The sequence below is a fragment of the Glycomyces terrestris genome, from assembly GCF_003933745.1.
Taxonomy (GTDB): domain Bacteria; phylum Actinomycetota; class Actinomycetes; order Mycobacteriales; family Micromonosporaceae; genus Glycomyces; species Glycomyces terrestris.
Genome location: NZ_RSEB01000002.1, coordinates 851826 through 908904, shown reverse-complemented (window position 1 = coordinate 908904; position 57079 = coordinate 851826). Strand labels below are relative to the sequence as shown.

Annotated in this window: 47 protein-coding genes (2 of these 47 only partly in view); 10 read left to right on the top strand and 37 right to left on the bottom strand. The window is 72.6% G+C overall.

From position 1 onward, the window contains the following. From aroQ to EIW28_RS09600, 4 genes are all read right to left on the bottom strand, one after another. A protein-coding gene (gene aroQ / locus EIW28_RS09615; protein WP_125247460.1) for a type II 3-dehydroquinate dehydratase crosses the window boundary here: on the bottom strand, window positions 1-72 show its 5' portion. It extends 360 nt beyond the left edge of the window; the window shows 72 of its 432 coding nt (coding positions 1-72); it begins with the start codon at window positions 70-72; the stop codon falls past the left edge of the window. After that, the gene (gene aroB / locus EIW28_RS09610; protein WP_125247459.1) at window positions 69-1625 is read right to left on the bottom strand and encodes a 3-dehydroquinate synthase; all 1557 of its coding nucleotides are present in this window, start codon (window positions 1623-1625) and stop codon (window positions 69-71) included. The genes aroQ and aroB overlap by 4 nt, the downstream gene beginning before the upstream one ends. A gap of 55 nt (window positions 1626-1680) precedes the next feature. Continuing rightward, window positions 1681-2859 (bottom strand): chorismate synthase, encoded by a 1179-nt coding sequence (gene aroC, locus EIW28_RS09605; RefSeq protein ID WP_125247458.1) that lies wholly within the window; start codon window positions 2857-2859, stop codon window positions 1681-1683. A 106-nt stretch (window positions 2860-2965) separates the two neighbouring features. Then, a complete protein-coding gene (locus EIW28_RS09600) occupies window positions 2966-3319 on the bottom strand; it encodes a cupin domain-containing protein (RefSeq protein WP_125247457.1) in 354 nt (117 codons plus the stop codon). Window positions 3320-3542: 223 nt separating this feature from the next. Between EIW28_RS09600 and EIW28_RS09595 the strand changes: the two genes are divergently transcribed. Beyond that, on the top strand, window positions 3543-4820 hold the full coding sequence (locus EIW28_RS09595; protein ID WP_125247456.1) for an ABC transporter substrate-binding protein: 1278 nt from the start codon (window positions 3543-3545) through the stop codon (window positions 4818-4820). Between the two features lie 54 nt (window positions 4821-4874). Here EIW28_RS09595 and EIW28_RS09590 read toward each other — a convergent pair whose 3' ends face one another. From EIW28_RS09590 to iolC, 7 genes are read right to left on the bottom strand one after another with little or no spacing between them, the layout of a single operon-like run. Further along, window positions 4875-5885 carry a Gfo/Idh/MocA family protein gene (locus EIW28_RS09590; protein WP_125247455.1) on the bottom strand — a complete coding sequence of 337 codons (1011 nt, stop codon included), beginning with the start codon at window positions 5883-5885 and terminating at the stop codon, window positions 4875-4877. A 26-nt stretch (window positions 5886-5911) separates the two neighbouring features. Further along, window positions 5912-6865, bottom strand: coding sequence for a TIM barrel protein (locus tag EIW28_RS09585; RefSeq protein WP_125247454.1), 954 nt, complete (start codon window positions 6863-6865; stop codon window positions 5912-5914). Between the two features lie 27 nt (window positions 6866-6892). Further along, on the bottom strand, window positions 6893-8389 hold the full coding sequence (locus EIW28_RS09580; RefSeq protein ID WP_125247453.1) for a CoA-acylating methylmalonate-semialdehyde dehydrogenase: 1497 nt from the start codon (window positions 8387-8389) through the stop codon (window positions 6893-6895). A gap of 12 nt (window positions 8390-8401) precedes the next feature. Then, window positions 8402-10273, bottom strand: a complete 1872-nt coding sequence (iolD, locus tag EIW28_RS09575; RefSeq protein WP_125247452.1) for a 3D-(3,5/4)-trihydroxycyclohexane-1,2-dione acylhydrolase (decyclizing) — start codon at window positions 10271-10273, stop codon at window positions 8402-8404. Next, window positions 10270-11091, bottom strand: coding sequence for a 5-deoxy-glucuronate isomerase (gene iolB / locus EIW28_RS09570; RefSeq protein WP_125247451.1), 822 nt, complete (start codon window positions 11089-11091; stop codon window positions 10270-10272). The genes iolD and iolB overlap by 4 nt, the downstream gene beginning before the upstream one ends. Next, window positions 11088-11960: a Cgl0159 family (beta/alpha)8-fold protein gene (locus tag EIW28_RS09565; protein ID WP_125247450.1), complete on the bottom strand. Its 873-nt coding sequence runs from the start codon at window positions 11958-11960 to the stop codon at window positions 11088-11090. The genes iolB and EIW28_RS09565 overlap by 4 nt, the downstream gene beginning before the upstream one ends. Then, window positions 11950-12933: a 5-dehydro-2-deoxygluconokinase gene (iolC, locus tag EIW28_RS09560; RefSeq protein ID WP_125247449.1), complete on the bottom strand. Its 984-nt coding sequence runs from the start codon at window positions 12931-12933 to the stop codon at window positions 11950-11952. Before iolC ends, EIW28_RS09565 begins: the two co-directional genes overlap by 11 nt. A gap of 256 nt (window positions 12934-13189) precedes the next feature. Here iolC and EIW28_RS09555 point away from each other — a divergent pair, with 256 nt between their 5' ends. Together EIW28_RS09555 and EIW28_RS09550 are read left to right on the top strand one after the other, a co-directional pair. Beyond that, complete coding sequence (locus EIW28_RS09555; protein WP_125247448.1) at window positions 13190-14176, top strand: LacI family DNA-binding transcriptional regulator; 987 nt, start codon at window positions 13190-13192, stop codon at window positions 14174-14176. 83 nt (window positions 14177-14259) lie between these two features. Then, on the top strand, window positions 14260-16854 hold the full coding sequence (locus EIW28_RS09550; protein ID WP_125247447.1) for a glycoside hydrolase family 9 protein: 2595 nt from the start codon (window positions 14260-14262) through the stop codon (window positions 16852-16854). 110 nt (window positions 16855-16964) lie between these two features. Here the strand turns inward: EIW28_RS09550 and EIW28_RS09545 are convergent, their stop codons facing one another. From EIW28_RS09545 to gsmA, 4 genes are all read right to left on the bottom strand, one after another. Then, entirely contained in the window at window positions 16965-17348 is a 384-nt protein-coding gene (locus EIW28_RS09545) for a hypothetical protein (RefSeq protein WP_125247446.1), read from the bottom strand. A 152-nt stretch (window positions 17349-17500) separates the two neighbouring features. Beyond that, window positions 17501-17995, bottom strand: a complete 495-nt coding sequence (locus EIW28_RS09540; protein WP_197717166.1) for a prepilin peptidase — start codon at window positions 17993-17995, stop codon at window positions 17501-17503. A gap of 575 nt (window positions 17996-18570) precedes the next feature. Then, window positions 18571-21471: an excinuclease ABC subunit UvrA gene (gene uvrA / locus EIW28_RS09535; protein ID WP_125247590.1), complete on the bottom strand. Its 2901-nt coding sequence runs from the start codon at window positions 21469-21471 to the stop codon at window positions 18571-18573. A 308-nt stretch (window positions 21472-21779) separates the two neighbouring features. Further along, window positions 21780-22841: a sporangiospore maturation cell wall hydrolase GsmA gene (gsmA, locus tag EIW28_RS09530; protein ID WP_158630348.1), complete on the bottom strand. Its 1062-nt coding sequence runs from the start codon at window positions 22839-22841 to the stop codon at window positions 21780-21782. A gap of 175 nt (window positions 22842-23016) precedes the next feature. On the opposite strand from gsmA, the gene typA reads away from it, so the two are divergent. Continuing rightward, window positions 23017-24888 (top strand): translational GTPase TypA, encoded by a 1872-nt coding sequence (gene typA, locus EIW28_RS09525; protein ID WP_125247443.1) that lies wholly within the window; start codon window positions 23017-23019, stop codon window positions 24886-24888. A gap of 351 nt (window positions 24889-25239) precedes the next feature. On the opposite strand, the gene EIW28_RS09520 is transcribed toward typA, so the two are convergent. The 5 genes from EIW28_RS09520 to mraZ form a co-directional block, all read right to left on the bottom strand. Beyond that, entirely contained in the window at window positions 25240-26154 is a 915-nt protein-coding gene (locus tag EIW28_RS09520; RefSeq protein WP_125247442.1) for a proteasome assembly chaperone family protein, read from the bottom strand. 111 nt (window positions 26155-26265) lie between these two features. Further along, window positions 26266-28482 carry a peptidoglycan D,D-transpeptidase FtsI family protein gene (locus tag EIW28_RS09515; protein WP_125247441.1) on the bottom strand — a complete coding sequence of 739 codons (2217 nt, stop codon included), beginning with the start codon at window positions 28480-28482 and terminating at the stop codon, window positions 26266-26268. A gap of 8 nt (window positions 28483-28490) precedes the next feature. Beyond that, window positions 28491-29072 (bottom strand): hypothetical protein, encoded by a 582-nt coding sequence (locus tag EIW28_RS09510; RefSeq protein WP_125247440.1) that lies wholly within the window; start codon window positions 29070-29072, stop codon window positions 28491-28493. Further along, the gene (rsmH, locus tag EIW28_RS09505; protein WP_125247439.1) at window positions 29069-30040 is read right to left on the bottom strand and encodes a 16S rRNA (cytosine(1402)-N(4))-methyltransferase RsmH; all 972 of its coding nucleotides are present in this window, start codon (window positions 30038-30040) and stop codon (window positions 29069-29071) included. The genes EIW28_RS09510 and rsmH overlap by 4 nt, the downstream gene beginning before the upstream one ends. A gap of 16 nt (window positions 30041-30056) precedes the next feature. Next, window positions 30057-30488, bottom strand: coding sequence for a division/cell wall cluster transcriptional repressor MraZ (gene mraZ, locus EIW28_RS09500; RefSeq protein ID WP_091051494.1), 432 nt, complete (start codon window positions 30486-30488; stop codon window positions 30057-30059). Between the two features lie 555 nt (window positions 30489-31043). On the opposite strand from mraZ, the gene EIW28_RS09495 reads away from it, so the two are divergent. The 4 genes from EIW28_RS09495 (at window position 31044) to EIW28_RS09480 (ending at window position 35877) form a co-directional block, all read left to right on the top strand. Then, a complete protein-coding gene (locus EIW28_RS09495) occupies window positions 31044-32288 on the top strand; it encodes a Mur ligase family protein (RefSeq protein ID WP_197717165.1) in 1245 nt (414 codons plus the stop codon). Window positions 32289-32307: 19 nt separating this feature from the next. Further along, entirely contained in the window at window positions 32308-33033 is a 726-nt protein-coding gene (locus EIW28_RS09490) for a type 1 glutamine amidotransferase (RefSeq protein WP_125247438.1), read from the top strand. A gap of 180 nt (window positions 33034-33213) precedes the next feature. Further along, window positions 33214-35124: a beta-galactosidase gene (locus EIW28_RS09485; protein WP_125247437.1), complete on the top strand. Its 1911-nt coding sequence runs from the start codon at window positions 33214-33216 to the stop codon at window positions 35122-35124. Between the two features lie 135 nt (window positions 35125-35259). Then, window positions 35260-35877, top strand: coding sequence for an NADPH-dependent F420 reductase (locus tag EIW28_RS09480; RefSeq protein ID WP_125247436.1), 618 nt, complete (start codon window positions 35260-35262; stop codon window positions 35875-35877). A gap of 52 nt (window positions 35878-35929) precedes the next feature. On the opposite strand, the gene EIW28_RS24160 is transcribed toward EIW28_RS09480, so the two are convergent. Genes EIW28_RS24160 through EIW28_RS09435 form a run of 9 tightly spaced genes read right to left on the bottom strand, consistent with a single transcriptional unit; the run spans window position 35930 to window position 44066 of the window. Continuing rightward, window positions 35930-37435, bottom strand: coding sequence for an acVLRF1 family peptidyl-tRNA hydrolase (locus EIW28_RS24160; protein WP_158630347.1), 1506 nt, complete (start codon window positions 37433-37435; stop codon window positions 35930-35932). Window positions 37436-37455: 20 nt separating this feature from the next. Next, complete coding sequence (locus EIW28_RS09470; RefSeq protein WP_125247435.1) at window positions 37456-37794, bottom strand: metal-sulfur cluster assembly factor; 339 nt, start codon at window positions 37792-37794, stop codon at window positions 37456-37458. After that, window positions 37791-38243 (bottom strand): Fe-S cluster assembly sulfur transfer protein SufU, encoded by a 453-nt coding sequence (gene sufU / locus EIW28_RS09465; protein ID WP_125247434.1) that lies wholly within the window; start codon window positions 38241-38243, stop codon window positions 37791-37793. The genes EIW28_RS09470 and sufU overlap by 4 nt, the downstream gene beginning before the upstream one ends. Continuing rightward, entirely contained in the window at window positions 38243-39511 is a 1269-nt protein-coding gene (locus EIW28_RS09460; protein ID WP_125247433.1) for a cysteine desulfurase, read from the bottom strand. The genes sufU and EIW28_RS09460 overlap by 1 nt, the downstream gene beginning before the upstream one ends. Before the next feature lie 14 nt (window positions 39512-39525). Beyond that, the gene (gene sufC / locus EIW28_RS09455) at window positions 39526-40287 is read right to left on the bottom strand and encodes a Fe-S cluster assembly ATPase SufC (RefSeq protein ID WP_125247432.1); all 762 of its coding nucleotides are present in this window, start codon (window positions 40285-40287) and stop codon (window positions 39526-39528) included. Window positions 40288-40301: 14 nt separating this feature from the next. Continuing rightward, entirely contained in the window at window positions 40302-40640 is a 339-nt protein-coding gene (locus EIW28_RS09450) for a non-heme iron oxygenase ferredoxin subunit (RefSeq protein WP_125247431.1), read from the bottom strand. After that, window positions 40640-41839, bottom strand: coding sequence for a Fe-S cluster assembly protein SufD (sufD, locus tag EIW28_RS09445; protein WP_125247430.1), 1200 nt, complete (start codon window positions 41837-41839; stop codon window positions 40640-40642). Before sufD ends, EIW28_RS09450 begins: the two co-directional genes overlap by 1 nt. 35 nt (window positions 41840-41874) lie before the next feature. Then, entirely contained in the window at window positions 41875-43308 is a 1434-nt protein-coding gene (sufB, locus tag EIW28_RS09440) for a Fe-S cluster assembly protein SufB (protein WP_125247429.1), read from the bottom strand. A gap of 8 nt (window positions 43309-43316) precedes the next feature. Then, window positions 43317-44066: a helix-turn-helix transcriptional regulator gene (locus EIW28_RS09435; protein ID WP_125247428.1), complete on the bottom strand. Its 750-nt coding sequence runs from the start codon at window positions 44064-44066 to the stop codon at window positions 43317-43319. A 164-nt stretch (window positions 44067-44230) separates the two neighbouring features. Here EIW28_RS09435 and EIW28_RS09430 point away from each other — a divergent pair, with 164 nt between their 5' ends. Next, entirely contained in the window at window positions 44231-45253 is a 1023-nt protein-coding gene (locus EIW28_RS09430) for a COX15/CtaA family protein (protein ID WP_125247427.1), read from the top strand. 19 nt (window positions 45254-45272) lie between these two features. Here EIW28_RS09430 and EIW28_RS09425 read toward each other — a convergent pair whose 3' ends face one another. Beyond that, a complete protein-coding gene (locus EIW28_RS09425; protein ID WP_125247426.1) occupies window positions 45273-45668 on the bottom strand; it encodes a type II toxin-antitoxin system VapC family toxin in 396 nt (131 codons plus the stop codon). Beyond that, window positions 45665-45892: a FitA-like ribbon-helix-helix domain-containing protein gene (locus EIW28_RS09420; protein ID WP_125247425.1), complete on the bottom strand. Its 228-nt coding sequence runs from the start codon at window positions 45890-45892 to the stop codon at window positions 45665-45667. Before EIW28_RS09420 ends, EIW28_RS09425 begins: the two co-directional genes overlap by 4 nt. A gap of 177 nt (window positions 45893-46069) precedes the next feature. Here EIW28_RS09420 and EIW28_RS09415 point away from each other — a divergent pair, with 177 nt between their 5' ends. Continuing rightward, window positions 46070-47023: an ADP-ribosylglycohydrolase family protein gene (locus EIW28_RS09415; protein ID WP_197717164.1), complete on the top strand. Its 954-nt coding sequence runs from the start codon at window positions 46070-46072 to the stop codon at window positions 47021-47023. Here the strand turns inward: EIW28_RS09415 and EIW28_RS09410 are convergent. The 6 genes from EIW28_RS09410 to EIW28_RS09385 form a co-directional block, all read right to left on the bottom strand. Further along, window positions 47020-48153, bottom strand: coding sequence for an NAD(P)-dependent malic enzyme (locus tag EIW28_RS09410; RefSeq protein ID WP_408612203.1), 1134 nt, complete (start codon window positions 48151-48153; stop codon window positions 47020-47022). The genes EIW28_RS09415 and EIW28_RS09410 overlap by 4 nt on opposite strands. Before the next feature lie 123 nt (window positions 48154-48276). Beyond that, complete coding sequence (locus EIW28_RS25365; protein WP_158630346.1) at window positions 48277-50220, bottom strand: hypothetical protein; 1944 nt, start codon at window positions 50218-50220, stop codon at window positions 48277-48279. Between the two features lie 51 nt (window positions 50221-50271). Beyond that, window positions 50272-51414: a VWA domain-containing protein gene (locus tag EIW28_RS09400; protein WP_125247422.1), complete on the bottom strand. Its 1143-nt coding sequence runs from the start codon at window positions 51412-51414 to the stop codon at window positions 50272-50274. Further along, the gene (locus EIW28_RS09395) at window positions 51411-53681 is read right to left on the bottom strand and encodes a DUF5682 family protein (RefSeq protein WP_125247421.1); all 2271 of its coding nucleotides are present in this window, start codon (window positions 53679-53681) and stop codon (window positions 51411-51413) included. The genes EIW28_RS09400 and EIW28_RS09395 overlap by 4 nt, the downstream gene beginning before the upstream one ends. Beyond that, on the bottom strand, window positions 53678-54766 hold the full coding sequence (locus EIW28_RS09390) for an ATP-binding protein (protein ID WP_125247420.1): 1089 nt from the start codon (window positions 54764-54766) through the stop codon (window positions 53678-53680). Before EIW28_RS09390 ends, EIW28_RS09395 begins: the two co-directional genes overlap by 4 nt. Before the next feature lie 10 nt (window positions 54767-54776). Next, window positions 54777-57079: the 3' portion of a DUF4132 domain-containing protein gene (locus EIW28_RS09385; RefSeq protein WP_158630345.1), read on the bottom strand. It continues 925 nt past the right edge of the window; only the last 2303 of its 3228 coding nucleotides appear in the window; its start codon lies beyond the right edge, outside the window; its stop codon occupies window positions 54777-54779.

Here is a 57079-nt window from a genome sequence, read left to right as displayed (position 1 = left end):
GGAGCCGTAGATCGCCGGCTCCCGCTTGCCGAGGCGGTTCAGGTTGGGGCCGTTCAGGACCAGCGTCTTCATGCGGTGAGCCTCTCATAGGCCGCGAGCTGCTGCTCGGGGGTCACGTCGTCCACGACGACGGGCCGCGCGAGCGCGTCGAGGAGCACGAACCGCTGGGTGGCGCCGACGTTCTTCTTGTCGATCTTCATGACCTTCAGCAGGTCGTCCCAGCGCCCGGCCTCGTACGTCGTCGGCAGGCCGAGCGAGGCGAGCACGGCCTTGGTGCGCTCGACGAGGTCGACGCGGCCGGTGATCGCGTTCAGGTGCGCCGCGTAGACCATGCCGACGGCGACGGCGTCGCCGTGGCGCCAGCGGTAGTGCTCGAGCTTCTCGACCGCGTGCGCGAAGGTGTGCCCGTAGTTGAGGATCGCCCGCAGGCCGCCCTCCTTCAGGTCGGAGCCGACGACCTCGGCCTTGACGGCGATGGCGCGCTCGACGAGTTCGGCGAGCACGGGCCCGGAGGCGTCGAGCGCGGCCTCCGGGTCGGCTTCGACCAGGTCGAGGATGGCCGGGTCGGCGATGAAGCCGGCCTTGACGACCTCGGCGAGGCCCGCGGCCAGGTCGCGGCGGGGCAGCGTGGCGAAGGTGTCGAGGTCGACCAGGACCGCGCGCGGCGGGTGGAAGGCCCCGACGAGGTTCTTCCCGGCCGCGGTGTTCACGCCGGTCTTGCCGCCCACGGCCGCGTCGACCGCGCCGAGCAGCGAGGTCGGGACGTGGACGACGGCGACGCCGCGGAGCCAGCAGGCGGCGACGAACCCGGCGAGGTCGGTGACCGCGCCGCCGCCGACGCCGACGACGAGGTCGGTGCGGGTGAAGCCCTCCGCCCCGAGCGCGTCCCAGCACTGCTCGGCGACGGCGACGGTCTTGCCGTCCTCGGCGTCGGGCAGCTCCATGAGCGTGGGCTCGACGCCCTCGGGCAGGAGCGAGCCGACCCGCTCGGCGAGCGCGGCGGTGCTGGCGGTGTGGAGGACGGCGACGCGCGCGGCCTTCCCGAGGAACTCGGGGAGCCGGTCGACGGTGCCGCGGCCGATGAGGACCGGATAGGGCGCCTCGGCGTCGTTCACGACGACGGTGCGCACGGCGAGCTTCGCCTGGATCTCGGCGGTCAGGTCGGCCACGTCCCTTCCGGTGGTGTCGATCTCGATGGTCGCGACCTCGCGGTAGAGCGGCAGCCGCTCCTCCAGGAGGCGGCGCAGCGTGGCGCGCGGGTTCACCGCCAGGAGCGGGCGTCCCTTGTCGATCTCGTTGCGGCGCACGGCTTCGGCGAGGTCCACGCGCAGGTGGACGACGGTGGTGTCGGCCAGGAGCTTGCGGGTGGACTCGGCCAGGACGGCGCCGCCGCCGAGGGCGAGGACGCCGTCGTGCTCGGCCACGGCGCGGCGGACCGCCTCGCGTTCGAGCGCCCGGAAGTGCTCCTCGCCGTCGTCGACGAAGATGTCGGCGATCGGCTTGCCGGCGACCGCGACGATGTCGGCGTCGGCGTCGCGGAAGGGCGCGCCGAGCGCCTCGGCCAGCGCGCGGCCGACGGTGGTCTTGCCCGAGCCGGGCGGCCCGACGATGACGATCAGGCTCATCAGCGTGTTCTCCGGTCGATGTGGGGCGCCGCGGGGCGGCGCCGGCGGGCGGGGCCTACTTCACCCGGAGGTGCTCGAGGTAGTGCTCGTAGTTGCGGCGGGACTCGGCCACGGAGTCGCCGCCGAACTTCTCGAGGGCGGCCTCGGCGAGGACGTAGGCGACCATGTGCTCGGCGACGACGCCGCCGGCGGGGACGGCGCAGACGTCGGAGCGCTGATTGATGGCCTCGGCGGGCTCGCCGGTCTCGGTGTCGATGGTGCGCAGGGGGCGCGTCAGCGACGAGATGGGCTTGAGCATGGCCGAGACGCGGAGCGGCTGGCCGGTGGTGATGCCGCCTTCGAGGCCGCCGGCGCGGTCGGTGAGGCGCTGGACGCCGTCGGGGCCGGGCACGATCTCGTCGTGGGCGGCGGAGCCGCGGACGGCGGCCTGCATGAGGCCGTCGCCGATCTCGACGGCCTTGACCGACTGGATCGACATGAGGGCGGTGGCGAGGCGGGCGTCGAGCTTGCGGTCCCACTGGACGTGGGAGCCGAGCCCGGGCGGGACGTGGTAGGCGAGGACCTCGACGACGCCGCCGAGGGTGTCGGCGTCCTTCTTGGCGGCGTCGACCTCGGCGACCATGCGGGCGGAGGCCTCGGGGTCCATGCAGCGCAGGGGGTCGGCGTCAACGGCCGCGAAGTCGGCGGGGGTGGGCACGAGGCCGTCCTTGGCGCGCACGGGGCCGAGGGCCTTGACGTGGGAGACGATGTCGATGCCGAAGGCCTGCTTGAGGAAGGCCTTGGCGGCGGTGCCGCCGGCGACGCGGGCGGCGGTCTCGCGGGCGGAGGCGCGCTCGAGGATCGGGCGGGCGTCCTCGTAGTCGTACTTCTGCATGCCGGCGAGGTCGGCGTGGCCGGGGCGGGGCCGGGTGAGGGGGGCGTTGCGGGCGACGCCTTCGAGGGCGGCGGGGTCGACCGGGTCGGGAGCCATGACGGTCTCCCACTTGGGCCACTCGGAGTTGCCGACGCGGATGGCGACGGGCGAGCCGAGGGTGCGGCCGTGGCGGAGGCCGCCGATGAAGTTGACGACGTCCGCCTCGAACTTCATGCGGGCGCCGCGGCCGTAGCCGAGGCGGCGGCGCGCCAGTTCGGCGGCGACCGCCTCAGTGGTCAGTTCGATCCCGGCGGGCAGGCCGTCGATCGTGACCACGAGTTCGGGGCCGTGGGACTCTCCAGCTGTCATCCATCGCAACACGCGTCAAGTCTGCCATCCGGGCCGGTGTGATCCCGCCCCTGGTGGGAATCGCGTCCCAGGGGCTGGGCGGAGCGAGGGCCGCCCCGTTCGGGGCGGCCCGGTGCGGTCAGCGGTTGTCGAAGGCCTTGCCGAAGTCGACGAGGACGACGCGGGCGTCGCCGACGACCTCGGCGTCGTGGCCCGGCGGGATCTCGAAGGCGTCGCCGGCGTTGATGTCCTGGTCGGTGCCGTCGTCCAGGTGGACCCGCAGGTGCCCCTCGACGCAGTAGCCGAGGTGGTGGGTCTGGCAGGAGTCGGTGCCCGCGATGGGCTTGACGTCGTTCGACCAGCGCCAGCCCCGGTCGAACTCGGAGCGCTCGACGGGCGTCCCGTCGAGCATGACCATGTCGCGGTGGCCGTGGCCGCTGAGGTCGACGGACTCCTCGGGCCGGTCGAAGCTCCTGACCGTCATGTGGTTCATGTGGTTCATGGTTGTCACCCCCGCATTCGAGCCTAGGGCAATTTCGTGATGCGAATTCGCATTCCGGGGGCGGCTCGGCCGGACGGCCGAGGCGGAATTGACCGGTCGGCGGGGCTTGGAGGCTGCGAAAACACAAGTTACCGAATAGTATTTCCCGAGCACACGGGTGTGCCGCTCCCCCATCGCACGGCGGCGCCCGCGACGACGTGAAGAGGTGATCGACATGCGGACCCCCGCGAAGACGTCGAGGAGGGCGGCGGCCGCGGCGGCCGCCGCGGCCCTCGCTTTGGCCGGCTGCACGGGCCAGGCCGGCGAGGAGGAGGCGGCGCCGACCCCGGGCGTCACCGCGGACACGGTGACCATCGGGACGCACCAGCCCCTCTCGGGCCCGGCCGCGGCCGGGTACTCGGCGGTGTCGGCGGCGACCTCGGCGTACTTCGCGTACGTCAACGCCAACGGCGGGATCAACGGGCGGTCCATCGAGTACCTGGTGCGGGACGACGCCTACGAGCCGCAGCTGACGAACGAGGTGGTGACCGAGCTGGTCGAGGACGAGGAGGTCCTGGCGATCGTCAACGGCCTGGGCACGCCGACGCACTCGGTGGTCCTCGACTACCTCGCGGACGAGGGCGTCCCGGACCTGTTCATCGCCTCGGGCTCGCGCACCTGGAACCAGCCGTCCCTGTACCCGAACGCGTTCGGGTACGTCGCCGAGTACACGACCGAGGGCGCGGCGCTCGCGCAGTACGCGGTCGAGCAGGAGCCGGGCGCGAACGTGTGCGTGTTCGGGCAGGCCGACGACTACGGGGACGGCATCCTCGAAGGCGTCGAGGCGGTCATGGGCGGCAACGAGATCACCCAGATCCAGACGTACACGACCTCGATGACGGACGTGTCGGTGCAGCTGGCGGCCCTCAAGGCCGCCGACTGCGAGGTGAACATCCTCGGCACGATCAACGGGTTCACGGCCCTGACGGTGGCGACGGCGGCGCAGATGGACTGGTTCCCGAAGTGGTACGTGTCCTCCTCGGGCGCCGACTACCCGACGCTGGTGGGCCACCTCGGCGAGGAGACCGCCGCGCAGCTCCTGGAGGGCATGGTGTGCGTGAACTACCTGCCGTTCGGCCCCGACGACGAGTGGACGGCCCTGTTCCGGCAGATCAACGACGAGTACAACGAGGGCGCGCCGTTCACGGCGAACACGGTGGTCGGGATGAGCGTCGGCTACCTGTTCGCGGAGGCGCTCGCGGCCGCCGGGGACGAGCCGACGCGGGAGTCGCTCATCGCCGCGGTCGAATCGGGCGCCTTGCAGGGCAACGGGATCGTGCCGCTGTCGTACAGCGACGTCAACCACGCCGGGTACGGCACGGTCGGGATCATGACGGTCGCGGACGGCGTCCAGGCCTACAACGGGACGACGTACCGGGTGGAGGTCGGGCAGGTGACCGAGGTCGAGGCCGACCCGGTGCCGCTGGTCAACGGCGGCATCCCCGCCGGCTGACGGAACGGGCCCGGCCTCGCGGCCGGGCCCGTCCCCTTAACCCCAGAGCAAGGTCTACGGGGCGCCCTCGCGGTAGAACGCGGGGCGCTCGGGGAGGTCGATCGGGACGACGGCGCCGGTGCGGCGGGCCTCGACGGCGGCGTTGGTGACGACGGTGGCCGCGTAGCCGTCCCAGGCGCTCGGGCCGGCCGGCGCGCCGGCGCGCACCGAGTCGACCCACGCCTGGAGCTCGACGTCGAACGCGTCGGCGAAGCGGCTCGGGAAGTCCTGCACCACCGCGTACGAGGCCCGGCCCCCGCTGCGCACCAGGGGCGCGGCCGGGTCGGGCAGGCGCACCGTGCCGGTCTCGCCGACGACCTCGCACTGAATGTCGTAGCCGTACCGGCAGTTGACGAAGACCTCGACGTCGACGCGGACGCCCGAGGCGGTCTCCAGCAGCAGGATCTGCGGGTCCACGAGGTCGGGGAACCGGTTCGCGGTCGAGCGCGGCACGATGACCTGCGCGCTGGTGAACTCCTCGCCGAGGAGCCACCGGAGGGCGTCGATCTCGTGGACGGCCGTGTCGACCATCGGCTTGTCGGAGTGGTACGACTCGGGCGAGTCGGGGTTGCGGTGCACGCAGTGGGCCATGAGCGGCGCGCCGACGCCGCCGGCGTCGAGGACGGCCTTCATCTGGCGGTACCCGGGGTCGTAGCGGCGCATGAAGCCGACCTGCACGAGGCGCTTCCCGTGCGCCTGCTCGGCCTCGATGACGCGCAGCCCGTCGGCGGCCTCGGTCGTCAGCGGCTTCTCGCAGAACACGGGCTTGCCCGCGGCGATGCAGGCGAGCACCTGCTCGGCGTGGGCGGGCCCCCACGAGGTCACGACGACGGCCTCGACCTCGGGGTCGTCGACGAGCTTCTCGGCGCCGTCGACCACGCGCGCGCCGGCGATCGCGGCGACAGCGGCGGCGCGCTCGGCGTCGATGTCGGACACCGCGACCACCTCCGCGCCGCTGATCGTGCCGGTGAGGCGCTTGACGTGCTCCTCGCCGATCCAGCCGGTGCCGATCAACCCGATCTTCATGGGCCTGTGCCTTCCTCTGCGGTGTGTCAGGACTGCTGCCGGCGGCCGCCGAGCCCGCAGCCGTTCAGGTACTTGCGGGTGCGCACAGCGATGGGCAGCGGCACGTCGGGCTCGCACGGGTACAGGTCCTGCTCGACGATGACGAACAGCTCCGCGTCGAGCCCGGACAGGGCGGCGACGATGTCGGCCGGGTCCGGGACGCCCGCGGGCGGCTCGACGCACACGCCGCGCTTGACGGCCTCGCCGAAGCCGAGGTCCTCCTCGCGCACCTGGCGCAGGATCTCGGGGTCCATCTGCTTGATGTGGACGTAGCCGATGCGCGAGGCGTAGCGGCGGACGAGGTCGAGGTTGTCGCCGCCGCCGTAGGCGACGTGCCCGGTGTCCAGGCACAGCGACACGTGCTCGCCGTCGGTCCCGTCGAGGAACGTCTCGATCTGCGCCTGCGTGCAGATCTGGGTGTCGGCGTGCGGGTGGACCGCGATCGTGACGCCGTGCTCCTCGAACATCTGCCTCCCGATGCGGTTCGCGGTGGCGTGCACGGTCTTCCACTGCGCGGCGTCCCACTCCACGACGTCGTCGACCGCACCGGTCCTCTCGTCGCGGAACAGCGGCGGGATGAACACGACGTGCCTCGCGCCCTGGGAGGCGGTGAGCGCGGCGACCTTCCCGACGACGTCGAGCGTGGCGTCGAGGGCCTCGGGCCGGTGCAGGTTGCCGAAGACGGTGCCGCCGGAGACCTTGAGCCCGCGCTTGCCCACCTCGTCGCGCAGCACCTCCGGGTCGGTCGGCAGGTAGCCGTAGGGGCCCAGCTCCAGCCACTCGTAGCCGGCCTCGGCCAGCTCGTCGAGGAACCGCTCGTACGGGAGCTGGCGGTCGTCCTCGGGGAACCACACGCCCCACGAGTCGGGGGCCGAGCCGAGGCGCAGGTTCGGGGCCGGGGTCGTCGGCCTCGGCGAGGCCTGCGAGTCGTGCGTTGCCACTGGCGGTCTCCTTCGCGGTGCGGGGGTTCAGCTGGAGGTGGGGAAGGTGAGGGCGGCGTCCGGGCGCTGGCGCTCTACGGGCCAGCGCGAGGTGACGGTCTTGGCGCGGGTGTAGAACCGGACGCCTTCGGGGCCGTGGATCGGGGAGTCGCCGATGAGCGAGTCCTTCCAGCCGCCGAAGGAGTAGTAGGACATGGGGACCGGGATGGGGACGTTGACGCCGATCATGCCGACCTGGACCTCGCGCTGGAAGCGCCGTGCGGCGGCGCCCGAGGAGGTGAAGATCGCGGTGCCGTTCCCGTACGGGTTGGCGTTGATCAGCGCGATCGCCTCGTCCACGGTGGCGGCCCGGGTGACGGCGAGGACCGGGCCGAAGACCTCCTCGCGGTAGGCATCCATGTCGGGCGTGACGTGGTCGAGCACGGTGGGGCCCACGAAGAAGCCGTCCTCGTGGCCGGGGACGGTGAGCCCGCGGCCGTCCACGACGGGGACCGCGCCCTGCTCGATGCCGGAGGCCACCAGGCCGGTGATGCGCGCCTTCGACGCGGCGGTGACGACCGGGCCCATCTCGGAGGACGGGTCGTCGCCGGGGCCGACGACGACCGCTTCGGCCTTGCGCTTGAGCACGTCCACGAGGGCGTCGCCGGCCTCGCCGACCGCGACGCCGACCGAGATCGCCATGCAGCGCTGCCCGGCCGAGCCGAACGCGGCCGCCGTCAGGTGGTCCGCGGCGAACTCGAGGTCGGCGTCGGGGAGGACCACGGCGTGGTTCTTCGCGCCGCCGAGGGCCTGGACCCGCTTGCCGGTCGCGGTCGCCTTCTCGTGCACGTACTTCGCGATCGGGGTGGAGCCGACGAAGGAGACGGCGCTGATGCCGGGGTGGTCGAGGATCGCGTCGACGGCGCTCTTGTCGCCGTGGACGACGTTGAAGACGCCGTCCGGCAGTCCGGCCTCGGCGTACAGCTCGGCGACCAGGTTCGACACGGACGGGTCGCGCTCGGAGGGCTTGAGGATGAAGGTGTTGCCGGTGGCGATCGCGATGGGGTGCATCCACATCGGGACCATGATCGGGAAGTTGAACGGGGTGATGCCCGCGCAGACGCCGAGGGGCTGGCGGAAGTTGAAGACGTCGACGCCGCCGGAGACCTGGTCGGAGTAGGAGCCCTTGAGCGCGTCGGCGATGCCGCAGGCGTACTCGACGACCTCGCGGCCGCGCACGATCTCGCCGCGCGCGTCCTCGACGACCTTGCCGTGCTCGGCCGAGATGAGCCTCGCCATCTCGTCCTCGCGGCGCACCAGCAGCTCGCGGAATCTGAACATCACCTTGGTGCGCTGCGACAGGGAGGAGTCGCCCCAGGACGCGAACGCCTTCGCGGCGGTGCGCACCGCGGCGTCGACGTCGGCGGCCTCGGCGAGGAGGACCTCGCGCCGCACGGCGCCGGCGGCCGGGTCGTAGACCGGGGCGGTCCGGGTGGAGGCGCCGCGGGTGGGGGCCCCGCCGATCCAGTGCTCGATGGTCGTCATGGCTGGTCCTCCTCAGAGGTAGTGGCGCTGGGCGCGCCTGCTGTCGGTGTAGGCGTCGAAGGCCGCGCGCGTGGAGTCCAGTTCGGACACTTCGCTGACGGGCACGTCCCACCAGGCGCTCTGCGGCAGGCCGGGCGAGCGGGGGTCGGTCTCGACGTGGACGACGGTGGTGGTCGCGGCGGCCTTGGCGGTCGCCAGGGCCTCCTTGAACTCGGCGACGGTGGCCGCCTTGAGGACGGTGGCGCCGAGGCTGGCGGCGTTGGCGGCCAGGTCGACCGGGAGCACGTCGCCGTCGAGGAGGCCCGACTCGGCGTCGCGGTAGCGGTACGCGGTGCCGAAGCGCTGCGAGCCGAGCGATTCGGAGAGCGCGCCGATCGAGGCGAAGCCGTGGTTCTGGACGATGACGATGACGACCTTGAGGCCCTCGGCGACGAGCGTGGGGATCTCGGAGGCGAGCATCAGGTAGGAGCCGTCGCCGACGAGGACGTACACGCCGCGGTCGGGGTCGGCGAGCTCGCAGCCGAGCCCGGCGGCGATCTCGTAGCCCATGCACGAGTAGCCATACTCGACGTGGTACTGCTTCGGGTCCCTTGAGCGCCACATCATCTGGAGGTCGCCGGGCATCGAGCCGGCGGCGTTGACCACGATGTCGCGCTCGTCCACGGCGTCGTTGAGGGCGCCAAGGATCTCGGTCTGGGCCGGGAGCGGCCCGGGCCCGGGGTGCTTCGCGGCGTCGATCACGGCCTGCCATTCGCCCGCGAGCGCGGCGGCGCGCGCGGTCCAGGCCGCGTCGGCGCGCCAGTCGCCGAGGCCGCGGTCGAGCGCGGTGATCCCGGCGCGGGCGTCGGCGACGAGGGTCGCGGCGGCGTGCTTGGCCGCGTCGAGGGCCGCCACGTTCAGGTTCACGAAGGCCGCGTCGCCGAACACGGTGTGGCTGGCGGTGGTGAAGTCGGAGTAGCGGGTGCCGATGCCGAGCACGACGTCCGCTTCGGCCGCGAGGACGTTCGCGGCGCGCGAGCCGGTGGCGCCGAGCGCGCCGACCGCCTGCGGGTGGTCCCACTGGACCGAGCCGCGCCCGGCGTGGGTCTCGGCGACGGGGATGCCGCGGGCGGCGGCGAAGGCGCGCAGCTCCTCGGTGGCGCGGGAGTACACGGCGCCGCCGCCGGCGACGATGAGCGGGCGCTCGGCGCCGCGCAGGACCGCCAGGGCCGCTTCGAGTTCGGCGGCGTCGGGCTCGGGCCGGCGGACCGTCCACACGCGCTCGCGGAAGAACTCGGCGGGCCAGTCGTGCGCCTCGGCCTGCACGTCCTGCGGGAGGCAGAGCGTGACCGCGCCGGTCTCGACGGGGTCGGTGAGGACGCGCATGGCCGCGAGCGCGGCCGGGATGAGCTGCTCGGGGCGCCAGACGCGGTCGAAGTACTTGGAGACGGGCCGGAACGCGTCGTTGACGGAGACGTCGCCGCCGCGGGTGTCCTCGAGCTGCTGGAGGACCGGGTCGGGGGCGCGGGTGGCGAAGACGTCGGAGGGCAGGAGGATCACCGGGAGGCGGTTGATCGTGGCGAGGGCGGCGCCGGTGACCATGTTGGTGGAGCCGGGGCCGATGGACGCGGTGCAGGCGTAGGTGGAGAGCCGGTCGGCGACCTTGGCATAGGCGACGGCGGCGTGGACCATGGCCTGCTCGTTGCGGGCGAGGAGGTAGGGCAGGTCGGCCTCGCCGGTGCGGGCGGCCTGGAGGAGGGCCTGGCCGAGTCCGGCGACGTTGCCGTGGCCGAAGATCCCGAAGGCGCCGTTGACGAGGCGGCGGCGCTCGCCGTCGCGCTCGGTGTACTGGGCGGCGAGGAAGCGGACGAGCGCCTGGGCGGTGGTGAGTCGGATCGTGCTCATCGGTCGGTCTCCCAGGTGGTGCGGATCCAGGCGTGGGCGGGGTCGTCGCTGATGCGCCAGGCGCGTTCGCCGGGGCCGGCCATCACGTTGAGGTAGAACAGGTCGTAGCCGGGGGCGGCGGCGGAGGGGCCGTGCCAGCCGTGCGGGACGAGGACGACGTCGCCGGAGCGGACCTCGGCGGTGACGTCGATGGGGCGCTCGGGGGTGCCGTAGACGCGGTGGAACGCGAAGCCCTCGGGCCGGTCGGTCTCGAAGTAGTAGATCTCCTCGAGGACGGACTCGCCGTCCCGCTCCTCGTCGTGCTTGTGGGGCGGGTAGGAGGACCAGTTGCCGCCGGGGGTGACCACTTCGCACACCAGGAGCCGGTCGGCGTCGAAGGTGCCGGGCATGCAGTAGCCGCGGACCTGCCGGGCGCAGGCGCCGGCGCCGCGGTGCTCGATCGGGACGGCCTCGGCCGGGCCGTAGCGGTTGGGGAGGCCGCGGTCGCAGACGGCGGAGGCGAGGGCGAAGCGGCCGCCGCCGTCGCTGCGGACGGTGACGGCGGCGTCCGTGGTGGCGTAGGCGAAGTCGGTGGGGCCGTCGAAGACGCCGGTGCGGCCGTCGAGGTGGAAGTGCTCGCCGTCGACGACGACGTCGCAGGAGCCGGCGAGCGGGAGGACGAGGTGCTCGGCGGGGCCGGTGGCGAAGGTGTGGGCGCCGCCGGGTTCGAGTTCGAGGACCTTGAGGCCGGAGTGGGTCCAGCCGGCGGACTCGGGGGTGACGACCGTGTCGTACAGGCCGTCCTCGGTGGAGCGGGCGGGCAGGTGGTAGCGGTTCACAGCAGGTCCACCACTTTCTGGACGGCCGCGGCGACGTTCCCGTCGGCGGGGTAGAGGAGGGATCGTCCCACGGTCAGGCCCACGGCGTTGGGCGCTTCGAGGGCCTGGGCCCACCGGTCGCGCTGGGCGTCGAGGTCGGCGACCTCGCCGCCGAGGAGGACCACCGGGAGGGTGGTCGCGGCGGCGGCGCGGGCCGGGTCGGGGGCGGTCGGGAGTTTGAGCCAGGTGTAGGCGGAGGTGGCGCCGAGGCCGGAGGCGACGGCGGCGGACCTGATGACGGCCTCGGTGGAGAGGTCGTTGACGGTCCTGCCGTCGCGGCGGGTGGCGATGAAGGGCTCGACCATGGCGATGAGGCCGCGTTCGGCGAGCTCGTCGATCGCGTGCGCGGTGTGCTCGAGGACGGCGGGGGTGGCGGGGTCGTCGTAGTCGATGCGGGTGAGGGTCTTGCCGCCGTCGAAGCCGAGCCGGTCGATGCCGGCGGCGGTCATGCCGGTGAAGCGGTCGTCGATCTCCCAGGCGGCCCCGGCGAGGCCGCCGCGGTTCATGGAGCCGAACACGGTCTTGCCGTCGAGGGCGCCGAGGAGCAGGAGGTCTTCGAGGATGTCGGCGGTGCCGAGGACGCCGGTGCAGCCGGGGTTCTCGAGGGCGACGGCGAGGCGGTCGAGGAGGTCGGCGCGGTCGGCCATGGCGAGCGGGTTCCCGCCGGTGCCGAGGGCGCCGCGGGCGGGGTGGTCGGCGGCGATGACGAAGCACTTGCCGGTGGGGCCGACGGGGCTGTCGGCGCGGCGGCGCAGGGCGGCGGCCTCGGCGATCGCCCCGGGGCGGCGCACGCGGGTCTCGGTGAGGCGGGCGAGCCGGTCAGCGCGCATCCGCGGCCTCCCGGAGCTTGGCGTCGACCTCGGCCGCGGTGGGCATCGCGGCGGAGCAGGCGAGGCGGCCGGCGACGATCGCGCCGGCGGCGTTGGCGCGGGCGATCACGGTCTCCAGCGGGAGCCCGGCGAGCAGGCCGTCGACGAGGGCGCCGCCGAACGCGTCGCCGGCGCCGAGGCCGTTGACGACCTCGACGGGCGCGGGCGGGAGCTCGACCTCGCCGGAGTCGTCCACGGCGAGCACGCCTTTCGGGCCCTGCTTGACGACGGCGAGCCTGACGCCGAGGCCGCGCAGGCGCTTGGCGGCCTCGCGGGGGTCGCGGACGCCGACGGCGACCTCCACTTCGTCGAGGTTGCCGACCGCGACGTCGGCGAACGCGAGGGCGCGCCGGATCCACGGGCCGGCCTCCGCGGGGCTGTCCCAGAACATCGGGCGCCAGTCGAGGTCGAGGACGGTGTGCGGGCAGGGCCGGCTCGCTTCGAGGGCGGCGAGGGTGGCGGCGCGGCTCGGTTCGGCGCACAGGCCGGTGACGGTGGCCCAGAAGACCTGCGCGGCGGCGACGGCGCCGGCGTCGAGTTCGGCGGCGGTGACGTTCAGGTCGGGGGCCTTGGGGTGGCGGTAGAAGTAGAGGGGGAAGTCGTCGGGCGGGAAGACCTCGCAGAACGTGATCGGGGTGGGGTTGTCCGGGTCGGTGCCGACGAAGCGGTCGTCGACGCCGAACGCCGCGAGCGCGGCGCGGACGTAGGTCCCGAACGGGTCGTCGCCGACCTTGGTGACGATCGCGGCCCGCCGCCCGTACCTGGCGGCCGCGACGGCGACGTTCGCCGGGGACCCGCCCAGGTACTTGTTGAACGAGGCGACCTCGGGGAGCGGGACGCCGGTCTGGGCCGGGTACAGGTCGACGCCGATGCGGCCCATCGTGACGACCTCGAGGGGGTCGCCCGGGCCGGTTCGCCGCTGCGGAGCCAACATCGCCTCCAGGTGGGGACATGGGGCGGCGGCCGCCGGGGGCCCGGCGGTCGCCGTTTGGATGGGATATGTCTGGTTAGCGCGCGCTACTAGAGCGCGCTAGTAGAGCTAGAATGGCATGCGCCACGTCACCCAGTCAAGTGGTCGCGTATGAAAAACTTCATTACGCATCGATCGGAAGGACCACGACCCGATGACCCCCCGCAATCCGAGACAACCCTCTGACCGCTCCCCGGCACCGCGGTCGCGCAAGCCCACGATGGCGGACGTCGCCGCCGAGCTGGGCGTCTCTCGGGCGCTCGTGTCCCTGGTGTTCAGGGACCAGCCCGGCGCGAGCCCGGAGACGCGCGAGCGCGTGTTCGAGGCCGCCGCCCGCCTCGGCTACAAGCCCGACATGGCCGCGCGGCTCCTCGCGCGCGGCCGCAGCAAGGTGCTCGGCGTGCTGTTCACCGCGCGCAACCCCCACCACGTGGACCTCGTCGAGGCCATCTACCCCACCGCCGAGGAGCTCGGCTACGACCTGGTGCTCAGCGCGGCCGTCCCCAGCCGCGACGAGCACAAGGCGATCGAGGCCCTGGTCGGCCACCGCAGCGAGGCGCTGCTGCTGTGCGGCCCCACGATCAGCGAGGAGGACATCGCCGACCTGGGGGCGCGGCTGCCGGTCGTCGTCCTCGGCCGCCACCTCAAGGCCGCCCCGGTCGACATCGTGACCTCCTACGACCGGCCCGGGGCCCGCGAGGTCGTGGACCACCTGGTCGCGCTCGGGCACCGCGACATCGCGCACGTCGACGGCGGGTCGCGCCCCGGCGCGCCCGAGCGGCGCCGGGCCTACCGGGACGCGATGCGCTTCCACGGCCTGGCCGACCGCATCCGGATCATCCCCGGCAACCACACCGAGGAGGGCGGCCAGGACGCCGCGCGCGGGATGCTCGCGAGCGACGAGGCCCTGCCGACGGCGGTGTTCGCCTCGAACGACCAGTGCGCGATCGGCCTCCTCGACGTCTTCACGCGGGCCGGCGTGAAGATCCCCGAGCAGGTCTCGATCGTCGGCTACGACGACTCGCACATCGCCGGGCTCAGCCACATCGACCTCACCACGGTCCGCCAGGACGTGCCGCGCCTGGCCCGGCTCGCGGTCGAGGCGGCCGACGAGCAGCTGCGCGGCGTGCGCGAGCCGGGCGCCACCCTCAAGCTGGAGTCGAAGCTGGTGGTGCGCGGGACGAGCGGTCCGCCGACCCAGCGCTGAACCCGGATTCTTGACATTCAAAGACATCAATGACAGGATGTGCGTGGAATCGCTCCCAATCAACCCCGCGAGGAGAGCACCCCATGCCGCGACCCGCACGACCGACCCGATCTCGGCGCCGAACCCTGGCACTCGCCGCCCTGACCGCCTTCGCCCTGGGCGCGGCCGCCGCCGCCCCCGCGGCGATGGCCCAGGAGGAGCCCACCGACCTGATCACCAACGGCGACTTCGCGAACGGCACCACCGGCTGGTGGACCACCGCGAACCTCGCCGGTGCCGTCGACGCCGGCGAGTGGTGCCTCGACGTCCCGGGCGGGACCGCCAACGCCTGGGACGCGATCGTCGGCCAAGACGGGCTGCCGCTGGTGACCGGGGAGTCCTACGAGCTCCAGTTCACCGCGCGGGCCTCCTCGCCGGTGAGCGTCCGGGCCCTCGTCCAGCGCCCGGTCGACCCGTGGCCGACCGCGCTGGAGGAGTTCCCGGCGCTGACGCCCGAGGCCCAGGACTTCAGCTACACCTTCACCGCCGGGGCCGACTGGACGGACGCGCAGCTCGCGTTCCAGATCGGCCGCCACGCCGAGCCGTGGCAGTTCTGCCTTTCGGAGGTCAAGTTGCTCACCGGTGCCGAACCGCCCGTGTACGAACCGGACACGGGTCCGCGCGTGCGCGTCAACCAGGTCGCCTACCTCCAGGACGGGCCCAAGCGGGCCACGCTCGTGACCGATGCGGCCGCCGCGCTCCCGTGGCAGCTGCGCGACGCCGAGGGCGCCCTGGTCGCCGAGGGGCAGACCGCGCCGCACGGCGCTGACGCCGCCTCGGGCGAGTCGGTCCACGTCATCGACTTCTCGGAGGTGACCGCCGCGGGCGAGGGCTTCACGCTCACCGCCGACGGCGAGACGTCCTACCCGTTCGCGATCGGCGGCGACGCCTACCGCGACATGACCGTGGACGCGATCTCGTTCTACTACCCGCAGCGCTCGGGCATCGCCATCGACGACGCCGTCGCGCCCGGGTACGGCCGCGCGGCCGGGCACGTGGACGTGGCCCCGAACCAGGGCGACGGCGCGGTGCCGTGCGCCGCGAACGCCTGCGACTACACGCTGGACGTGACCGGCGGCTGGTACGACGCCGGCGACCACGGCAAGTACGTCGTCAACGGCGGCATCTCCGTCGCGCAGCTCATGTCGGTCTACGAGCGGGCGCTCCACGCCCCGACCGGCGACGCCGGCCGCCTCGGCGACGGCTCGATGCGCATCCCCGAGCACGGCGACGGCGTCCCCGACGTCCTCGACGAGGCCCGCTGGGAGGTCGAGTTCCTCATGTCGATGCAGGTGCCGGCGGGCGAGGAGCTCGCGGGCATGGCGCACCACAAGATCCACGACGAGAACTGGACCGGCCTGCCGCTCATGCCGGCCGACGACCCGCAGCCGCGCTACCTCCAGCCGCCGTCGACGGCCGCGACCCTGAACCTCGCCGCCGCGGCGGCGCAGGCCGCGCGCCTCTTCGAGCCCTACGACGCCGAGTTCGCCGCGCAGGCCCTCGAAGCCGCCGAGACCGCCTGGGCCGCCGCGCTGGCGCACCCGGACGTCTACGCGCCGGACACGAGCCCGGCCGGCGGCGGTCCCTACGGGGACTCCAAGGTCGAGGACGAGTTCTACTGGGCGGCGGCCGAGCTGTTCCTGACCACGGGCGCGAAGGAGTACGAGGAGTTCGTGCTCGACTCGAAGCTCCACGACGCCGACGTCTTCAGCGCGGGCGGCTTCTGGTGGGGCGAGGTCGCGCAGCTCGCCAAGCTCGACCTGGCCCTGGTGCCGAACGCGCTGCCGGGCCGCGACGACGTCGTGGCGCAGGTCGTCGCCGGCGCCGACCACTACCTGGCCGAGCAGGCCGGGAACCCGTGGGACCTCGGGTACGGCGCGAACGGGAGCTTCGACTGGGGCTCGAACAGCGTGGTGCTCAACCGGCTCGTGGTCGTGGCGACCGCGTTCGACCTCACGGGCGAGGCGCAGTACCGCGACGGCGTCCTCTCCGGGCTCGACTACATCCTGGGCCGCAACGGCCTCGGGAACTCGTACGTCACCGGGTACGGCTCGCACTTCTCGCAGAACCAGCACAGCCGCTGGTACGCCCACCAGCTCGACCCGAACCTGCCGAACCCGCCCGCGGGCACCCTCGCCGGCGGACCGAACTCGATCGCGTCCACGTGGGACCCGGTCGCGCAGCGCTGGCTCACCGGCTGCGCGCCGCAGCGGTGCTACATCGACGACATCGGGTCGTGGGCGACGAACGAACTGACGGTGAACTGGAACGCCTCCCTGGCGCAGGTCGCGAACTTCGCGGCCGACCAGTCCGGCGGCCTCCAGACCGCGCCGACCTGCGACGTCGAGTTCCGCATCAACGGCCAGTGGCCCAGCGGGTTCAACGCGCAGGTCCTGGTGACGAACACCGGCACCGAGCCGCTGGAGGACATCACGCTCACGTGGGCGCTGCCGACGGGCCAGTCCATCGTGCACGCCTGGAGCGTGCAGCTCGACCAGCAGGGCCAGCAGGTCGTCGCCACCAACGTGGGCGGCGGCACGGCGCTCAAGCCGGGACGGACGTTCACGTTCGGGTTCATCGGCGCCAAGGACGGCCGCCCGGCCGTCGCGCCGACCTCGATCGGCTGCACGACCGCTTAACCGGCCGCGACCGGGCAGGGTGAGCCCGGGGACGGCGAAGGGGCGGCCATCGTCAGATGGCCGCCCCTTGACAGGTGCGAGCGCGAAGCTGGCCCTTCGCGCGCCGGCGCCTACTCGGACGCCATGGCCTCGAGTTCCTCGGCCGACCAGTTGCAGAGCTTGTAGTCGTCGACGGTGGCGATCTTGCCGCCGTTGACGAGGGCGCCCTGCCAGTCCCAGTTGACCAGGCACAGGTTCGAGCCGACGTTGACGCCGTCCGGGTTCTGGTCCCAGCCGTTGCAGGTGTCGTGCTTGTTGACCGTGGCGATCTTGAGGATGTCGACCAGGTTGCCGTTCCAGTTGCCGGCGCAGATGTTCGACAGGACGTTGACGCCGCCGAAGTCGTCCGGGTCGTACTCGTAGCCGTCGCCTGCGGCGGCGGGCGAGGCGGTGGCCGCGATGATCATGCCTGCGGCACCGACCGCCGCAGCCGCGCTGAGCGCTTTACGAAGCATGAAGGCTCCTTTTGTGAGCTGACGTTGAACGGAGGTCCGGAATGTCAGGACCGGTCATGACGGTATGCCACTGACGAGCATGGTTTGCGCATTTCATGGTAATTAGCTGATCTTTATCAAGAAAAGTCCGAATAAGTAAGTGACGCACGCGTTCACTCCGCGAGCCACGGCGCGACCGCGAGCGCGCCCGCGGCCCCGGCGAGGATCGCGGGACCGTACGGAAAATCCTTGCGGCCCAAGGCGATCACCACGGCCGCCTGTCCCCCGCCGATCGCGACGGTGAGGACGAGCGCGAGCGCGGCAGTCCCCCAGTCGTTCCAGACGAGCACGAGCGCGAGGAGCCCGGCGAGCTTGACGTCGCCGAACCCCATCTGCCCGGCCGCGCAGGCGAGTCCGAAGAGGGCGAGCGCGGCGGCCGAGACGGCGGCGGCGCGCAACAGGCGGTCAGGGTCCCCGGCGGCGACGAGGAGGGCGGCCGCCGCGGGGTACAGCGGCAGGACGAGGAGGTCGGGCAGCCGCCGCTCGTACGCGTCGATCCACCCGGCCGCGATGCCGGAGGCGGCGACGAGGGCGAGCGCCGCGGCGTGCAGGAACCCGGTGGCGCGCCAGGCGATCAGCAGCCCGGCCGCGACGGCGACGACGGCCACGAGCCCCGCTCCGGGCCGCCGCGAAGTCGCGACCCCGACCACACGCCGCAGCCCGGGCACGACAGCAAGAGCGGCGGCAGCCGCCCCGACGAACAACCCCATCCCCCGATGCTCGCACCGCACCAGCACAACCCCACCACCGACGCGCCCGCCTCGCCTCCGGCGGCAATGTCAGACCCCCGAGGCACCGTTGCAACCGGGGGCGCCTGAAAGCCGACACGCCCGACCACGTGATCCGCCTGCGGCCCAACGATGTCGGACCCATCTGCAACCCTTGCAAGCGGGGGCGCTCGGAATCCGACACACCCGACCTCGTGATCCACTTGCGACCCATCGATGTCGGACCCCGCTGGCACGCTTGCAAGCGGGGGCGCTCGCGAACCGACACACCCGACCTCGTGATCCGCTTGCGGCCCAACGATGTCGGACCCAAATGCGACTCTTGCAAGCGGGGGTGCCTGCGAACCGACACGCCCGAGCGCAGGATTCGAGGCCGGCCACTCCTTCGAGTCCGACCGTTCCCGGGCACAGGGAAGCGGCGCGGCCCGAGGCCGCGCCGCTCGGGGCGTCTGCGGTTACTTCCTGGTGCGGCCGTTGCCGGACTTGGCCCGTCTGGCGGCCGCTCCGGTGCCGTTGCCCTTGCCTTCGAGGCCGAGGAGCGGGCGGAGGTACTCGCCCGTGTGGCTGGCGGCGATCGCGGCGATCTCCTCGGGGGTGCCGGTCGCGACCAGGGTGCCGCCCTTGTCGCCGCCCTCGGGGCCGAGGTCGATGACCCAGTCGGAGGACTTGATGACCTCGAGGTTGTGCTCGATGGTGATGACCGTGTTGCCCTTGTCGACCAGGCCGTCGAGCACCCCGAGGAGCTTGCGCACGTCCTCGAAGTGCAAACCGGTGGTCGGCTCGTCGAGGATGTACACCGTCTTGCCCGTGGAGCGCTTCTGGAGCTCGGAGGCGAGCTTCACGCGCTGGGCCTCGCCGCCCGACAGGGTCGGGGCCGGCTGGCCGAGGCGCACGTAGCCGAGGCCCACGTCCACGAGCGTCTTTAGGTGCCGGTGGATGGTCTGGATCGGCTCGAAGAACTCCGCGGCCTCCTCGATCGGCATGTCGAGGACGTCCGAGATCGTCTTGCCGCGGTAGTGGACCTTGAGCGTGTCGCGGTTGTACCGGGCCCCGCCGCACTCCTCGCACGGCACGTACACGTCGGGCAGGAAGTTCATCTCGATCTTCAGCGTGCCGTCGCCGCCGCACGCCTCGCAGCGGCCGCCCTTGACGTTGAAGGAGAACCGGCCCGGGCCCCAGCCGCGGACCTTCGCCTCCGGGGTGCCCGCGAAGAGCTTGCGGACCTTGTCGAACACGCCGGTGTACGTGGCCGGGTTCGAGCGCGGGGTGCGGCCGATCGGCGACTGGTCGACGCCCACGACCTTGTCGACCCCGTCGAGGCCGGTGATGGTGCGGTGCCTGCCCGCGACCAGCTTGGCGCCGTTGATCTCCGAGGCGAGCGTGTTGTAGAGGATCTCGTTGACGAGCGTGGACTTGCCCGAGCCGGACACGCCGGTCACCGAGACCATGCAGCCCATCGGGAACGCCACGTCGATGCCCTTGAGGTTGTTTTCGCGGGCGCCCTTGACGACGAGCTCGCGGCCCGGGTCGGGCTTGCGGCGCTGCTCGGGGACCGGGATGTGGCGGCGGCCCGAGACGTAGTCGCCCGTGATCGAGCCCTCGGCCTCGGTGAGCCCGGCGACCGGCCCGGAGTAGATGACGTGGCCGCCGTGCTCGCCCGCGCCCGGGCCGATGTCGACGATGTGGTCGGCGACGCGGATGGTGTCCTCGTCGTGCTCGACGACGATGAGCGTGTTCCCCAGGTCGCGCAGGCGCTCCAGGGTCGCGATGAGCCGGTTGTTGTCCCGCTGGTGGAGGCCGATCGAGGGCTCGTCGAGGACGTACAGGACGCCGACGAGGCCGGCGCCGATCTGGGTGGCGAGCCGGATGCGCTGGGCCTCGCCGCCCGAGAGGCTCCCGGCGGCGCGCGCGAGCGTCAGATAGTCGAGGCCGACGTCGAGCAGGAACTGGAGGCGGGCCGTGACCTCCTTGACGATCGGCGCGGCGATCATCGTGTCGCGGTCGGAGAGCTTGAGCCCGTTGAAGAACGCCGCGCACTCGCTGACCGAGAGCGTGCAGACCTCGTGGATCGAGAGGCGCTCGACGGTGACCGCGAGGACCTCGGGCTTGAGCCGGGTGCCCTCGCAGGTCGAGCACGGGATCTCCCGCATGAACTGCTCGTACTTCTCGCGCGTCCACTCCGAGTCCGTCTCGGTGTGGCGCCGCTCGACCCACGGCACGACGCCTTCGAAGCGCGTCTCGTAGGAGCGGCGCTGCCCGCGCTTGTTGCGGTAGGCGACCTGGAGGACCTCGTCGTAGCCGTAGAGGACCGCCTTCTGGGCGCGGCTGGGGAGGTCGGCCCACGGGGTGTCGACGTCGAAGCCGACAGCCTCGCCGAGGGCCTCGATCTGGTACAGGAAGTAGTCGCCCATGCCGACCGAGGACCACGGGGCGAGCGCGCCGGCCCGGATGGTGGCCTCCTGGTCGCGGATGACCAGCTCCGGGTCGACCTCCTTGCGCATGCCGAGGCCGTGGCAGACCGGGCAGGCGCCGAAGGGCGCGTTGAACGAGAACGTGCGCGGCTCCAGCTCGTCGAGCTGGAGCGGGTGGTCGTTCGGGCACGCGAGCTTCTCGGAGAAGCGGCGGGTGCGGGCCGGGTCGCCCTCGGGGACGTCGACGAAGTCGAGTTCCACGACGCCGTCGGCGAGGCCGAGCGCCGACTCGACCGAGTCGGTGACGCGCTGGATCGAGGAGGGCTTGACGACGAGGCGGTCGATGACGACCTCGATGTCGTGCTTCTCCTGCTTCTTGAGCTTGGGCACGTCGGTGAGGGCGTACACCTCGCCGTCGACGCGGGCGCGGGCGTAGCCCTGCTGCTGGAGGTCGCCGAACAGGTCGACGAACTCGCCCTTGCGCTTGCGCACCACGGGCGCGAGGACCTGGAAGCGGGTGCCCTCGGGCAGGGCCATGATCTGGTCGGTGATCTGCTGCGGCGACTGGCGACCGATCTCCTCGCCGCACTGCGGGCAGTGAGGGACGCCGACCCGGGCGTACAGGAGCCGCAGGTAGTCGTAGATCTCGGTGATGGTGCCCACGGTCGAGCGCGGGTTGCGCGAGGTCGACTTCTGGTCGATGGAGACGGCCGGCGAGAGGCCCTCGATGAAGTCAACGTCGGGCTTGTCCATCTGGCCGAGGAACTGCCGGGCGTAGGCCGAGAGCGATTCGACGTACCGGCGCTGGCCCTCGGCGAAGATCGTGTCGAACGCGAGGGAGGACTTCCCCGAGCCGGAGAGGCCGGTGAAGACGATCAGGGAGTCGCGCGGCAGGTCGAGGTCGACGTCCTTGAGGTTGTGCTCGCGCGCTCCGCGCACGACGATGGTGCCTGAGGCGTGTCGTTCGGCGGCTGGGCGTCCTGCAACGGCTGCGTGTCTTTCAGCGGCGGAGTCCGGGTTCGGTTCGGTCGATGAGTGCTCGTTGGCCACGGTGGCAATCTAACGTTCGGGTCCGACAGTTCTGGGAGGCCCGCTGTTCGAACGGGCGCCGGAGTCGCGCCGGCGGCGGGCCGCCCATCGAGGTTACCTCGCCGGGAGCTGCGGAAATCCCGCCGACTGTGAGCTTTCACTCAACCTTCGCGCCAACGTGAACGGGCCCGGGCGGCGGCCCGGGCCCGCGCGTGTGACGCGCCTCAGTCGTACTGGTAGAGGTCGTAGTCGTCCATGATCCCGATGAGCTTGTCGGCGTACTTCGGGTCGGTGGCGTACCCGGCCTTGTGCACCTCGCGGGCGAAGCGCTCCGGGTCGTCGGCGTGGTCCATCGCGGCCGCGTACCGCGACCAGTTCGAGAGCAGGTCGCCGTGGTCGCGGAAGGAGTCCTCGACCGAGGCGTAGGCGCGGAAGGTGGCATCCATGTCGAAGCAGCCGCCGGTCGGGCTGCACTCGAAGGTGGCGTAGTCGCGGCAGCCGAGGGCGTGGTCGCCGGGCGAGCCGAAGCACTTCATGCCGAACAGGTTGTGGTCCTCGCGGGCCAGCGCGCCCCGGCCCCAGCCGGTCTCGAGGATGGCCTGGGCGAGCGTGACGGAGGCGGGGACGCCGGTGGCGCGGTCGCTGGCCTGGGCGGCGGGCGCGTGGGCGGTGATGAAGCCCTGGTTGCCGCCGCGCGGCACGGACGGCGGGTCCTGGCCGCACCAGCCGAGCCAGGGCAGGCCGGCGCTCCACTTGATGTAGGCGGCGCTGACGTAGCGCTTGTCGCCGACCTTATACCAGACGCCGGACTTGCCGGCGGTGCCGTCGACCTGCTGGCCCCAGACCTGGCACTGGACGAGGACGGCGGCGCCGTTGGCGAGGCCGCCTTGGCGTCCGGCGGTGGAGGAGGCGGCGGCGCGGACGTTGAGCTCGCCGCCGCCGGTGGTGACGGAGGCGGCGGTGGGGGCCTTGGTCGCGGCCGAGCACCATGGGACGTCCTGCGGGGGCGACCAGGCGATGAAGGCGTTGGAGACCCAGCGGTCCTTGCCGATGCGCAACCAGGTGGAGGAGGTGCGCACGTGGCCGGCGATGAGCTCGCCGCGGGCCTTGCAGAAGACCTCCGGGTTGGCGCCGCGCTCGAGCGTGCCGACGGCGCGCTGGTCGGTGGCGGGCCCCGAGCGGACGTTGACCGTGCCGCCGCTCGTGGAGACGACCGCGCCGGTGATCTTGGCGTAGCTCGGGAGCGCGCCGACGAGGGTCGCTCCGGCGGCGAGCGCGAGAACCATAACAAATCGGATGGATATATGGAATACGCCCATAGCATGGCAGTATATGAATCCGCGGACGATCTGTCAGGGAAAGCATCAATGTGAACAGCTTTCACAGGCGTGCTGTGACGGGTGTCGGCTATCACCTGGGTCAACACCAGGGCGACGGGCCCGCTAGGCGACAATGGTCGTCGTGTCTACACGCTCTGATCTGCGCAACATCGCCATCGTCGCCCACGTCGACCACGGCAAGACCACGCTCGTCGACGCCATGCTCAAGCAGGCGGGCGCCTTCCGCGAGGGCGCCGCGGTCGACGACCGCGTCATGGACTCGATGGACCTGGAACGCGAGAAGGGCATCACGATCCTCGCGAAGAACACCGCGGTCCACTACACCAACCCGGCCGACGGCTCGGAGCTGGTCATCAACATCATCGACACGCCCGGCCACGCCGACTTCGGCGGCGAGGTCGAGCGCGGCCTGTCGATGGTCGACGCGGTGGTCCTGCTGGTCGACGCCTCCGAGGGCCCGCTGCCCCAGACCCGCTTCGTGCTGCGCAAGGCCCTGACGGCGCGCCTGCCGGTCATCCTGTGCATCAACAAGACCGACCGTCCGGACGCGCGCATCGACGAGGTCGTCAACGAGACGTACGACCTGTTCCTGGACCTGGACGCCGACGAGGACCAGATCGAGTTCCCGATCGTCTACGCCTGCGCGCGCGACGGCGTGGCCTCCCTGACCAAGCCGAAGGACGGCACGGTCCCGGAGGACTCCGACAGCCTGAAGCCGTTCTTCGACACGATCATCGAGCACGTGCCGGCCCCCGAGTACACCGAGGGCGCGCCGCTCCAGGCGCACGTGACGAACCTCGACGCCGACAACTTCCTGGGCCGCATCGCGCTGTGCCGCGTGGAGGAGGGCGAGCTGCGCAAGGGCCAGACCGTCACCTGGATCAAGCGGGACGGCTCGCAGCAGAACGTGCGCATCACCGAGCTGCTCATGACGGAGGCGCTCACCCGCAAGCCCGCCGAGAAGGCCGGCCCCGGCGACATCTGCGCGATCGCGGGCATCCCCGACATCATGATCGGCGAGACCCTCGCCGACCCGGAGAACCCGATCGCGCTGCCGCTCATCACGGTCGACGAGCCGGCGATCTCGATGACCATCGGCACCAACACGTCTCCGCTCGTGGGCAAGGGCGGCCGGGACCACAAGGTCACCGCGCGCCTGGTGAAGGACCGCCTTGAGCGCGAGACGGTCGGCAACGTGTCGCTCCGGGTCCTGCCGACCGAGCGCCCCGACGCGTGGGAGGTGCAGGGCCGCGGCGAGCTGGCCCTGGCGATCCTGGTCGAGCAGATGCGCCGCGAGGGCTTCGAGCTCACCGTCGGCAAGCCCGAGGTCGTCACCAAGGAGATCGACGGCAAGACGCACGAGCCGGTCGAGCGCATGACGATCGACTCGCCCGAGGAGCACCTGGGCGCGATCACGCAGCTCATGGCGTCTCGCAAGGGCCGCATGGAGACCATGACGAACCACGGGTCCGGCTGGGTCCGCATGGAGTGGCTGGTGCCCTCGCGCGGCCTCATCGGGTTCCGCACCGAGTTCCTGACCCAGACCCGCGGCACCGGCATCGCGCACTCCATCTATGAGAAGCACGAGCCGTGGTTCGGCGAGCTGCGCACCCGCCAGTCGGGGTCGCTCGTCGCCGACCGGGCCGGGGCGGTCACCGCGTTCGCGATGATCAACCTCCAGGAGCGCGGCACCCTGTTCGTGGGCCCGACCACCGAGGTGTACGAGGGCATGATCGTCGGCGAGAACTCGCGCTCCGACGACATGGACGTCAACATCACCAAGGAGAAGAAGCTGACGAACATGCGGTCCTCGACCGCCGACGCGACCGAGTCGCTGGTGCCCCCGCGCGCGCTCTCGCTGGAGCAGTCGCTGGAGTTCTGCCGCGAGGACGAGTGCGTCGAGGTCACCCCGGAGACCGTGCGCATCCGCAAGGTCGTCCTGGACCAGCGCGAGCGGGCCCGCACCGCCTCGCGCGCCAAGTTCAACAAGTAGTCGCTCGGAGGGTGAGGGCCGGAGCTTGGCGAGCTCCGGCCCTCACCCGTATTCGGTTGTGCGCTGCGCGGTCTGGTGCAGGTGCCGCGGCGCGGGAGCCATCCCGCGCCGCAGTCTTCCGACGGTCCGCGCGGTCCCCTACTCACCGCCGACCTACACCAAAACTGGGGCAAGCTTTTCACAAGAAGTCAATGGACTCAAGAAAAACTTCTGCCCCTGTGGATAACTCGTCGGATGACTCGTCGTCGCGCTGGTCGTGCCGGGCCGGGCCCTTTTGCTCGTCCTCGCCTCCCCGGCGCTGCGTCAGGGCCTTACTGCTCGTCCTCGCCTCACCGGCGCCGCGTCGAGGCCCTACTTCTCGTCCTCGCCTCGCTGGCGCTCAGCGAGGAAGTGCTCGAACGCCGCGCCGAGTTCGTCGGCCGTGGGGATGCGCCCCTCTTGGAGCATCTCGTCGGCATCGGCGGCCTCGGTGAACGAGTCGTACTGCTCCTCAAGGGTCTTGACGACGTCGGCGACCTCGTCGGACTCGGCGACCTGCTCGGCGATGTCCGAGTCCACCTGGGTGCGTTCGAGTTCGAGCTCCTCGTCGGCGGGCAGGTCGAGGCCGGTGGCCTCGCGGATGCCCTCCAGGAGGCGCATCGTGGCCGCGGGGTAGGTCATCTGCATGACGTAGTGGGGCACGTGCACCGAGAGGCCGATCGCGTCGCGGCCGGACTCGCCGAGGCGGTACTCGAGCAGGCCCGCGGCGTTCCCGGGGACGGTGACCTCGTTGAACACGGGGCGGTTGTCGAAGACGAGTTCGGGGCGGGTGGCGTGCACGGTCATGCCGAGCGCGCGGGTGTGCGGCACGCCCATGGGGATGCCCTGGAAGCCCAGGGTCAGCGGCACGTGCCAGTGCTCGATGAGGTCCTCGACCGAGTCCACGAACCGCTCCCAGGCGAAGTCGGGCTCGGGCCCGGTCATGAGCAGGAACGGCCGGTCGGAGGCGTCGCGCATGAGGTAGACGACCAGTTGCGGCGCCTCGAAGTCCGACCACCGGTCGATCGAGAACGTCAGGTTCGGCCGCCGCGAGCGGTAGTCGATGAGCTGGTCGACGTCGAAGGACGCGACTGGGGTGTGCTCGAGGGTCTTGAACAGGTGGTCCACGACCCCTCGACCCGCCTGACCCGCGTCCATGAACCCGTCGAGGAAGTGCAGCAGCACCGCACCCCGGGCCTCCGGGGGCTCGGCGAGGACTTCACACAGTGCCCAAGGGTCATCGTTCAAAACAATCGGCTCCTTCTTCCTTGACGCCTTCGATGCTAACGCCGGAGGCCGACCCCCGATTCCCCCTCGGGAAGGTTTCGGAGCGGCGTCACGCCCGCGCCCGCCGCCCGGTCATCCCCAGACGTCGAACTCCGGGGCGGGGCCGGTCGCGGGGCGAACCCCGAAGTAGCCCAACGCGAACTCGTTGATCTCCTTGAACGCCTCGCCGGTGGTCGCACCGCCGCCGCCCCCGCCGGGGACGTAGACGCTGACGGCCACCACGTACTGCGGGTCCTCGGCCGGGGCGAAGCCCACGAACGAGGCCACGTTGCCCGGCGCGTACTCGCCGTCGACCACCAGGCCGCCGGTGCCGGTCTTGCCGGCGAGGTGGTAGTTCTCCAGCTCGGCGTTGCGGCCCGTGCCCGTCTCGGCCGCGATGGGGGCCTGGAGCAGGTACTGGAGGTCCTGGGCGGTCTCGGTCGAGATGACCCGCCGGGTCTCGGGCTCCTCGTCGTCTTCGACGGGGTTCCCGTCCTCGTCGATGAGGTGGTCGACGAGGGTCGGCTGCACGTACACGCCGTCGTTGGCGATCGCGGCGTAGAGGGCGGCCATCTGGATGATCGTGGCGGTGCCCTCGTGGCCGATCGGGACCGAGCCGTACGAGGTGCCCGACCACTGGTCCGGCGGCTGGAGGATGCCCGACGCCTCGCCGGCGACGCCCACTCCGGTCACCTGGCCGAGGCCGAACGCCTGCTGGTACTCGTAGAGCTTCTCCTTGCCGACGCAGTCGGCGAGCTGGATGGTGCCCACGTTCGAGGACTGGGCGATGATCCCGGCCAGGCTCAGGACCGCGCTGCCGTGGTCGTAGCCGTCGCGGTAGTCGGTGCCGCCCTTGTTGATCGACTGCTCGACGTGCATGGTGCCGTCGGGCTCGATGCAGCCCTCCTCGAGGGCCGCGGCGAACACGACCGCCTTGTGGATCGAACCGGGGTCCACTGTGGCCTGGGTGCCGTAGTCGCGGTACGCCTCGTCGCTCTCGACGTCGAACGGGTTGGCCGCGTCGTACGTCGGGGTCGAGGCCATCGCCAGCATCTCGCCGGTGTGCACGTCCATGACCATGGCCGAGCCGAACTCGGCGTCGTGGTCGGTCACGGTCTGCTCCAGGATCTTCTGCACCTGGAACTGGAGGTCGGCGTCGATGGTGAGCTGGATGTCCTTGCCCGGCACCGCCTCCTCCTCGCGGTAGAACGCGCCGGGGATCGGCTGGCCGGACTGGCTGCGCTCGTAGGAGACCTCGCCGTCGGTGCCGGTGAGCCAGTCGTTGTAGGCGGCCTCCAGGCCGCCGAGGCCCTCGCCGGCGTCGCCGCCGGTGAAGCCGAGGACGTTGGCGGCGAGGTCGTGCCCGGGCACCACCCGGCGCTCGTCGTCGCCGATGATCAGGCCCGGGTTCTCCATCTCGCGGATCTCGTCGCCGATGGCGAGGTCCACGCCGCGCTGGAGGTAGGCGAAGCGGATCGGGTCGCCCTGCGCGGTCTCCTTGGTCGCGATGAGCGGTTCGAGCTCGGACGCGGTGCGGCCCAGCAGGGGGGCGAGCTTCGCGGCGAGCTCGCCGGCGTCGCCCTTGACCATGACCGGGTCGACCGCGATGTAGTTCGCCTCGATCGAGTAGGCCAGGCGGTTCCCGTTGCGGTCGAGGATCGCCCCGCGCTCGGCCGGGAGCGGCTCGGTCGTCAGGCGCTGGTTCATCGCCTCGGCCGCGTACGCCGCCGAGTCGGTGACCTGGAGCTGGACGAGCCGCGCGCCGGAGGCGAGCAGCAGGATCATGACGAACGCCGAGGCCATGCGCAGGCGCCGGCGCGGGCTGCCCAGGCGCGGCAGCCGCGGGTGCGGCCGGGCCGGGACGGCCTTGACGGGGCCGGTGGCGCGCGAGGCCGGGCGCCGCTGGGGGCCGACGGTCCCGGTGCGCCGGTTCGGGTTCGCGCGCACGGTCCCGGTGCGCCGCACGGGCTCCGACTTGGCGGCGCCCGTGCGGCGGGAGGTCGCGGTGCGGGCCGCGTCGGCCCGGGGTTCGGCCGGGACCGCGCCCGTCTCGCGCTGGCGCCGCTCGCGGGAGCGGGCCGCGGCCTCGCGGCGGCGCTTCGCCGCGAGGTCCTCGGCCCCGGTCTCCTGCTGCGCGGCCCGGTTGCGCTCGCGGCGCGCGGCCTCGCGGTCGCGCGCCCCGTTCTCCCGGGCCCGGTTGTCCTCCCCCGCCTCCGCCGCTTCGCGGACGGTGCGTCCGCGGGGCGTGTACCGGCGCGCCCGGCTGATCGAGGAGGGGTCGCGGCGCCGTCGGGGGTCGGTCTCGGTCATCGAACTCCCTACTCCTCGTTCCAGGGCACCTCGACGGTCTCCCCGCCGGGCAGGTACAGGAACGTGACCTTCTCCGGGTGGACCATGCCGAAGCGCACGGCCTCGGCCTCCAGGTTGTTCGGCGAGTTCAGGTTCGTGAGCTCGTCGGCCAGCGCCTGCTCGGTCTGGTCCAGCTCGTCCGCCTGCGTCCGCAGCTCCTGGAGGTGGTAGGCGTCCTCGTTGATGACCGTGTTGAGCAGCAGCAGGCCCACGATGCCCGCGACGACCAGGCCGACGATGCCGCCGACGAACGCCGGGCGCGGCACCTCGACCGGCTCGGGGGCCGGCTTGGCGCTCGGGCGCTCGGCGGTCTTGGTCCGCGGGATGACGACGGTCTCGCGCTGCGGCGCGGCGGGCGCCTCGGCGGGCGCCTCGACCGGGGTCTCCACGGGCGCGGGCTGCATCGCCAGGTTCCCGTCGAAGGCAGGCGCGGCGGCTTCGGCGTCGCCCACGAGGGATCGTCGCCGCGACGACGCGGCGCGCGCCCGGCGGCGGGCGGCCTTGATGATCTCCTCGGGGTCGGCCTGAGCGCGACGGTACTGGTCGCTCATGTTGCGCCTCCTGCTCGTGTGGACGGTGCGATGCGTTCGGCCGCGCGGAGCCGGGCGGGCGCCGAGCGCGGGTTGCGATCGAGTTCGGTCTGGGTCGGTTGCTGGGCCTTCTTCGTAAGGAGTCGAAAGGTGGGCTCGGTGCCGGGGAGGTCGACCGGGAGGCCGGCCGGGCTGTTGGACCTGGCGCGCTTGGCCAGCTCCTGCTTGGTGATGCGGTCTTCGAGCGAGTGGTAGGAGAGGACGACGACGCGGCCGCCGGGGGCCGTGGCGTCGAGGGCGGCGGGCAGGGCCCGCTCCCAGGTCTCCAGCTCGCCGTTCACCTCGATGCGCAGCGCTTGGAAGGTGCGCTTGGCGGGGTTGCCGCCCGTGCGGCGGGCGGCCGCCGGGATGGCGTCCCGCACCAGGTCGGCGAGGGCGCTGCTGGAGGTGATGGGGGCCTTGGCGCGGGCGTTCACGATCGCGCTGACGACGCGCGGCGCGAACTTCTCCTCGCCGTAGGTCCGCAGGATGCGCACGAGTTCACCCGGTTCGTAGGTGTTGACGACGATCTCGGCGGTGAGCTCGTCGTCGGGGTTCATGCGCATGTCCAGGGGCGCGTCCTGGCTGTAGGCGAAGCCGCGTTCGCGCTGGTCGAGCTGCATCGAGGAGACCCCGAGGTCGAACAGCACGGCGTCGAGTTCGCGGAAGCCGTTGGCGCGCAGGACGTCCGGGATGGCGTCGTAGACGGCGCGGGCGGGGATGAACCGGTCGCCGAAGCCGGCGAGCCGCTTGGAGGCGAGCTCGAGGGCGTTGGGGTCGCGGTCGATCCCGATGACGGTGAGGCCGGGGTGCGCGGTCAGGAGGGCCTCGCTGTGGCCGCCGGCGCCGAGGGTGGCGTCGACCGCCAGCGCGCCGGGCCGGGACGCGGCGGGCGCGAGGTGGTCGAGCACCTCGTCCAGCATGACGGGCACGTGCGGAGCGTCGTTCATTCCGCTCACCTCCTTCTCACAGTCCTTCGGGCAGGTCGCCCTCTTCGATGTCGGCGAAGGCCTCCTCGGAGGCCTCCAGGTATTCGTCCCAGGTGGGGGCGTTCCAGATCTCGACGCGGTTCGAGGCGCCGATGACGACGAGGTCGCGGTCGAGTCCGGCGTAGTCGCGCAGGCGCTGGGGGATGGTGACGCGGCCCTGCTTGTCGGGGACCTCGTCGTGGGCCGAGGCGAAGAACACGCGCGTGTAGGCGCGGGCGGTCTTGCTCGACATGGGGGCCTGCTGGAGGGACTCGGCGATGCGCGCGAACTCGGCCTCGGGGAACACGTAGAGGCAGCGCTCCTGTCCCTTGGTGATCACGACTCCCTCCGCCAGTCCTTCCCGGAACTTCGCGGGAAGGATCACGCGGCCCTTGTCGTCCAGCCTCGGGGTGTGGGTGCCGAGGAACATCGGCGCCACCCCCCGTGACTCTCAGGCTGCGCGGCCTCCCCGACCGCTGTGGCGGGTCACCTGCCCCGCCATTGCGCCCCACCTTACTCCACTCTCCCCCACCTATGGGGGTTGTTTCCGCGTGGCATCCGTGTTGGGCGCGGCGTCGTGGCAGGTCAGCGATGGTGGAGGACAGTGGAGTGACGGTTGCGCAACACGGGGCGCGATAGGTGAGTTTCATTCATTGTTCACTCGTCCGAGTGGCTTGGGACGCAGGCGATCCGACGCTCCGCCGCCGCGGACTCACGGAGTGCGACCGGCGCCGGGCACGGGCCGTCCGCGATCGGTCACTGTGGAGTGATGGCCGCGGGGGCGGGGCGGGGGCCGCGCCGGGCGGCCGCCGCGGCGCGGCAAGGGCATTCGCGTCCGTCACTGCCTCGGGCGCGCCGGGGGCGGGCGGCCTCACGGCCACCGGCCGCTCGTCACGCCAGCGGGGACTCGTGTGACAAACTCTTGTGCATAGTCGTTCGGAAAGCACGGCCGTCGAGTGCGATCAAGACGAAAGAGAGAGCCCGCATGAGCGCGAATCTGACCCCACGCGCGAAGTTCGCCACCACGCTCCTGCGGACCGCGGCCGCGCTCTCGCGCGCCACGGGCCGGGGCGACGGGTCGGTGATCGGCGGCCGAGTCGGATTGATCGTCGAACCGCGGCTCCTCGAACTCCTCGCCGAGGGCCGCCACGTGGTGCTCATCTCGGGCACCAACGGCAAGACCACGACCACGCGGTTCACGACGGCCGCGCTCGAGGCCATCGGCCGGGTCGCGACGAACTCGTTCGGCGCGAACATGCCGACCGGCCACACCACGGCGCTCGCGAAGGCCCCGAAGGCCGAGTACGCGGCCCTGGAGTGCGACGAGCACTATCTGGGGCAGCTGCTGGACGCGGCCCGCCCGAAGGTCGTGGCGCTCCTCAACCTCTCCCGGGACCAGCTGGACCGGGCCATGGAGGTGACGGCGCTGGCCGCGAAGTGGCGCCAGACGCTCCAGGCCTCGGCCGGGCAGACCACGATCGTCGCCAACGCCGACGACCCGCTCATCGTGTGGGCCGCGTCGGTGTGCGAGCGGGTCGTGTGGGTCGCGGCCGGCCAGAGCTGGACCGCGGACTCGGCGATCTGCCCGAACTGCGGCGCGCACCTCGACCGGTTCGGCGAGTTCTGGCGCTGCACGAACTGCGGCCTGAACCGCCCGAGCCCGCAGTGGTCGGTGGCGCACCAGGGGGAGGCCGTGGTCGGCCCGGACGGGCGCCGCTACGACCTGAACCTCCAGCTCCCGGGCCGGGTGAACCGCGCGAACGCGGCGACCGCGCTCGCGGTGGCGTCCCTGTTCGGGGTGGACCCGGCGCAGGCCGCGCCGCGCCTCTCGGAGGTGGCCTCGGTCGCGGGCCGGTACGCGAAGGTCGAGCGCGACGGCCGCCACCTGCGGCTGCTGCTGGCGAAGAACCCGGCGGGCTGGCTGGAGTCGTTCGACATGATCGAGCCGAACCCGCCAGTGGTGCTGTCGCTGAACGCGCGCGAGGTCGACGGCTTCGACACCTCGTGGATCTACGACGTGGACTTCACCTCCCTGGCCGGGCGCAAGGTCGTCGTCACCGGCGACCGCCGCACAGACCTGGCCGTGCGCCTGGAGGTCGACGGGGTCGACTTCCTGGTGGTCGACGACGTGCGGGCCGCGATCGCGGCGGTGCCGCCGGGTCCGGTGGAGGTCGTCGCGAACTACACGGCGTTCCAGGACATCCGCGCCGAATTCAACCGGGTCAACTAGCGAGAAGGAAGCGTTCCCCGTGGCACTGAGCACCCTGCGCATCGTCTGGCTCTACCCGGACCTCCTGTCCACGTACGGGGACCGGGGGAACCTCCTGGTCCTGGCCCACCGGGCCCGCGCCCGCGGGATCGACGTGGAGCCGATGCAGATCCGCAGCGACCAGCACATCCCGCACACCGCGGACATGTACCTCATCGGCGGCGGCGAGGACGGCCCGCAGGCCGTCGCGGCCGACCGGCTCCTCCAGGACGGCGCGCTCAGCCGCGCCGCCGAGGCCGGGAAGCCGATCCTCGCGATCTGCGCCGGCTACCAGCTGCTCGGCTCCTCGTTCTACGCGAACGGGCGGGCGTACGAGGGCCTGAACATCCTCGACCTGCGCTCGGACCGCGGCCCCTCGCGCGCGGTCGGCGAGATCGCCGGCGATTCGCACCCGCAGCTGGGGATCGGGCCGATCACCGGGTTCGAGAACCACGGCGGGCGCACCCACCTCGGCGAGGCGGTGCAGCCGCTCGCGCGCGTCACCGCCGGCGTCGGCAACGACGGCACGACCGAGGGCGCCTGGGCCGGCCACGTCATCGGCACCTACATGCACGGCCCGGGCCTGGCCCGCAATCCGCGGCTCGCGGACCTGCTCCTGGGCTGGGCGATCGGCGTCGACCCGGCGCAGCTGCCGCCGCTGGACGACACGTGGCCCGAGCGGCTGCGCTCGGAGCGGTTCCAGGCGCTCCAGGCGGCGGCGCAGTAGCGCGCGCGGCCGCGTCCCACGGGACGGAAGGCCGCGCCGCCCGAGGACCGGAGACGTGGAACTCTCGCATTAGGCTGGGCAAAACACCCAGACCCAGTTAGTTTTGTTGAACAACTAACTGGCCCCCTTCCGCGCGCCTCCCGGCGACGCTTGCGAGCCATGGATGTGAGGAGTCCCCACATGGACTGGCCCCTCGGCCTCGACGGCCTGAGCTACGGCGGCGACTACAACCCCGAGCAGTGGCCCGAGGAGGTCTGGGACGACGATGTCCTCCTCATGCGCGAGGCCGGCGTCAACCTCGTGACCGTCGGCGTCTTCTCGTGGGCGCGGCTCGAACCGCGCGAAGGCGAGTACGACTTCGGCTGGCTCGACACCGTCCTGGAGAAGCTCCACGCCGGCGGCATCCGCGTCGACCTCGCCACCCCGACCGCCTCGCCGCCGCCGTGGTTCACCCTCGCGCACCCCGACGCGCTCAACGTGCGCCCCGACGGGGTGCGGCAGGTCCACGGCTCGCGCGACACGTACGACGTCTGCGCGCCCGCCTACCGGGAGGCGTCCCGGCGCATCGCCGCCGCCCTCGCCGAGCGGTACGCCGAGCACCCCGCGCTCGCGATGTGGCACGTCCACAACGAGTACGGGTCGATCAGCCACTCCGAGCACGCCGAGCGCGCGTTCCGCGCCTGGCTGGAGGCGAAGTACGGGACGCTCGACGCGCTCAACGCCGCGTGGTGGGGCTCGTTCTGGAGCCAGCACTACGGCGACTGGGACCAGATCCTCGCCCCGCGCGCCACCCAGTACCTCGGCAACCCCGCGCACGAGCTCGACTTCAAGCGCTTCACCTCCGACGCGATGCTGGAGCACTACAAGGAGCAGCGCGAGATCCTGCGCGCGGCGAACCCCGCGGTCCCGATCACCACGAACCTCGTGTTCGGGCAGTGGGTCCCGGTCGACCCGTGGAAGTGGGCCGGCGAGGTCGACCTCGTCGCGTTCGACTCCTACCCCTCGGCCCCCGACGAGCGGGCCGAGCAGCAGAGCGCCCTCCACGCCGACCTGTCGCGGTCCTGGGCCGGCGGCGGCGACTGGCTCCTCATGGAGCAGGCCGCCGCGTCCGTCCACTCCAAGGACGGCGCGATCGCCAAGTCCCCCGGCCGCATGGCCCGGCACTCGATGATCCACATCAGCCGCGGCTCCAAGGGCGCCATGTTCTTCCAGTGGCGGGCCGGGCGCGGCGGCGCCGAGCAGTGGCACTCCGCGCTCCTCCCCCACGCGGGCAAGCACACCCGCATGTTCCGCGAGGTCGCCGAGTTCGGCAACACGCTCCCGGGCATCGCGCACACCGTCGCCGCGCCGGTCGAGGCGTCCGTGGCGATCCTGTGGAGCCCCGAGTCGTGGTGGGCCACCGCCGCCGCGCACCTCCCGGCGCCCGTCGACTACCTCGAGAACGTCGCCCAGATCCACCGCGTCCTGCGCGACCGCGGCGTCGTCGCCGACTTCGCCGCCCCCGAGGGCGACCTGTCGAAGTACTCGACCGTGATCGCCCCGACCACGTACCTGCTGTCGCAGGCCGCGGCCGAGAACCTCCGCTGGTTCACCGCCGGCGGCGGGCGCCTCGTCGCCTCCTACCTCACCGGCGCCGTCGACGAGCACTGCCAGGTGTGGCTCGACGGGTACCTCGGCGGCCTCACCGACCTGTTCGGCATCCGCGTCACCGAGCACCTCCCCCAGCCCGCCGGCGAGCGGCGCGCCCTGTGGAACTTCGGGGCCGCCGAGCGCTTCTGCGAACTCGTGGAGCTGCGCGGCGCCCAGTGCGTCACCCAGTACGCCACCGGCGACCTCATCGAGGGCCAGCCCGCCGTCACCGTCAACCCGTTCGGCGAGGGCGAGGCCTGGTACGTCTCCTGCAAGCTCGGCGACGACGCCTGGGACCGCCTCTTCGAGGAGCTCGAACTCGCCGGCCCCGGCGGGCCCGGCCTCGACGTCGTCGACCGCGGCGAATGGCGCTTCATCGTCAACCACACCGAGAAGGAGGCGCAGGTCGGGCACGTGATCGTCCCCGCCGGCTCCTGGGCGGTCGACAAGAAGCCCCAATAGGCCCGTTTCGGCCCGCCTCCGCGGAGGCGGGCCCTACGCTCCAAGGGGCGAACCGGCGAGCCCCCCGCCCCCTTCGTCCTCCCCCTGCCGCCCCGCACGAGTGTCTCAACAGGACGGCAGAAGGAGGAACCACCGATGGAAGTCCTGATCGTGGGCTCGGGGAACATGGCCCGCGGGATCGGCCTGCGGCTCGTGCGCGGGGGACACCGCGTCCGCATCGCCGACCGCGAACCCGACAAGGCCGCCGACCTGGCCGCCGAGCTCGGCGACAGCGCGGCCGGCGAACCGCTGAACAACGCCGCCGGCGCCGAGGTCGTCGTGCTCGCCACGCCGTACGAGGGCAGCAAGCAGGTCGCGGAGATGTGGGCCGGCGACCTCGCCGGCAAGACCGTCGTCGACATCTGCAACCCGGTCGACTACGACACCTTCGACGGCCTCGTGACGCCGCCGGGGAAGTCGGCGGCCGAGGAGATCGCGGCGGCCGCGCCCGGCGCCCGGGTCGTCAAGGCGTTCAACACCACGTTCGCCTCCCGGCTCGCGAACTCCACGCCGCTCGACGTCTTCATCGCGGGCGACGACCCCGAGGCCAAGAAGACGATCACCGGCCTGTGCCTCGACGCCGACCTGCGCCCGATCGACGTCGGCGGCCTCAAGCACGCCGCCGCCCTCGAAGCCTTCCAGCTCCTGCACATGAAGGCCCAGGAGCAGATCAAGGGAGGCTGGGCGACCGCCCTCACGTTCGCCGCCGCATAGCACGGACGCGAAGGCCGCCCCGGCAAGTTGCCGGGGCGGCCTTCGCATGCGGTCAGGTGCGGCCGGCGACGGGGCCCCTCCACGGCGGGACGAGAGCGGCGCCGGTCGGGCCCTCGCGGCGGCCGGCGAGGAGCCGGAGTCCGAACGCGAGGAGTCCGAGGCTGAGGACGGCGTGCATCGCGAAGGGGACCGGGTCGGCGGTGAGGATCTGGGTGAAGTCGCTGGCGGCGTGGACGAGGACGAGCGGCAGGACCCAGGCGAAGCGGACCTGGTAGGCGCCCAGGGCGATGCCGTAGATCGAGGTGAGGACCAGGATCGTGACCACGTCCTCGGTGGACGGGTCCCCCGTGGCGAGCAGCGACAGGTGCTGGAGGCCGAACATGACCCCGGCGATCAGGACCGCCCACCTGGAGCTGAACGCGGTGCGGAGGCTCTCGAGGACCGCGACGCGGGAGGTGAGCTCCTCGTTCACGCCGACGAGCAGGAGCGTGAGGGCCCAGAGGCCGTAGCCGGGCGCGAGCGGGCCGAAGCCGCCCGGGTAGGCGAGCCAGACCAGGGCTTCGAACACGAAGGGCAGCAGCAGGAGCGCGGCGCGGCCCGAGCGCCGGAGCGCGAAGAGGCCGGAGCGCCGCCACAGCCGGAGCCGGGTGACGACGGCGATCGCGAAGAGCGCGCAGACCGCGTTGGCGAACAGCCCCTGGTACCAGCCGTGGATGCCGAGGTCGGGGGCGATGGCGAGCGCGCCGACGATGAGGCCGAAGCGGGCGAGCTGGACGGCCGTCGCGAGGAGGATCGCGCGGGCGGGCGAGGTGCGCAAGGCGGCGTCCTTCGTGGAGGAAGCGGGAACGCCTGAGTATAAGTCGGCGGCGCCCGGGACGATCCTGACGCGGAAGCCGATGGCGCGGTACGCGGTCGCGGTGAGCAGGGACTGCTTCGGCTCGGCGATGTCGCCGAAGTGGACCGCGGCGCGGAGGTGCGCGAGGCGGGGGTCGTCCAGGATGCCGTCGACGACGCCGCCGGTGACGAGGGCGTCGAAGCGGGCGCCGCCGAGGACGGCGACGACCGCGTCGCGGGCGCGCTTCTCGGCGGCGTGGGCCTGGCCCTCGCGGCGGCGCGCGAAGCGCTGCTGGGACTGGCCTCCCGCCTTGGTCTTGCCCTGGACGTAAGCGGTGTCGGTCTTCGAGGCCAGGATGCGGCCGTCGTCGAGGACGCCGACCGAGTAGGCGCCCTTGCGGGCCAGCAGCACCGCGATCACGCGCGGTTCGAGCGCGTAGGCGCTCAGGCGCTCGGCGGCGACGAGGGGGTCGTCGTCGAGAAGCCAGCCCGCGGGGAGGCCGCCGGCCAGCGCCCACTGGACCTGTGCCGAGGTACGGCTGACAGGTTCACCGGGGCCGGCCGGCGCTCCCTCGTTCGCTTCGATCGTCCAGGCGTCGCCTTGGGCGTGGTGGGCGGCGATGCCGCCGTTCCGCGCCGCGAAGTTCTCGACCCAGCGCCGCAGGCGCTCGGGTTCGACCTCGACGATCGTGCCGCCGCCCGCGGCGGGGCGGATCTTGACCATGGTCGCCGCGTTCCCGCGCCTCAGACGTTGAAGCCGAGGGCGCGGAGCTGGTCGCGGCCGTCGTCGGTGATCTTGTCGGGACCCCACGGCGGGATCCACACCCAGTTGATCTTGAGGTCGGAGACGATGCCGCCCTCGGCGCCCGAGCAGAGGGCCGAGCGGGACTGGTCCTCGATGACGTCGGTGAGCGGGCAGGCCGCGGAGGTGAGGGTCATGTCGAGGGTCGCGACGTTCGACTCGTCGACGTGGACGCCGTAGATCAGGCCCAGGTCGACGACGTTGATGCCCAGCTCGGGGTCGACGACGTCCTTCATGGCCTCGAGGATGTCGTCCTCTTTCGCCTTCACGGTGTCGGTCATGCTTCGGTCCTTCCGGGAGTCGAGGCGCGGACCAGGGCGTCCTTGAACGCCATCCAGCCCAGGAGCGCGCACTTGACGCGCATCGGGTATTTCGAGACGCCCGCGAACGCGACGGCGTCCTCCAGGGTCTCCTCGTCGCCCTCGGCCTGGCCCTTGGAGTTCATGAGCTCGGTGAACTCGGCCAGGCGGGCCAGCGCGTCGTCCACCGTGGCGCCGTTGACCAGCTCGTACATCACCGAGGCGGAGGCCTTGGAGATCGAGCAGCCGACGTTGTCGTAGGAGACGTCGCCGATCGTGTCGCCGTCCACGTGGACCCGGAGGGTGATCTCGTCGCCGCAGGTCGGGTTGACCTGGTGGGACTCGCCCTCGTAGGGCTCGCGCAGGCCGGCGCCGCGCGGGTGCTTGTAGTGGTCCAGGATGACTTCCTGGTAGAGCTCGTCGAGATTCATCAGCCGAACACCTTTCGCACCTTGCCCAACGCCTCCACGAGCCGGTCTATTTCCTCGTGCGTGTTGTACACGTACGCGGAGGCGCGGGTGGTGGCGTTGACGCCGAAGCGGTCGCAGGTGGGCTTGGCGCAGTGGTGGCCGACGCGGACGGCGACGGCCTCGGCGTCGAGGACCTGGCCGACGTCGTGCGGGTGGACGCCGTCGAGCGTGAAGGAGACGGTGGCGGAGCGGCCGATCGGGACGCGGGGCCCGACGATCGCGAGGCCGTCGACGGTCTCGAGCCGCTCCAGCATGTACCCGGCGAGCTCCTTCTCGTGGGCGCGCACGTTCTCCATGCCGAGCTTGTCGAGGTAGTCGACGGCGGCGGCGAGGCCCACGGACTCGGCGATCGGCGGCGTGCCGGCCTCGAACTTGGCGGGCGCGTCGGCGAACGTGGTCCGCTCCATGGTGACGGTCTTGATCATGGAGCCGCCCGTGAGGAACGGCGGCATGGCGTCGAGGAGGTCCGCTTTCGCCCACAGGACGCCGATGCCGGTGGGCCCGAGCATCTTGTGGCCGGTGAAGGCGATGAAGTCGACGCCGAGCTCGGCGACGTTCACGGGAATGTGGGGGACGGACTGGGAGGCGTCGAGGCCGACCAGGGCGCCGACCTCGCGCGCGCGGGCGGTGATCTGCGAGGTCGGGTTGACCGTGCCGAGCAGGTTCGCGACGTGCGTGAAGGAGACGACCCTGGTGCGCTCGGTGATGACCTCGGGGATCGACTCGAGGTCGAGCCGGCCGTGGTCGGTGATGCCGATCCACTTCAGGGTCGCGCCGGTGCGCTGGGCGAGCTGCTGCCACGGGATGAGGTTCGCGTGGTGCTCCATCTCGGTCACGACGATCTCGTCGCCGGGCGCGAGGCGGAACCGCGGGTCGGCGTGCGGGTCGAGCGTGGCGTTCTGGAACGCGTACGCGAGCAGGTTGATCGACTCGGTGGAGTTCTTGGTGAACACCACTTCGTTCGCGCTGGGGGCGCCGATGAAGGCGGCGACCCGGGCGCGGGCGCCCTCGTACGCCTCGGTGGCCTCGGCCCCGAGGGTGTGCACCGAGCGCGAGATGTTCGCGTTCGAGTGCTCGGTGAAGCGGCGCATGGCCTCGACGACCTGGACGGGCTTCTGCGAGGTCGCAGCGGAGTCCAGGTAGGCGATCGCGCGGTCCCCGATCCGGCGCTGGAGGATCGGGAAGTCGGCGCGGATCGCCTCGACGTCGAGCTTGGTGACAGCCTCCACGGGCTCCTCCTGGTCTAGGCGGCCTTCGTGCCGACGTAGGACTCGTAGCCTTCGGCCTCGAGCTTCTCGGCGAGCTCCGGGCCGCCTTCCTCGGCGATCCGGCCGTCGACGAAGACGTGCACGAAGTCGGGCTTCACGTACCGCAGGATGCGGGTGTAGTGGGTGATGAGGAGGACGCCGGAGTTCGTGGTCTCCTTGGCGTGGTTGATGCCCTCGGAGACGACGCGGAGGGCGTCGACGTCGAGGCCGGAGTCGGTCTCGTCGAGGATCGCGAACTTGGGCTTGAGGAGCTCCATCTGGACGATCTCGTGGCGCTTCTTCTCGCCGCCGGAGAAGCCCTCGTTGACGTTGCGGTTGATGAACGCCTCGTCCATCTTCAGCTCGGCCATGGCGCCCTTGAGGTCCTTCATCCAGGTGCGGAGCTTGGGGGCCTCGCCGTCGACCGCGGTCTTGGCGGTGCGCAGGAAGTTGGAGACGCTGACGCCGGGGACCTCGACCGGGTACTGCATGGCGAGGAAGAGGCCGGCGCGGGCGCGCTCGTCGACGCTCATCTCGAGGACGTCGTCGCCGTCGAGGAGGACCGTGCCGCCGGTGATCTCGTACTTCGGGTGCCCGGCCAGCGAGTAGGCCAGGGTCGACTTGCCGGAGCCGTTGGGGCCCATGATGGCGTGGGTCTCCCCGGAGTTGATGGTGAGGTCGACGCCGTGCAGGATCGGCTTGGCGCCTTCGTCGGTGTTGACCGAGACGTGCAGGTCGCGGATCTCGAGCTTGCTCATGGTGCTGGTTTCCTCTAGGCGTTTTCGGTGGTCTTGGGCTTCAGGCTGAGGTAGACGTCGCCGTCGCGGAGCTCGACCGGGTAGGTCGGCACCGGCGTCGTGGCGGGCGGCCCCGACGGCTTGCCGGTGCGCAGGTCGAACATCGACCCGTGCAGCCAGCATTCGATCGAGCAGTCGTCGACGTCGCCTTCGGAGAGCGCCACGGCCGCGTGGGAGCACTCGTCGTAGAGGGCGAACACCTCGTCGGACTTGCGCACGAGCAGGATCGACGTGCCGTGGATGTCGGCCGCGACGGGCTCGGACTCCGGCAGGTCGTCGAGCGCGCACACGCGCAGGAATTCGGCGTCGGTCATCAGGCCGCTCCCTGGGCGGGGGCGGCGTCGGGGCCCTGGTCGAGGCGGGCCACGACGAGCTCGGTGAGCTCCTCGCGGAGGGCCTCGTCGGGGACCTTGGCGATGATCTCGTTGAAGAAGCCCTTGACGACCAGGCGGCGGGCCTCGGCCTCGGGGATGCCGCGCGACTGGAGGTAGAACAGGTGCTCCTCGTCGAAGCGGCCGGTCGCGGAGGCGTGGCCGGCGCCGGCGATCTCGCCGGTCTCGATCTCCAGGTTGGGGACCGAGACGGCGCGGGCGCCGTCGGAGAGGACGAGGTTGCGGTTGATCTCGTACGTGTCGGTGCCGGTGGCGGCGTCCTGGATGAGGATGTCGCCGACCCACACGGTGCGGGCGGTCTCGCCCTGGAGGGCGCCGCGGTAGTTCACGTTGGAGCGGCAGTCGGGGACGGAGTGGTCCACGAGCTGGCGCTGCTCCAGGTGCTGGCCGGTGTCGGCGAAGTAGAGGCCGTAGGCGTCGACGGAGCCGCCGCGGCCGGCGTAGTCGACCGACAGGTACTGGCGGACCAGGTCGCCGCCGAGCGTGACGGCGATGTGGTCGAGCTTGGCGTCGGTGCCGAGGCGGGCCTTCTGGTGCTCGACGTGGGTGGACTCGCGGTCCCATTCGGCGAGGACGACCAGGCGCAGGTGGGCGCCGTCGCCGACGGCGATCTCCACGTTGTCGCCGAGGCGGGCCTGCCCAGTGTGGCGCACGATCAGGGTGGCGTCGGCGTGGTGGCCGATCTCGATGAACGTGTGGGCCCAGGTGGCGCCGTCGAGGCCGCCGCCGGTGACGTCGATCCAGACGGGCTCGGCGACGGCGGTCTCGGGCGCGACCGACACGAGGAGGGCCTTCTCGGTCTTGGCCCAGGCGACCGCGCTGGGGCGGTCGAACGGGGTCAGGATCGAGCCGGGCCGCGGGTCGTCCTTGCCGACGGCTTCGGCGGTGACCCCCGCGGGCAGGCTGCGGATCGCGTACTCGGCGGCCTTGGCGGCCGGCGCGGTCTCGGCGCTGTCGAGTCCGGCGAGGCGCTTCACGGGCGTGTAGCGCCAGTCCTCCTCGCGGCCGGTGAGGGCCGGGAAGTCGGCGGGCTCGAACGAGCGCAGCAGCTGCGACTTGGTCTTCGGCGGGACTTCACCGAGGCCGTGGGTGTGCGGCTTGGGCGCCACTTCAATGCTCATGGAAAATCTGGTTCCTAGTCTCCGGGCCGGGTCGCTTAACCGACCGCGCCTTCCATCTGCAGCTCGATCAGGCGGTTGAGCTCCAGGGCGTACTCCATGGGGAGCTCCTTGGCGATCGGCTCGATGAAGCCGCGCACGATCATGGCCGCCGCCTCGTCCTCGGTGAGCCCGCGGCTCATGAGGTAGAACATCTGGTCCTCGCCGATCTTGGAGACCGTGGCCTCGTGGCCCATGTCGACGTCGTCCTCGCGGATGTCGACGTACGGGTACGTGTCGGAGCGCGAGATGGTGTCGACCAGGAGCGCGTCGCACTTGACGGTGGACTTCGCGTGGTGCGAGCCCTCGTCGACCTGGACCAGGCCGCGGTAGGAGGTGCGGCCGCCGCCGCGGGAGATCGACTTCGACACGATGGTCGAGGAGGTGTGCGGCGCGGCGTGCGTCATCTTGGCGCCGGTGTCCTGGTGCTGGCCCTCGCCGGCCATGGCGACCGACAGGACCTCGCCCTTGGCGTGCTCGCCGACCATGACCACGGCCGGGTACTTCATGGTGACCTTGGAGCCGAGGTTGCCGTCGACCCACTCCATGGTGGCGCCCTGCTCGGCGACCGCGCGCTTGGTGACCAGGTTGTAGACGTTCGAGGACCAGTTCTGGATGGTCGTGTAGCGGACGCGGGCGTCCTTCTTCACGATGATCTCGACGACCGCGGAGTGCAGCGAGTCGGAGGAGTACACCGGGGCGGTGCAGCCCTCGATGTAGTGCACGAACGAGCCCTCGTCGGCGATGATGAGCGTGCGCTCGAACTGGCCCATGTTCTCGGTGTTGATCCGGAAGTAGGCCTGGAGCGGGATCTCGACGTGGACGCCCTTGGGGACGTAGATGAACGAGCCGCCCGACCAGGTGGCGGTGTTGAGCGCGGCGAACTTGTTGTCGCCGACCGGGATCACGGAGCCGAAGTACTCCTTGAAGATCTCCGGGTGCTCGCGCAGGCCGGTGTCGGTGTCCATGAAGATGACGCCCTGCTGCTCCAGGTCCTCGCGGATGGAGTGGTACAGGACGGTGGACTCGTACTGGGCGGCGACGCCGGAGACGAGCTGCTGGCGCTCGGCCTCAGGGATGCCCAGCTTGTCGTAGGTGCGCTTGATGTCCTCGGGCAGGTCCTCCCAGGATTCGGCCTGCTTCTCGGAGGCCTCGACGTAGTACTTGATGTTGTCGAAGTCGATGCCCGAGAGGTCGGCGCCCCAGTTCGGCATGGGCTTGCGACCGAACAGCTTGAGGCCCTTCAGGCGCAGGTCGAGCATCCATTCGGGCTCGCCTTTGCGCGCGGAGATGTCGCGGACGACCTCTTCGGTCAGCCCGCGCCGCGCGTTCGCGCCGGCGACGTCCGAGTCGGCCCAGCCGTACTCGTAGCGTTCGAGGGAGGCGAGGGCCTCCTCCTGGCTCAGCGGCTCGCTCTTCTGCGTGTCGGTCATCTGAAGTCTCACCTTTGACCTGTCGGGTTGTCGGTCTGGGCGCGCCGGGGGTCGGGCAGCGGCTGCGGGCCGCTTCCCCTGGACGCTGCGGCGGCCCTGCGGCCGCTCGTGCCGGGCACGTGGGTGGTGCACACCCCGTCCCCGTTGGCGATCGTCGCCAGGCGCTGGACGTGGACGCCCAGCAGGCGGCTGATCACCCGCGTCTCCGCCTCGCACAGCTGCGGGAACTCCGCGGCCACGCCCGCCACCGGGCAGTGGTGCTGGCAGATCTGCCCGCCCGAGGCGATGACCGACGCCGTGGCGGCGTAGCCCTCGCTCGACATGGCGGTGGCCAGCGCCTGGGCGCGGGCCAGCGGATCGTCCGAGTCGACCGCGTCGAGGGCGGCCCGGCAGCGGGCCTCCAGGCGGGCGACCTGCTCGGCGGCGAAGCCGCTGACGGCGCCTTCGCCTTCGAAGCGGCGGATCCAGCGCAGCGCCTCCATCGCGAGGTCGTCGTAGGTGTGGCCGAAGGAGGTGCGGGCGGCGGGCGTGAGCTGGTAGCTCTTGGCGGGCCGTCCGCGGCCGGCGGTCTTGACCACGCGGGTCTCGACCTGGCCTTCGGCCTCCATCGCGTCGAGATGGCGGCGGGTGGCGGTGGCGGTGATGCCGAGTTCCCGCGCGAGGTCGGCGGCCGTGGCGTGGCCGCGCTCGAGCAGGAGGCGGGTCACTCGGCGGCGGGTGTCCCCGTCCGTCGAGTGACTGACCGCCCTCGTCACCATTTCCACAAGGTAAATGTTACTTAATTCGCTCCGGGGCGTCGAGACGGCTCGCGGTGAGACGGGGCACGCAGGTTTGCCTAACCTCACATCGGCGGGCGACGATGCGGCCCACACCTGCGGACCCGGGCGGAGGCCGCCCGTGCGCTGCGGGTTAGGTTCGCCGGGTGAACCTGTTGCAGCGGTGGTTCAGCAAGCCGGGCGCAGTGCGCCGGTGGGCGCTGGCCAGTGTGATCGCGAACGTCGGCATCATCGTGACCGGCGGCGCGGTGCGCCTGACCGAGTCGGGGCTGGGCTGCCCGGAGTGGCCCAAGTGCACGGCGGACTCGCTGGTGGCGACCCCGGAGATGGGGATCTACGGGGCGATCGAGTTCGGGAACCGGGTGCTGACCGGCGTGCTCATCGCGGTGGCGCTCGGGGCGCTGGCGGCCGCGTGGCTGCGGGTGCCGCGGCGCGCGTCGCTGGTGAGGCTGGCGTTCGGCGCGTGCCTGTACGTGCCGGTCCAGGCCGTCATCGGCGGGATCACGGTGTGGACGGGCCTGAACCCGTGGGTGGTGGGCCTGCACTTCCTGGCGTCGATCCCGCTCGTGGCGCTCTCGGTGGCGCTGTACGTGCGCTCGGGCGAGCCGGACGGCGAGGTCGTGCCGCTGGTCCCGCGCGCGGTGGTGCTGCTGGGCCGCGGCCTGGTGGGGGTGGCGTTCGCGGTGATCGTGCTCGGCGTGGTCGTCACCGGCTCGGGCCCGCACGCGGGCGACGCCGACACGCCGCGCAACGGCCTCGACCCGGCCCTGATGTCGCAGCTGCACGCCGATCTGGTGTGGCTCCTGCTCGGCATGACGGTGGCCCTGATCGCGGCCCTGCACGCCGTCAAGGCCCCCGAGGCCGCGATCCGCACGGCGTACGCGCTGCTCGCGGTCGAGCTGCTCCAGGGCGTCATCGGCTACACGCAGTACTACCTCGACCTGCCGGAGCTGCTGGTCGGCCTGCACATGCTCGGCGCCGGGGTCCTGTGGGTGGCCGCGGTCGCGGTGCCGTTCAGCCTCCGCCGGCGGGAGCCGAGCGCGGACGCGGTGCCGCTCCACTACGAGATCCACGGCGAGCGCGAGGGCGACCGCATCGTGGAGCGCGATGAATCTGCGGAGCGCGAGGACGCCGCGGAGCGGGAGCCCGTGGAGGAGCCGGCCTCCTGACGGGCGACCTCGGTCGGCTCTAGCCGGGTACGAGTTCGACGTGCGCGTGGTGTGCGCCGAGCAGCTTCGCGTCACCGGTGAGCAGGGGCGCTCCGAGCAGTTCTGCGAGCGCGATGTACGAGGCGTCGTAGACGGTGAAGTTGTGTCGCAGTGCCCAGGCGCGGTCGGCCGTGGCGGAGCCGGGGTAGCGCCGGATCGGCAGGTCCGCGAAATCGGTGCGCGCCGAATCCGCGTCGGCCTCGGTGATCTTGCCGCCGATCAGCAGGCCGCGCAATGCGTGGCCGAACTCGTAGTCGATGAGGTTCGGGGCATGGAGTGTCCGGGGGGCCGAGAGTCGGCGCCGCAACAGATCGTTGCCGTTGCCTTCGAGCAGGACGTAGATGATGAGCGAGTTGTCGACGACGAGCTCGTTCACAGGTCGCGGCCCTCGCGGGTCGCCGCCACGATGTCCGCCATCGAAACCCCGGATGTGCGGCGCGACGCTCGTGCGAGCACTTCGGCGACGGTCGGGCTGGCCGCGGCCTCGACTACCATGCGGCGCAGGTAGGCCTGGAGGCTCATGCCTTCGGCCGCCGCCCGTACACGGATCACGTCGAGCGACTCGTCGGGGATGTCACGGATCTGCACGGCCTTGGTCATGGCCTCATGATAGCGAATTGCACCCACAGCCACCAGAATACAATCAGCGGCCCCGGGATTCCGGATTCTCGCACCGAGCGCGTGTCGCGTTCGGTTTCGGGGCCCCGCAACCGGTCCGAGGCCTCCCAGGACGCGGCGGTGAGGGGTGCGGCGGCATGGACGCCATACAATCCCGGCGTGACACAAGCGCTCTCGCGGCACGACCGCGTCCTCGGCTGCCTCATCGGCGGGGCGGTCGGCGACGCCCTCGGGTACCAGGTCGAGTTCGACGCCTGGCGGTTCATCGAGGAGGAGTGGGGGCCCGGCGGGGTCACCGAGATGCGGTACAACCGCGTCTCCGACGACACCCAGATGACCCTGTTCACCGCCGAGGGCCTGCTGCTCGCGCCGCCCGGCGGCGAGGTCGAGTCCGTGCGCCAGGCGTACCTGCGCTGGCTGGAGACGCAGCGGGAGCCCATGCCGCCCTTGGCGTCCGAAGGGCTGGCGGCGCAGCCGTGGCTGTACGCGCGCCGCGCGCCCGGGAACGCCTGCATCACCGGCCTCGCCCACGGGGCGCGCCCGGGCGTCAACCCGAACTCGAAGGGCTGCGGCACCGTCATGCGCTCGGCTCCGTTCGGGCTGCGCCACTCCCCCGCCGAGGCGTACGACCTGGCCGAGCGCTGCTCGGCCCTGACGCACGGGCACCCGACCGCGGGGGCCTCGGCCGGGGCGTTCGCGATGATCGTGTCGCACTTGATGAACGGCGAGACGCCGCAGCGGGCGGTCTCGGAGACGCTGCTGCACCTGCGCCGCGACCGGTCGCGCGCCGAGACCGCCGACGCGCTCCAGCACGCGTTCGCGCGGGCCGGGAACGTGCCGCCCGGGCCGAACACGTGCGCCCCGCTCGGGGAGGGCTGGGTCGCCGAGGAGGCGCTCGCGATCGCGGTGTACTGCCTGCTCGGCACCGACGACGTGCGGGCCGGGCTGGTGGCCGCGGTCAGCCACGGCGGCGACTCGGACTCGACCGGGGCGATCCTCGGGAACCTCTACGGGGCCGCGTACGGCCACGCGGCCCTCCCCCGGGAGTGGTCCTCCCAGGTCGAGGGCCGCGAGCTGATCACGGCGCTGGCGAAGCTCCTCGCCGAGTCCTAGGACGCGGCCTTGACGGCGGCGGCGACCGCCGGGGCGACGCGCGGGTCGAGCGGCGAGGGCACGATGCGGTCGGCGGCGAGGTCGTCGGCCGCGATGTCGGCGATGGCCTGGGCGGCGGCGAGCTTCATGGCCTCGGTGATCTGCGGGGCCCCGGCGTCGAGGGCGCCGCGGAAGATCCCGGGGAACGCCAGGACGTTGTTGATCTGGTTCGGGTAGTCGCTGCGGCCGGTCGCCACGATCGCGGCGTGCCGGTGCGCGACCTCGGGGTCGACCTCCGGGGTCGGGTTCGCGAGGGCGAACACGATCGCGTCCGGCGCCATGCCGGCGAGCGCGGACTCGGGGATCGAGCCGCCGGAGACGCCGACGAGGACGTCGGCGCCGCGCAGGGCCTCGGTGACGTCGCCGCGGCGGCCGGCGCGGTTGGTGGAGGCGGCGAGGCGGGCCTTCACGGCGTTCAGGCGGCCGCGTCCTTCGTGGATGATCCCGGTGGAGTCGCAGACGACGACGTCGCCGACGCCGGCCTCGGTGAGGATCTTCGTGATCGCGACGCCGGCGGCGCCGGCGCCCACGACGGTGACGGTGAGGTCCTCGGCGCGGCGGTCCTGGAGGCGCAGCGCGTTGGTGAGCGCGGCGAGGACGACGACGGCGGTGCCGTGCTGGTCGTCGTGGAACACCGGGATGTCGAGCATGGCCTTGAGGCGGTCCTCGATGTCGAAGCAGCGCGGCGCGGCGATGTCCTCGAGGTTGATGCCGCCGAAGGACGGCGCGATGGCCGCGACGGCGGCCACGATCTCGTCGGGGTCCTTGGTGTCGAGGCAGATCGGGACGGCGTCGACGTCGGCGAACTGGCGGAAGAGGGCGGCCTTGCCCTCCATGACCGGCAGCGAGGCGGCCGGGCCGATGTCGCCGAGGCCGAGGACGGCGGTGCCGTCGGTGACCACGGCGACGACGTTCGAGCGCCAGGTGTGCGTGCGGGCCAGGGACTCGTCGGCGGCGATGGCCTCGCAGACCCGGGCCACGCCGGGCGTGTAGGCGACCGAGAGGTCCTCGCGGCTGTCGAGGGGGACGGTGGTCGAGGTGCGGAGTTTGCCGCCGCGGTGGGCGAGGAAGATCGGGTCTTGCAGGTCCACGGTCTGAGATGGCACGGAAAGCCTCATTGCTTCGTTGCGAAACGCCGGAACTGCGGAAGGGACGGATGGGCCCCGTGGTGTCCGAGTGGCGTGAGTTGTGGCTGGGGATCTCCCGAGATCGGACTAGTGTAGCTCAGCGGTGACCAGCATCCGGACGGCGGCGGCCGTCCACGCCGCGCCCTTGGCGGCCTCGTCCTCATCGCCCAACGCTTTGGACAGGTGCACGAAATCCGTTGCGGCCCTCTGAAGGCCGACCTTGTTCAGCGCGGCGGCGGCGGCCTCGACGCGGACCCGGGAGGGCTCGCGGGAGCGGCGCAGGCCCTGGTGCGCCAGGTCCGCGCACACCGCGATCGCCTCCTCGATGACGGCCGAGACGGGCTCGGAGGCGGCGGCGTCCCCGGCGGCGGCGAGGTCCGCGGAGTCGTCGCCGGGCGCGAGGTCCGGGACGACCGGGCCGTCGGCGGTGAGGATCGCCGTCGGCTCGACGATGAGGCGGCCGCGGTGGCGGTGGACGTGCCCGGCGACGGCGAGCGGCCCGGCGGCGAGCGCGGCCTCGGCGGCCTCCAGCGCGCCGGGCGCGGCCGAGGTGTGGCCGATCCGGACGATCGCCGAGCCGCCGTCGGTCCCGGCGACCAGGGCGTGAAGGCGCTGGGAGGCCGGGTCGTAGCCGAGGAGCTCGGTCTCGGCGACCGCGAGGACGCGCAGGGACTCGGCGGCCACGCGCGGGCGCACGAGCGCGGGCGGGCGCTCGGCGAGCTCCGCGGCCAGCGCGTCGAGGTCGGTGGCGCGCAAGGAGGACGGCAGGTCGTTCCAGGCCAGGCCGAGCGGGAGGACCTGGGTCTTGGCGAGGCGGCCGGTGCCGAGCTTGAGGGCGCGGGCGGCGGTGCGGGTGGCGGCCTCGGTGACGGTGTTGCCGGCCGCGAGGGATCCGATGCGGCAGCCGGCGAGGCGGCGGGCGGCGACGTCGGCCCCGGTGAGGGTCTCGCCTTCGGGGATCGTCCAGTCGCGCTTGATGGAGAGGACCATGCCGGTCTCGGGCTGGGCGAGGTAGAGCTCGAGGGTGCGGCGGTCGCCCTCGGTGCCGACGCGGGCGCCGAGGCCGGTGAGGCGCACGAGGGTCAGCGGGGTCGCGTCGGCCTCCTCGCTGCCGAGGACGTGCGCGGCGGGCGTGCCCTGCGGGTGGGCGGCGGCGCGGGCGCGGGCGGGGATCTCGGCGAGGAGGACGGCGAGGCGGTGCGGGTCGTAGGCGGCGGAGCGGTCCTCGTAGCGCTGGAGCTGGTCGATGAGGTCGTTCACGGCGCCGGCGGGCCAGTGGGCGCGGCGGCGGGTGAGGGCCTTGGCCTCGCGCTGGAGGGCGGCGCGCAGGACGGCGTCGGCGCCGGCGGCGCCGTCGAGGAGGACCTGGCGGGCGAGGGCGACGGACTCGGCGAGGGTCTCCTCGGGGTTCGCGCCGCCGACGCTGACGGTCGCCGCGTCGGGCCCGGCCTCGCGGAAGGCCCAGACGGCGAGGACGATCGCGGTGTCGCGGGCGGGGCCGGTGGCGTCGGTGTGGACGTAGCCGAGGCCGGGGACGAGGAAGCTGACGGTGGCGGCGGGCAGCTCGGCGGCGGCGGGCCGGTCGGGGCCGGGCCAGGTGAGGCGGGCGGTGTAGCCGGCCTTGCGGGTGGCCTCGGCGGCCTTGAGGGCGTGGGGGCCGAGGGCGGCGCGGAGCTCGTCGTCGGTGATGACCGCGGGCGTGGTGATCACGGGCTCGTCGGGGGCCGCCTCGGCCTCGGCCGCGGGGGCCGCGGCGGTGTGCTCGCGCTGGTAGGCGAGGACGGCGCCGACGCGGTGGCGGCACTTGCCGGCCGCGCCGCAGGTGCAGGTGGCGGTCTCGAGGCCGCCCGCGGCCGGGAGGACGGCGGTGGCGCCGTCGGGGAAGACGGCGGTGAGGGCGCCGTCGCCGTCGAGGCTGAGCTCGGGGGCGGTCCCGGCGTCGAGGTCCTTCGCGGCGCGCTTGACGAGGCCGCGGTTTGCAAGGGCCGCAAGGGCGTCCTGGGTCAGGGCGAGGAGGTCACTTCTGGACACGGTGGCTCCGGTTCGGGGAGGTGAGCGCGGCGGGCAGGGGGTGCGGGCCGCTCATGTGCCGAGCCTCTCCGCCACGAATTCGACCAGGTGGGAGGGCGTCATCGCGCCGATGTGGGCGCCGACGTCGGACATGCGCTTGGCGAGGTTGCGGTCGTAGGAGGGGTTGGCCTCCTCGTCCAGGGCCGCGAGGCCGAGGAACTGGGTGCCCTGCTCGCACAGCTGCTTGGTGGTGTGGACGAGGCGGGCCTCGCTGCCGCCCTCGTAGAAGTCGGTGATGAGCGCGACGATCGAGCGGCGCGGGTTCTCGATGAGGCCGGCCGCGTACTCGACGGCCCGGGCGATGTCGGTGCCGCCGCCGAGCTGGACCTTCATGAGCAGCTCCACCGGGTCGTCCACTTCGGAGGTCATGTCGACCACGTTGGTGTCGAACGCGACCAGGTGGGTCTTCAGGCCCGGGAGGGCGTACAGGCACGCGGCGGTGACGGCCGAGTGGATGACCGAGCTCGTCATCGACCCGGACTGGTCGACCAGGAGCACCAGCTGCCACTGCTCCAGGCGCTTGGAGGTGCGCGAGTGGAAGTGGGGGCGCTCGATCGCGACCTGGCGGTCCTCGGGCCGGTAGTGCTTCAGGTTGGCTTTGAGGGTGCGCTTGAGGTCGAAGTCGCGGGCGCGGCGGTGGAAGCTCGGCTTGCGCGAGCGGCTGCCGGTGAACACGGTGCGGACCTGCACGGAGAGCTTCTCGACCAGCTGGCGCACGACCTCCTCGACGATGCGCCGGGCGGCGGCGAGCACGGCCGGGTTCATCAGGTGCTTGGTTTGGAGCACGGCCTTGAGCAGGGCCGGGTTCGGTTCGATGCGGCCCAGGACCTCGGGGTCGGTGAGCACGTCGTTGATCTGGTAGCGCTCGATCGCGTCGCGTTCGAGGCGCTCGATCGTCTCCTTCGGGAACAGCCGGTGGATGGTGTCGAGCCAGTCCACGGTGGTCACGATGGAGTCGCCGTCGCCGCCGCTGCGGTCGTCGGAGTCGCCGCGGGCGCCGCCGCGGCGGACGTCGCGCTTGCCGAGGTCGTCGTCGCGGCCGTAGAGCCAGTCGAGGGCGGCGTCGCGGCCGGCGTTCTCCTGGCTGAGCCCGCCGGTGCTGCGCTCGGCGGCGGGGCCGAGGATGAGCCGCCAGCGTTCGAGGTCGGCGCTCATGCCGTCTCCGATCCGAATAGGAGGTTCTCGCGGCCCAGGACGAGGTCGACCCGGGCTTCGAGGGCGAGGGACGCCGCCACGGTCACCGGGTCGACGTCCAGGCGCTTGGTCAGGTCGGCCGCGTCGCCGCCGCCGCGGAGGGCGACGACCCGCTCCGCGATGAGGCCGCGCTCGCGCGGCGGGAACATCGCGAACGCGTGGCGCAGCGCGGGGAGCGCTTCGAGGAACTCGGCCTCGTTCAGGTCGCCGACGAGCTCGTCGACGGCGGCGATGACGCCCTCGTCCTCGGCCGCGACCTCCTCGCGGGCGAGGGAGAACAGGCCGGCGAGCCAGTCGCCGAGGCGCTCGGGGGCGGCCGCGCCCTCGGCCGCCGCGGCGGCGTCGGCGGGCGCGCCGAGCGCCCAGGCGAGGCCCAGGGCCGCGCCGCGCAGGTCCGGCGGGGCCTGCGGGTCGAGCGCGATCCGGTCGGCCGCGCCCGTCACGGTCCCGGCGGCCGGGGCCAGGCCCGGGGCGTGCCGCACGGCGTCGCGCAGGGCCACGAGCGCCCGCAGGCGGCCGGGCTCGGCCGGCCCGGGCGCGGCGTGGAGCCCCTCGGCGAGCCACAGGACGCGGTCGCAGCAGGCGGTGACGACCGAGCCGTACAGGTCGCTGCCGGCGGTGCCGAACAGGTGGTCGTGGCGCCACAGCGCGAGCGCGACCGCGAGGGCCTGGCCGACCGCGGCGAGGTCGCTCGACTCGGCCACGGCCGCCTCGACGGCCGCGCCGAGGCGGTCGGTCAGGTGCGCGCGCCCGCACAGGGCCGCGTCGAACAGGATGGCAGCCAAGGCTTCCAGGGCGCCGTCGCGGTCGAGGCGCTGCTCGAGGACGGTCTGGGCGGCGTCGCCGAGGGTCGCGCCGAGCGCGCCGGCCTCGATGAGCGCCGGGAGCCGGTCGTCGACCGGGCGCAGCGTCCAGTGCTCCTCGGCCGTGACGTCGGCGCCCGCGGCGGGCCCGTCGTCGCGGCGCACGCCGGGGACGGCGAGGAGCCGCAGGCAGTGGAGGACGCGGCTGCGCTCGAGGTCGCCCGGGCGGGCCAGGTCGAGGCGGAGCGTCCCGTCCTTGTCGAGGCCCAGGCGCTCCATCTCGGCCTGCGCGTCGGCCACGAGGGGCGGCGCGGGCGTGTCGGGGTGGAGCCAGCCGACCCGTTCGCCGGTGAGCGCCGCGGTCATCTCGACGACGACCGGATGCGTTCCGGCCGTGAGGGGCCCGCGCCGCGTCCACGGCAGCGGGCCCTCCAGGTCGTCGCTGACGAGGGCGCTGGCGAGGCCGTCGAGGAGGTCGGTGCGGCCCGGCACGGTGTGGCCGCGCAGGCGCGCGAGGCCGTCGGTGAGGGCGCGGGCGCCGATGAGGTCGGCGGTGGAGACGTGGAGTCCCTTGCCGCGCAGGCGGGTCGTGATGCGCTCCATGAGCGCGCCGGCCGCGACGGCGGGGCCGTCCTCCCACAGGCGCTGGTAGTACTCGGGCGAGGGCATCCCGGACTGGTAGCCCGCGAACGCGTCGAGGCGCTTGAACGAGTACGGGACGAGGAACCCGCCGACATCGGTGCCGTCCGGGGGCCGCGGGACCTCCGGGGCGGCCGGGCCGTCGGCCGCGGCGAGGCGGCGCAGCGCGGGCGCGTGGAAGCCGCCGCACACGACCAGGACGGGGCCCTCGTGCTCGGCGAGGGCCGCGCGGATCCACTGGGCCATATGGGCTTCGCGGGCGGTGTCGGCGCCGTTCGCGTCGGCCTCGCCGCGCACGAGGTCGAAGTAGTGGTCGAGGCGCTCGGCGAGCCCGTCCGGGTCGGCGTTCTCGACCAGGTGGTCCCACAGGGCGTCCTGGTTGTCGGCGCTGAAGGCGGCGCAGAGGCGGTCGGTGGCCTCGGTGTAGCGCCGCTCGGCGTCGGAGTAGCGGTTCTCGACCCCGTCGAAGGCGTCGTGCCAGGCGGGCAGGTCGATGAACCGCACCTGCGCGCCGGCGCGGCGGCCCTCGGTCAGCGCCGTCCACTCGGGAGAGTAGTCGCACAGCGGGGTCCACGAGCGACGCACGGCGGTGCCGGTGCTCGCGTACGAGTAGATCGCCACGGGCAGTTCGTGTTCGAGCGCGAGCTCGTCGAGCCGGTCGTTGAAGTCGGCCGGGCCCTCGATGAGCACGGCCGCGGGCCGCAGCTCCTCGATGCGCGCGGCGACGAGGCGGGCGCAGGCGGGCGAGTGGTGCCGCACCCCCTGGACGTGGAGGCGGTCGATCATCCCGGCAGCAGGTTCCGGGCCTGGTACAGCGACTGCCAGTGCGGGCCCTTGCGCTTGGGGGCCTTCTGCTCCAGGTAGCGGCGCAGGCGCGCGAGGTCCTCCGAGGAGTCCTTGGCGGCGGCGCCGGCCATGCAGTCGACGATGTCGCCGGCCTCGGCGACCCCGCCGCGCAGGTACCACGCCTTGATGCCGACGGCGTGCGCGACGGAGACGGCCTCGGCGGTGGACATGACGGCCTGGGGGCGGCCGCCGCCCGCGTCGCCGACGCGGAGGTCGCGGAAGACGCGGACGAGGACTTCGAGGACGTCGCGGGAGGGGGCCTGCGGGACGCCCGAGCGGGCCAGCGCGTTCGCGGCCTCGTGCTCGACGAGGTCGAGTTCGGTCTTGAAGTCGGCGATGGGGAAGACCGTCTCGAAGTTGAAGCGGCGCTTGAGGGCCGCGCTCATCTCGTTGACGCCGCGGTCGCGGGTGTTGGCGGTGGCGATGATGTTGAAGCCCTCGCGGGCGAAGACCATGGAGTCGCCTTCGAGCTCGGGGATGGCGAGCACGCGGTCGGAGAGCGGCGACAGGAGCGAGTCCTGGACTTCGAGGGGGCAGCGGGTGATCTCCTCGAAGCGGACGACGCGGCCTTCGGCCATGCCGCGCAGGAGGGGCGCGGGGACGAGCGCGCGCTGGGTGGGGCCCTCGGAGACGAGCAGGGAGTAGTTCCAGGAGTAGGCGATCTGGTCCTCGGTGGTGGAGGCGCCGCCCTGGATGGTGAGGGTGGAGTCGCCGGAGACGGCGGCGGCGATGAGCTCGGACAGCAGGGACTTGGCGGTGCCGGGCTCGCCGACGAGCATGAGGCCGCGGCTGGTGGCGAGGGTGACGAGGCCGCGGTCGATGAGGGAGGGGTCGCCGACGAACTTCTTGGCGATGCCGCGGGACTCGTCGCCGACGATGAAGGTGCGGGCGGCCTGGAGGCTCAGGGCCCAGCCGGGCGGGCGCGGGGCGTCGTCCTCGGCGGCGAGCTTGGCGAGCTCGTCGGCGTAGCGCTGCTCGGCGGGGGGCCGCTGGAGGCGCGGTTCGGCGGTTGCGGTGTCGCTCATGGGTTTCTTTCTAGCTGGTGCGGGTGTGGCCGGAGAGTCGGGCGAGGAGTTCGGCGGCGGCGACCGGGTCGATCGCGCGGCCGGGGAGCGGGCGGGCGTGCTTCGGGTGGCGGTTGCGGTTCGCCTGGAGCCGGACGGCGGTGACGGTGTGGACCAGGTCCGGGTCGGGGTCGGTGCGGTCGGGGGCGGGGGTCGCGTCGGCGAGGATCCAGCCGCCGGGGACGGGCCGCTGGAGGCGCCAGACCCAGGCGGCCGGCTCGTCGGCGGAGCGGTAGACCTGGGTCCAGCCGAGGCGTTCGTCGAGCTCGGCGTAGCGGGCCTGGAGGCCGTCGAAGCGGGTGAGGCGGCCGGTCTCGAGCTCGTCGGCGGTGAAGCGGAGTGCGGGGCGCGTGAGCTGGTCGAACGGCTGGATGACCTCGTAGTCGGCGAAGACCGCGGCCCAGGCGGCGGTGTCGTCGCCGAGGAGGCCGGGGTGGGCGAGGCGGATGGCGGCCGGGTCGGGCGCGAACTCGCGGTCCTCGACGTCGGCGAAGCCGCCGTCCTCGGCGATGCGGAACCCGGCGCCGCGGCTGTACCAGGCGAGGCGGCGAGTGAAGACGCCGGTGATGGGGTGGGCGTCGAGGACGCGGAGGTCGTCGAGGGTGAGGACGCGGCCGCCGAGCATGGCGTCGCGCAGGAGCTCGGCCTGCTCCTCGGCGGTGGTCTCGACGGTCTTGACGAGGGCCTTGTACCGGGCGGCCGCGGCTTTGGCGGCCGCGGCGTCGTCGCGGACGCCGGGTTTGGGGAGGGCCTTGCGGGGCCTGCCGTCGTCGTCGGTGAGCCGCGGGGTGAGGAGGCGGTCGAAGGTGAGGTGGAAGCGCCTGGGGCCGTAGTCGAACGCGAGTGGCCCGGGGACGCCGTGGTCGGGCAGGAGCCGGTCGGCGAGGCCCTCGTAGGTGAGGCCGCGCGCGGCGGCGATGCCGGCGGCGAGCTCGCGGGCGCGCTCGCTGGTGCCGTTGGCGTACTTGAAGGACCGCGAGATGTCGCGGAGCGCGGTGAAGGCGGCCTCGGTGCCGATGTGGGCGAGGACGTCGAGGCCGGTGAGGGCGCGGTCGTTCTGACTGCGGCCGGGCCAGGAGGCGACGAGCGGGCCGAGGACGGCGACGGTCTCGTCGTCGCCGAAGGCGCCCAGCTGGTCGACGGCCCACGAGTCCTTCGCGGGGGCCTCGGCGCGGAGCCACAGGTCGAACAGCGCCAGCGAGAAGCGGCGCAGCGACGCGGGGTCGCAGTGGGCGGCGAAGTCGTCGACGCCGGGGAACGGCAGGCGCGGCGTCCACAGGGCGAGGGCCGCGACGAGGTGGCGCACGGTGTCGGCGGGGAGGGCGAGTTCGTTGCCGCGCAGCATGACCGGCGGGAGCATCGCGGGGTCGGCCCAGGCGCCGGGGGTGACGGCGCCGGCGAGGGGGACGCGCGGGTCGGTGGCGAGGAGGGCCTCGACGCGGGCGAGGGCGGCGGGGCCGCTGGGGGCGGCGGCGTCGAGGACGGCGCGGTCGCCGAGGCGGCGGGCGAGGTGGCGCAGGGCGGCCTCGCCGCCGTCGCGCAGGCGCTTGTCCTCGCCGAGGGCGCACGGGACGAGGTAGGGCACGGCGTGCGCGCCGTGGTGGTCGAGCCAGTCGGCGGCGTGGACGCGCGCGGACTTGAGGCGCGCGAACCAGTCGGCGGCGAGCGCGGCGGCCGCAGCGCTGCGGATCGGCACGAGCGCGGACGCGTGCTTGGGGGCGTTGCGGAGCTTCTCGAGGACGAAGGCGGCTTCGGCGGCGCCGCCGCGGGCGAGGCGGCCGAGGAGGCGGTCGGCGAAGCCGATGCCGGTCTCGGCGTCGGTGAACCAGAAGGTGTCCTCGTCCCATTCGGCGAAGGCCGGTTCGACGGCCAGGGCCGCTTCCTGTGCGCCTGCGGGCCAGACGATCTCGACGCCCGCGGGGGCGTGCAGGCCGGGGACGGGGTCGAGGGGGCGGCGGCGACGGCGCTCGGCCCAGGGCGGTGCGGCGAGGGCGGCGGGGAGCTGCTCGGGGGCGGCGACGGCGGGGGCGGCCTCGGCGAGGAGCGCTTCGACGGCGGGCCTGGCGTCGGCGTCGAGTCCTTTGAGGACGTCGTCGAGGGGGACCTCGTCCTGGCGGAGGGCGCCGGCGAGGCGGAAGCGGTCGGCCGCGGGCAGGCCCGCGGCCTTGGCGGCGACGGCGCGCGCGAACCGGTGCGGGAAGCGCGCGGCGGCGGGCTTGACGGCGGCGAGGGCGCCGGGCTGCGCGGCCTGCTCGACCAGGAATTCGGCGGCCT

What these genes read in the sequence shown, in the direction of transcription:
- aroB (WP_125247459.1), bottom strand. Translation starts at nt 1,625, where the DNA reads ATGAGCCTGATCGTCATCGTCGGGCCGCCCGGCTCGGGCAAGACCACC.
- EIW28_RS09600 (WP_125247457.1), bottom strand. Translation starts at nt 3,319, where the DNA reads ATGAACCACATGACGGTCAGGAGCTTCGACCGGCCCGAGGAGTCCGTC.
- EIW28_RS09595 (WP_125247456.1), top strand. Translation starts at nt 3,543, where the DNA reads ATGCGGACCCCCGCGAAGACGTCGAGGAGGGCGGCGGCCGCGGCGGCC.
- EIW28_RS09590 (WP_125247455.1), bottom strand. Translation starts at nt 5,885, where the DNA reads ATGAAGATCGGGTTGATCGGCACCGGCTGGATCGGCGAGGAGCACGTC.
- EIW28_RS09580 (WP_125247453.1), bottom strand. Translation starts at nt 8,389, where the DNA reads ATGACGACCATCGAGCACTGGATCGGCGGGGCCCCCACCCGCGGCGCC.
- iolD (WP_125247452.1), bottom strand. Translation starts at nt 10,273, where the DNA reads ATGAGCACGATCCGACTCACCACCGCCCAGGCGCTCGTCCGCTTCCTC.
- EIW28_RS09565 (WP_125247450.1), bottom strand. Translation starts at nt 11,960, where the DNA reads ATGCGCGCTGACCGGCTCGCCCGCCTCACCGAGACCCGCGTGCGCCGC.
- iolC (WP_125247449.1), bottom strand. Translation starts at nt 12,933, where the DNA reads ATGTTGGCTCCGCAGCGGCGAACCGGCCCGGGCGACCCCCTCGAGGTC.
- EIW28_RS09555 (WP_125247448.1), top strand. Translation starts at nt 13,190, where the DNA reads ATGGCGGACGTCGCCGCCGAGCTGGGCGTCTCTCGGGCGCTCGTGTCC.
- EIW28_RS09550 (WP_125247447.1), top strand. Translation starts at nt 14,260, where the DNA reads ATGCCGCGACCCGCACGACCGACCCGATCTCGGCGCCGAACCCTGGCA.
- EIW28_RS09545 (WP_125247446.1), bottom strand. Translation starts at nt 17,348, where the DNA reads ATGCTTCGTAAAGCGCTCAGCGCGGCTGCGGCGGTCGGTGCCGCAGGC.
- gsmA (WP_158630348.1), bottom strand. Translation starts at nt 22,841, where the DNA reads ATGGTTCTCGCGCTCGCCGCCGGAGCGACCCTCGTCGGCGCGCTCCCG.
- EIW28_RS09515 (WP_125247441.1), bottom strand. Translation starts at nt 28,482, where the DNA reads ATGACCGAGACCGACCCCCGACGGCGCCGCGACCCCTCCTCGATCAGC.
- EIW28_RS09510 (WP_125247440.1), bottom strand. Translation starts at nt 29,072, where the DNA reads ATGAGCGACCAGTACCGTCGCGCTCAGGCCGACCCCGAGGAGATCATC.
- rsmH (WP_125247439.1), bottom strand. Translation starts at nt 30,040, where the DNA reads ATGAACGACGCTCCGCACGTGCCCGTCATGCTGGACGAGGTGCTCGAC.
- mraZ (WP_091051494.1), bottom strand. Translation starts at nt 30,488, where the DNA reads ATGTTCCTCGGCACCCACACCCCGAGGCTGGACGACAAGGGCCGCGTG.
- EIW28_RS09495 (WP_197717165.1), top strand. Translation starts at nt 31,044, where the DNA reads ATGAGCGCGAATCTGACCCCACGCGCGAAGTTCGCCACCACGCTCCTG.
- EIW28_RS09485 (WP_125247437.1), top strand. Translation starts at nt 33,214, where the DNA reads ATGGACTGGCCCCTCGGCCTCGACGGCCTGAGCTACGGCGGCGACTAC.
- EIW28_RS09480 (WP_125247436.1), top strand. Translation starts at nt 35,260, where the DNA reads ATGGAAGTCCTGATCGTGGGCTCGGGGAACATGGCCCGCGGGATCGGC.
- EIW28_RS24160 (WP_158630347.1), bottom strand. Translation starts at nt 37,435, where the DNA reads ATGGTCAAGATCCGCCCCGCCGCGGGCGGCGGCACGATCGTCGAGGTC.
- EIW28_RS09470 (WP_125247435.1), bottom strand. Translation starts at nt 37,794, where the DNA reads ATGACCGACACCGTGAAGGCGAAAGAGGACGACATCCTCGAGGCCATG.
- sufU (WP_125247434.1), bottom strand. Translation starts at nt 38,243, where the DNA reads ATGAATCTCGACGAGCTCTACCAGGAAGTCATCCTGGACCACTACAAG.
- sufC (WP_125247432.1), bottom strand. Translation starts at nt 40,287, where the DNA reads ATGAGCAAGCTCGAGATCCGCGACCTGCACGTCTCGGTCAACACCGAC.
- EIW28_RS09450 (WP_125247431.1), bottom strand. Translation starts at nt 40,640, where the DNA reads ATGACCGACGCCGAATTCCTGCGCGTGTGCGCGCTCGACGACCTGCCG.
- sufD (WP_125247430.1), bottom strand. Translation starts at nt 41,839, where the DNA reads ATGAGCATTGAAGTGGCGCCCAAGCCGCACACCCACGGCCTCGGTGAA.
- sufB (WP_125247429.1), bottom strand. Translation starts at nt 43,308, where the DNA reads ATGACCGACACGCAGAAGAGCGAGCCGCTGAGCCAGGAGGAGGCCCTC.
- EIW28_RS09435 (WP_125247428.1), bottom strand. Translation starts at nt 44,066, where the DNA reads ATGGTGACGAGGGCGGTCAGTCACTCGACGGACGGGGACACCCGCCGC.
- EIW28_RS09420 (WP_125247425.1), bottom strand. Translation starts at nt 45,892, where the DNA reads ATGACCAAGGCCGTGCAGATCCGTGACATCCCCGACGAGTCGCTCGAC.
- EIW28_RS09400 (WP_125247422.1), bottom strand. Translation starts at nt 51,414, where the DNA reads ATGAGCGCCGACCTCGAACGCTGGCGGCTCATCCTCGGCCCCGCCGCC.
- EIW28_RS09395 (WP_125247421.1), bottom strand. Translation starts at nt 53,681, where the DNA reads ATGATCGACCGCCTCCACGTCCAGGGGGTGCGGCACCACTCGCCCGCC.
- EIW28_RS09390 (WP_125247420.1), bottom strand. Translation starts at nt 54,766, where the DNA reads ATGAGCGACACCGCAACCGCCGAACCGCGCCTCCAGCGGCCCCCCGCC.